Source organism: Fibrobacter sp. UWEL (assembly GCF_900142535.1).
GTDB lineage: Bacteria > Fibrobacterota > Fibrobacteria > Fibrobacterales > Fibrobacteraceae > Fibrobacter.
In genome coordinates, this window is record NZ_FRBE01000021.1 from 1 (window position 1) to 57,208 (window position 57,208).

Annotated in this window: 52 protein-coding genes and 1 pseudogene (1 of these 53 cut by a window edge); 35 read left to right on the top strand and 18 right to left on the bottom strand. The window is 48.8% G+C overall.

What is annotated here, in order from left to right:
* Positions 1-171 precede the first annotated feature (171 nt).
* Genes BUB59_RS12035 through BUB59_RS12045 form a run of 3 tightly spaced genes read right to left on the bottom strand, consistent with a single transcriptional unit; the run spans position 172 to position 1,647 of the window.
* Positions 172-537, bottom strand: coding sequence for a hypothetical protein (locus tag BUB59_RS12035; RefSeq protein ID WP_073230278.1), 366 nt, complete (start codon positions 535-537; stop codon positions 172-174).
* Positions 538-539: 2 nt separating this feature from the next.
* Complete coding sequence (locus BUB59_RS12040) at positions 540-971, bottom strand: hypothetical protein (RefSeq protein ID WP_073230279.1); 432 nt, start codon at positions 969-971, stop codon at positions 540-542.
* The gene (locus tag BUB59_RS12045) at positions 964-1,647 is read right to left on the bottom strand and encodes a DUF4417 domain-containing protein (protein WP_073230280.1); all 684 of its coding nucleotides are present in this window, start codon (positions 1,645-1,647) and stop codon (positions 964-966) included. The genes BUB59_RS12040 and BUB59_RS12045 overlap by 8 nt, the downstream gene beginning before the upstream one ends.
* Before the next feature lie 360 nt (positions 1,648-2,007).
* On the opposite strand from BUB59_RS12045, the gene BUB59_RS12050 reads away from it, so the two are divergent.
* A complete protein-coding gene (locus tag BUB59_RS12050; RefSeq protein ID WP_083540314.1) occupies positions 2,008-3,135 on the top strand; it encodes a helix-turn-helix domain-containing protein in 1,128 nt (375 codons plus the stop codon).
* Positions 3,136-3,245: 110 nt separating this feature from the next.
* On the opposite strand, the gene thrS is transcribed toward BUB59_RS12050, so the two are convergent.
* Positions 3,246-5,183 carry a threonine--tRNA ligase gene (gene thrS / locus BUB59_RS12055; protein ID WP_073230283.1) on the bottom strand — a complete coding sequence of 646 codons (1,938 nt, stop codon included), beginning with the start codon at positions 5,181-5,183 and terminating at the stop codon, positions 3,246-3,248.
* 539 nt (positions 5,184-5,722) lie between these two features.
* Between thrS and BUB59_RS12065 the strand changes: the two genes are divergently transcribed.
* From BUB59_RS12065 to BUB59_RS15385, 5 genes are all read left to right on the top strand, one after another.
* Positions 5,723-6,820 carry a hypothetical protein gene (locus BUB59_RS12065; RefSeq protein ID WP_143160374.1) on the top strand — a complete coding sequence of 366 codons (1,098 nt, stop codon included), beginning with the start codon at positions 5,723-5,725 and terminating at the stop codon, positions 6,818-6,820.
* A 71-nt stretch (positions 6,821-6,891) separates the two neighbouring features.
* Positions 6,892-8,052: a hypothetical protein gene (locus BUB59_RS12070; protein WP_234980044.1), complete on the top strand. Its 1,161-nt coding sequence runs from the start codon at positions 6,892-6,894 to the stop codon at positions 8,050-8,052.
* A gap of 116 nt (positions 8,053-8,168) precedes the next feature.
* Positions 8,169-8,462 (top strand): type II toxin-antitoxin system RelB/DinJ family antitoxin, encoded by a 294-nt coding sequence (locus BUB59_RS12075; protein ID WP_073230288.1) that lies wholly within the window; start codon positions 8,169-8,171, stop codon positions 8,460-8,462.
* 17 nt (positions 8,463-8,479) lie between these two features.
* Positions 8,480-8,896 carry a putative toxin-antitoxin system toxin component, PIN family gene (locus BUB59_RS12080; RefSeq protein ID WP_073230290.1) on the top strand — a complete coding sequence of 139 codons (417 nt, stop codon included), beginning with the start codon at positions 8,480-8,482 and terminating at the stop codon, positions 8,894-8,896.
* Positions 8,893-9,045, top strand: coding sequence for a hypothetical protein (locus BUB59_RS15385; protein WP_159433370.1), 153 nt, complete (start codon positions 8,893-8,895; stop codon positions 9,043-9,045). Before BUB59_RS12080 ends, BUB59_RS15385 begins: the two co-directional genes overlap by 4 nt.
* A gap of 4 nt (positions 9,046-9,049) precedes the next feature.
* Here the strand turns inward: BUB59_RS15385 and BUB59_RS12085 are convergent, their stop codons facing one another.
* The 4 genes from BUB59_RS12085 to BUB59_RS12100 all read right to left on the bottom strand — a co-directional run bounded on the left by BUB59_RS12085 (position 9,050) and on the right by BUB59_RS12100 (position 11,870).
* Positions 9,050-9,688, bottom strand: coding sequence for a hypothetical protein (locus tag BUB59_RS12085; RefSeq protein ID WP_073230292.1), 639 nt, complete (start codon positions 9,686-9,688; stop codon positions 9,050-9,052).
* Between the two features lie 8 nt (positions 9,689-9,696).
* Positions 9,697-10,632 carry an FISUMP domain-containing protein gene (locus BUB59_RS12090; protein ID WP_083540315.1) on the bottom strand — a complete coding sequence of 312 codons (936 nt, stop codon included), beginning with the start codon at positions 10,630-10,632 and terminating at the stop codon, positions 9,697-9,699.
* Positions 10,633-10,888: 256 nt separating this feature from the next.
* The gene (locus BUB59_RS12095; protein ID WP_073230295.1) at positions 10,889-11,404 is read right to left on the bottom strand and encodes a hypothetical protein; all 516 of its coding nucleotides are present in this window, start codon (positions 11,402-11,404) and stop codon (positions 10,889-10,891) included.
* A gap of 187 nt (positions 11,405-11,591) precedes the next feature.
* A complete protein-coding gene (locus BUB59_RS12100) occupies positions 11,592-11,870 on the bottom strand; it encodes a type II toxin-antitoxin system RelB/DinJ family antitoxin (protein WP_073230296.1) in 279 nt (92 codons plus the stop codon).
* A 342-nt stretch (positions 11,871-12,212) separates the two neighbouring features.
* Here BUB59_RS12100 and BUB59_RS12105 point away from each other — a divergent pair, with 342 nt between their 5' ends.
* Entirely contained in the window at positions 12,213-14,783 is a 2,571-nt protein-coding gene (locus BUB59_RS12105) for a hybrid sensor histidine kinase/response regulator (protein ID WP_083540317.1), read from the top strand.
* A gap of 28 nt (positions 14,784-14,811) precedes the next feature.
* Here the strand turns inward: BUB59_RS12105 and BUB59_RS12110 are convergent, their stop codons facing one another.
* From BUB59_RS12110 to BUB59_RS12120, 3 genes are all read right to left on the bottom strand, one after another.
* Positions 14,812-16,251 carry a right-handed parallel beta-helix repeat-containing protein gene (locus BUB59_RS12110; protein ID WP_073230299.1) on the bottom strand — a complete coding sequence of 480 codons (1,440 nt, stop codon included), beginning with the start codon at positions 16,249-16,251 and terminating at the stop codon, positions 14,812-14,814.
* 190 nt (positions 16,252-16,441) lie between these two features.
* Positions 16,442-18,856: a hypothetical protein gene (locus BUB59_RS12115; RefSeq protein ID WP_073230302.1), complete on the bottom strand. Its 2,415-nt coding sequence runs from the start codon at positions 18,854-18,856 to the stop codon at positions 16,442-16,444.
* Positions 18,857-18,920: 64 nt separating this feature from the next.
* Positions 18,921-19,904: a glycoside hydrolase family 16 protein gene (locus tag BUB59_RS12120; protein WP_083540318.1), complete on the bottom strand. Its 984-nt coding sequence runs from the start codon at positions 19,902-19,904 to the stop codon at positions 18,921-18,923.
* Positions 19,905-20,081: 177 nt separating this feature from the next.
* Here BUB59_RS12120 and BUB59_RS12125 point away from each other — a divergent pair, with 177 nt between their 5' ends.
* From BUB59_RS12125 to BUB59_RS12145, 5 genes are all read left to right on the top strand, one after another.
* A complete protein-coding gene (locus BUB59_RS12125; protein ID WP_143160375.1) occupies positions 20,082-20,573 on the top strand; it encodes a hypothetical protein in 492 nt (163 codons plus the stop codon).
* 65 nt (positions 20,574-20,638) lie between these two features.
* Positions 20,639-20,872 (top strand): hypothetical protein, encoded by a 234-nt coding sequence (locus tag BUB59_RS12130; RefSeq protein WP_143160376.1) that lies wholly within the window; start codon positions 20,639-20,641, stop codon positions 20,870-20,872.
* Positions 20,847-21,176 (top strand): hypothetical protein, encoded by a 330-nt coding sequence (locus tag BUB59_RS12135; protein WP_073230307.1) that lies wholly within the window; start codon positions 20,847-20,849, stop codon positions 21,174-21,176. The genes BUB59_RS12130 and BUB59_RS12135 overlap by 26 nt, the downstream gene beginning before the upstream one ends.
* A gap of 72 nt (positions 21,177-21,248) precedes the next feature.
* Entirely contained in the window at positions 21,249-22,538 is a 1,290-nt protein-coding gene (locus BUB59_RS12140; RefSeq protein WP_200778836.1) for an MATE family efflux transporter, read from the top strand.
* Between the two features lie 135 nt (positions 22,539-22,673).
* Positions 22,674-23,753, top strand: coding sequence for a glycoside hydrolase family 11 protein (locus BUB59_RS12145; RefSeq protein ID WP_234980045.1), 1,080 nt, complete (start codon positions 22,674-22,676; stop codon positions 23,751-23,753).
* A 94-nt stretch (positions 23,754-23,847) separates the two neighbouring features.
* On the opposite strand, the gene ybaK is transcribed toward BUB59_RS12145, so the two are convergent.
* Positions 23,848-24,348 (bottom strand): Cys-tRNA(Pro) deacylase, encoded by a 501-nt coding sequence (gene ybaK, locus BUB59_RS12150; protein ID WP_073230312.1) that lies wholly within the window; start codon positions 24,346-24,348, stop codon positions 23,848-23,850.
* A gap of 29 nt (positions 24,349-24,377) precedes the next feature.
* Entirely contained in the window at positions 24,378-25,490 is a 1,113-nt protein-coding gene (locus BUB59_RS12155; RefSeq protein ID WP_073230315.1) for a GGDEF domain-containing protein, read from the bottom strand.
* A gap of 94 nt (positions 25,491-25,584) precedes the next feature.
* Here BUB59_RS12155 and BUB59_RS12160 point away from each other — a divergent pair, with 94 nt between their 5' ends.
* The 3 genes from BUB59_RS12160 to BUB59_RS12170 are packed head-to-tail and all read left to right on the top strand — an operon-like array spanning position 25,585 to position 29,022.
* Entirely contained in the window at positions 25,585-26,586 is a 1,002-nt protein-coding gene (locus BUB59_RS12160; protein WP_073230319.1) for a Gfo/Idh/MocA family protein, read from the top strand.
* A gap of 56 nt (positions 26,587-26,642) precedes the next feature.
* Positions 26,643-27,491, top strand: a complete 849-nt coding sequence (locus BUB59_RS12165) for a TIGR02147 family protein (protein ID WP_073230322.1) — start codon at positions 26,643-26,645, stop codon at positions 27,489-27,491.
* A complete protein-coding gene (locus BUB59_RS12170) occupies positions 27,481-29,022 on the top strand; it encodes an FISUMP domain-containing protein (protein WP_083540320.1) in 1,542 nt (513 codons plus the stop codon). Before BUB59_RS12165 ends, BUB59_RS12170 begins: the two co-directional genes overlap by 11 nt.
* A 95-nt stretch (positions 29,023-29,117) precedes the next feature.
* Here the strand turns inward: BUB59_RS12170 and BUB59_RS12175 are convergent, their stop codons facing one another.
* Both BUB59_RS12175 and BUB59_RS12180 read right to left on the bottom strand, forming a co-directional pair.
* Positions 29,118-30,218, bottom strand: coding sequence for a GGDEF domain-containing protein (locus BUB59_RS12175; protein WP_073230326.1), 1,101 nt, complete (start codon positions 30,216-30,218; stop codon positions 29,118-29,120).
* Positions 30,219-30,396: 178 nt separating this feature from the next.
* Positions 30,397-32,868, bottom strand: coding sequence for a glycogen/starch/alpha-glucan phosphorylase (locus BUB59_RS12180; protein WP_073230328.1), 2,472 nt, complete (start codon positions 32,866-32,868; stop codon positions 30,397-30,399).
* A gap of 196 nt (positions 32,869-33,064) precedes the next feature.
* On the opposite strand from BUB59_RS12180, the gene BUB59_RS12185 reads away from it, so the two are divergent.
* Together BUB59_RS12185 and BUB59_RS12190 are read left to right on the top strand one after the other, a co-directional pair.
* A complete protein-coding gene (locus BUB59_RS12185) occupies positions 33,065-34,150 on the top strand; it encodes a histidine phosphatase family protein (protein WP_073230330.1) in 1,086 nt (361 codons plus the stop codon).
* 6 nt (positions 34,151-34,156) lie between these two features.
* Positions 34,157-34,903 carry an NAD(P)H-binding protein gene (locus tag BUB59_RS12190; protein WP_073230332.1) on the top strand — a complete coding sequence of 249 codons (747 nt, stop codon included), beginning with the start codon at positions 34,157-34,159 and terminating at the stop codon, positions 34,901-34,903.
* Between the two features lie 34 nt (positions 34,904-34,937).
* On the opposite strand, the gene BUB59_RS12195 is transcribed toward BUB59_RS12190, so the two are convergent.
* The 3 genes from BUB59_RS12195 to BUB59_RS12205 form a co-directional block, all read right to left on the bottom strand.
* Positions 34,938-36,170 (bottom strand): geranylgeranyl reductase family protein, encoded by a 1,233-nt coding sequence (locus BUB59_RS12195; protein ID WP_073230334.1) that lies wholly within the window; start codon positions 36,168-36,170, stop codon positions 34,938-34,940.
* Positions 36,163-36,354 carry a 4Fe-4S binding protein gene (locus BUB59_RS12200; RefSeq protein WP_073230336.1) on the bottom strand — a complete coding sequence of 64 codons (192 nt, stop codon included), beginning with the start codon at positions 36,352-36,354 and terminating at the stop codon, positions 36,163-36,165. The genes BUB59_RS12195 and BUB59_RS12200 overlap by 8 nt, the downstream gene beginning before the upstream one ends.
* A gap of 125 nt (positions 36,355-36,479) precedes the next feature.
* A complete protein-coding gene (locus tag BUB59_RS12205; protein WP_073230338.1) occupies positions 36,480-38,171 on the bottom strand; it encodes a putative bifunctional diguanylate cyclase/phosphodiesterase in 1,692 nt (563 codons plus the stop codon).
* A gap of 303 nt (positions 38,172-38,474) precedes the next feature.
* On the opposite strand from BUB59_RS12205, the pseudogene BUB59_RS12210 reads away from it, so the two are divergent.
* The 18 genes and pseudogenes from BUB59_RS12210 to BUB59_RS12290 form a co-directional block, all read left to right on the top strand.
* Positions 38,475-38,975: pseudogene (locus BUB59_RS12210) on the top strand (NADH-quinone oxidoreductase subunit B); the annotation flags it as partial.
* Positions 38,976-39,113: 138 nt separating this feature from the next.
* Complete coding sequence (locus BUB59_RS12215; protein ID WP_234980046.1) at positions 39,114-39,719, top strand: NADH-quinone oxidoreductase subunit C; 606 nt, start codon at positions 39,114-39,116, stop codon at positions 39,717-39,719.
* Entirely contained in the window at positions 39,716-40,909 is a 1,194-nt protein-coding gene (locus tag BUB59_RS12220) for an NADH-quinone oxidoreductase subunit D (protein WP_073230344.1), read from the top strand. Before BUB59_RS12215 ends, BUB59_RS12220 begins: the two co-directional genes overlap by 4 nt.
* The gene (locus BUB59_RS12225) at positions 40,906-41,970 is read left to right on the top strand and encodes an NADH-quinone oxidoreductase subunit NuoE family protein (protein ID WP_073230346.1); all 1,065 of its coding nucleotides are present in this window, start codon (positions 40,906-40,908) and stop codon (positions 41,968-41,970) included. The genes BUB59_RS12220 and BUB59_RS12225 overlap by 4 nt, the downstream gene beginning before the upstream one ends.
* A gap of 2 nt (positions 41,971-41,972) precedes the next feature.
* Positions 41,973-43,280, top strand: a complete 1,308-nt coding sequence (gene nuoF / locus BUB59_RS12230) for an NADH-quinone oxidoreductase subunit NuoF (protein ID WP_073230348.1) — start codon at positions 41,973-41,975, stop codon at positions 43,278-43,280.
* Between the two features lie 23 nt (positions 43,281-43,303).
* Positions 43,304-44,899 carry an NADH-quinone oxidoreductase subunit G gene (locus tag BUB59_RS12235; protein WP_234980047.1) on the top strand — a complete coding sequence of 532 codons (1,596 nt, stop codon included), beginning with the start codon at positions 43,304-43,306 and terminating at the stop codon, positions 44,897-44,899.
* Positions 44,899-46,254: a complex I subunit 1/NuoH family protein gene (locus BUB59_RS12240; RefSeq protein ID WP_073230353.1), complete on the top strand. Its 1,356-nt coding sequence runs from the start codon at positions 44,899-44,901 to the stop codon at positions 46,252-46,254. The genes BUB59_RS12235 and BUB59_RS12240 overlap by 1 nt, the downstream gene beginning before the upstream one ends.
* On the top strand, positions 46,254-46,826 hold the full coding sequence (locus BUB59_RS12245) for a NuoI/complex I 23 kDa subunit family protein (RefSeq protein ID WP_234980048.1): 573 nt from the start codon (positions 46,254-46,256) through the stop codon (positions 46,824-46,826). The genes BUB59_RS12240 and BUB59_RS12245 overlap by 1 nt, the downstream gene beginning before the upstream one ends.
* Positions 46,826-47,362 (top strand): NADH-quinone oxidoreductase subunit J family protein, encoded by a 537-nt coding sequence (locus BUB59_RS12250; protein WP_073230355.1) that lies wholly within the window; start codon positions 46,826-46,828, stop codon positions 47,360-47,362. The genes BUB59_RS12245 and BUB59_RS12250 overlap by 1 nt, the downstream gene beginning before the upstream one ends.
* Positions 47,362-47,676, top strand: coding sequence for an NADH-quinone oxidoreductase subunit NuoK (nuoK, locus tag BUB59_RS12255; RefSeq protein WP_073230357.1), 315 nt, complete (start codon positions 47,362-47,364; stop codon positions 47,674-47,676). The genes BUB59_RS12250 and nuoK overlap by 1 nt, the downstream gene beginning before the upstream one ends.
* A gap of 3 nt (positions 47,677-47,679) precedes the next feature.
* On the top strand, positions 47,680-49,632 hold the full coding sequence (nuoL, locus tag BUB59_RS12260; RefSeq protein ID WP_073230360.1) for an NADH-quinone oxidoreductase subunit L: 1,953 nt from the start codon (positions 47,680-47,682) through the stop codon (positions 49,630-49,632).
* Entirely contained in the window at positions 49,632-51,314 is a 1,683-nt protein-coding gene (locus BUB59_RS12265) for a complex I subunit 4 family protein (RefSeq protein WP_073230362.1), read from the top strand. Before nuoL ends, BUB59_RS12265 begins: the two co-directional genes overlap by 1 nt.
* Positions 51,314-52,777 carry an NADH-quinone oxidoreductase subunit N gene (locus tag BUB59_RS12270; protein ID WP_073230364.1) on the top strand — a complete coding sequence of 488 codons (1,464 nt, stop codon included), beginning with the start codon at positions 51,314-51,316 and terminating at the stop codon, positions 52,775-52,777. The genes BUB59_RS12265 and BUB59_RS12270 overlap by 1 nt, the downstream gene beginning before the upstream one ends.
* Before the next feature lie 314 nt (positions 52,778-53,091).
* Entirely contained in the window at positions 53,092-53,475 is a 384-nt protein-coding gene (locus BUB59_RS15840) for a four helix bundle protein (RefSeq protein ID WP_073230366.1), read from the top strand.
* A 53-nt stretch (positions 53,476-53,528) separates the two neighbouring features.
* A complete protein-coding gene (locus tag BUB59_RS12280) occupies positions 53,529-53,873 on the top strand; it encodes a hypothetical protein (RefSeq protein WP_073230369.1) in 345 nt (114 codons plus the stop codon).
* 321 nt (positions 53,874-54,194) lie between these two features.
* On the top strand, positions 54,195-55,994 hold the full coding sequence (locus BUB59_RS12285) for a hypothetical protein (protein ID WP_073230371.1): 1,800 nt from the start codon (positions 54,195-54,197) through the stop codon (positions 55,992-55,994).
* Between the two features lie 11 nt (positions 55,995-56,005).
* The gene (locus BUB59_RS15390) at positions 56,006-56,161 is read left to right on the top strand and encodes a hypothetical protein (RefSeq protein WP_159433372.1); all 156 of its coding nucleotides are present in this window, start codon (positions 56,006-56,008) and stop codon (positions 56,159-56,161) included.
* A gap of 137 nt (positions 56,162-56,298) precedes the next feature.
* Positions 56,299-57,208 carry the 5' portion of a hypothetical protein gene (locus tag BUB59_RS12290; protein WP_143160377.1) on the top strand. The gene runs 776 nt beyond the window's last position, so the window shows 910 of its 1,686 coding nt (coding positions 1-910); its start codon is at positions 56,299-56,301; its stop codon lies beyond the right edge, outside the window.

Consider the following 57,208-nt stretch of genomic DNA (forward strand, 5'->3'; position numbering starts at 1 on the left):
TGAACAATAGACCAAGAAAAAGGCTTGACTACCTAACACCAAATGAGTATCTTTTGAAAAAGTTCAACATTATGCGTTAGCGATTAGAAATCGCCATGTAAATCCTTAAGTCTAATGGACTCAGTGTCCTTTAGATTAAGAAATTTCTGGTAGCAATAGTTTTCTGCCATTTTAGAACCAGAACCATACGGGCATATTTGTTGAAGTTGCGAATTCTAACGCTTCCACAACCTTTTTTACGGCATCTTTCTGATATTCCTTTGTACAGTATTGCTCAAATTCTTTTGCCATGTTTAGTGCTTCAGAGATGAATTCTTGCTTAAGAATTCTATCCTCACCGATATCAATGAAAATGTCAAACTTTTCGCAGAAGTCAAAGAATAGAGTGTTTGTTAACGCGCAAGTTTGAGTTTCTGTTAGAGACCATTCTTTAAAATTTCCTGTGCAAGGGTCACCGTTTTGCTCCATATCAACCTCAAGAGCCTGTTTGTTGAGGGGGACAAGCATGTAGTGTAAAGGATTATTGTTTTTTTGCATAATCACATCTCCTTCCTTTTTAGAATTCTAAAATGCGTTGCTTCATTGAATTGATCGCGAGATCGGCCTTGCGTTTTTCCTTTCTCGTTAATATAATTTCTTGCATCCTTCCCGTTGATGTCGAGAAAACGTTCTTTACCTGTTTTCGAAGTGTCCACTAATCTACAGAATCCTCCGACAACATCAGTTATGACCCGTAAGCTATTTTCCTTGTTGTTGTAGTATATCTTACGGCCATCTTCGCTAATTTCACCTTTTGCTCCAGGAGCGAATTTTTCTACAAATGAATTTAGGTTTACTGTTTGCCAATTTTCTTTGTATTGGGAGGCTTCTTTTCTTGCTCGTTCAAAGATTTTGTCTAACCCTCTAGAAAAGAACCCTTTGACTTTTTGCATAAATACCTTGACTCTGTAATCGTGTTTTGTATCAGACATTTACGCCCTCCGGATTTTTTGCAAAGGATTTTGTTCTGTAATCTTTAAACACCTCGTATTTTATGTTATTTTCCTTTAGGATACTGGTGATTTGTTTGTTTTCATTTCCGTATAGCCAGCATTCTTTGGGGCGACTTAGAAGGATTTTTTGTTCAAAGCAGAAAATATCGCTAGGATCTTTTTTCTTTATGCAACCAAGCGTACCTATGTAGAATGGCGTTCCGTTAGGATAACTGCGCAGGGCGCTATAAGTAGAGTGATCTCCAGTACGAAAGTTTCCGATAAGCTTAACCCCGTTGATTGCCAAATAAATTGCAGCCATCTGGTTTAGACATATGTTAAAACGTTGCTGTTCGGTTTTCCATTCGACTCGGGGACTTAAGTCGAAAACGACCATGGCGTAATATTCTTTGTATATGGGTAAATCTTCCTTAAGTTTTTTTAGACGAGGGTAAATGAACTCATCGTCACAAAATGTGCATAATGCAGTCGTACTTTTATTTCTGCTTTGCAACCGATTTCGAAAGGGGAGTATTTCGGATGGTTTTTTGTGTACGAAAAACGACTTTTTGAAGCGAGGAAATCCGCTTTTAGAAAAGCTGATTTTGTGCTTTCGTAGTTCGTTGTATAGCTCAGAGTAGAGCTGGAATAGATTTGTTTTATGTCTTAAAACCATAATTTACCCTAGGCAAATTATCCTGATAATTGAATGTTAGGGAAAATTATGCTATATTACGAGATGCTCGAGGTCGTCTATAGCGAAATCTCGACTGCGCCTCGGAGTTGGTTCAGAACTCTGGGGCGCTTCCCTTTTGGGTCAATGGGGACAACATGTCCCACGATGGATAATATACAACTAGAAAACTCTTGTGTCAAGGGTGAAATGAAACTTTTTTAATTAAGATTTTCTGATTAGTGTGTTTTTGTGCTTTTGATTGTTTTGTTTTTTACAGTCTTTTGTAAAAATTTGTGAATTGCTTTGCTTTTTTATTGAAATTTATTAGCAAATAGTGTATTTTTGTGTTTGAGGTGAAAAATGGAACAATCAGTGTTGAGCGAAAATATTCGTCGTTATATGAAGCTTGGTAATTGGACTATACCCTCGTTGGCTCAGGCTGCTGAAATCAGTGCGACGACTCTTTCCAATTGCCTCAATGACAAGTCTGATCCGCGTATTTCCATTATACAGAAAATCGCAGATAAGTTGAATGTCTCAATGTCTCAACTCTTTTCTGAAAAACCCTCTTTTGAAAATTTTCGTTTCCGATCTTTGTATGCTCTTACTGCTAAGGAGAGGGCTTTCCGAGAAGATTTGCTCTATTCGACATATGACAAAATACAGGAATACTTAAAAATTGAGCGGTTTGCGGAAAAAGGAAATGTTTTTTTGTTTTCTAATGAAAAATTTGATAATCCCATTGAGGCTGCGCATGTTGTAAGGGAGAGACTAGGATTCTCTCAAAGTGCTCCTATTTTAGATATTTGTGAGTTGGTTTCGAAAATAGGTGTTAAGTTTTTTCATTTTGATTTCAAATACTCAAAAACCTATGGCGCCTCGGTTGCGGCAAACGATGGTGGGCCAGCGATAATTTTGAATAGTTCTATTGAATCTGTAGAACGAAAAATTTTTACTATAGCTCATGAGCTTGGACACATCCTTTTGCATAAGGATACTTTCAAAAGTTCTGAAACGATGGAAGAGAAAAACTCAACTGAAGAAGGTGAGGCGAATTTATTTGCGGGCGAGTTGCTGTGCCCTCAAGAAATTGTTTACGAAAAGGTAAAAGAAACACATGGATTCTCGTTTATAGATGCTGTGCTGAAAATTAAACAGATTTATAAAGTGAGCTATGGGACGGTTTTGCACCAGTATTGCAATAGGTATGGTATTTCGGAACAGTATTCTGCGGTGACAAAAAAATTTCAAGCGATGTATGCGAATAAAAATAATGTCTCGTTTAAAAATCACTTTGAACCATATGCCTTGAGTGAAACGCTGTATCGCTTTGAAGATCCTTTTTTCCGTGATATTGTTGTGACTTTGTGTAGAACCGAAAAGATTTCGTCGGCGAAAGCAGCTGAACTTTTAAATTGGAAGAGAGTATCTCTTGAAAAATGGTGTGAAAAAATGGATGAGTCTTCAGAGAACTCGCTCCCTTTTTAGAATGTCTATTTTGGACAAGAAAATTGAAAAGTCCTCGAAGAAAAACTTCGAGGACTTTTGTAATGCTAGTTCAGTGAAATCCTCGCTTTCGCGAGGATGACGCCTGCCAATTAACGAACAACCTTGCGATCGTCTTCGGTCATAGCCAGGAATTCAGCGACGGTCATCTGACCCTTATCGCCTTCCTTACGCTTGTTGACGGAAACCTTGCCTTCTGCCATTTCCTTCTCGCCAACGATGATCTTGTACGGAACCTTCTGGAGTTCGCACTGACGGAACTTGTAGCCAAGCTTTTCGTTGGATTCGTCGATGTCGCAGCGGACGCCGGCGTTCACCAGTTCGCGTTCCACCTTGTGGGCGTATTCAGCGAACTTTTCGGAGATGGGGAGGACGCGTGCCTGGACCGGAGCGAGCCACAGCGGGAAATCGCCCATGAATTCTTCAATAAGAATACCGAGGAAGCGTTCGATGGAACCCACGGCTGCGCGGTGCAGCATAACGGGGATGTGCTTCTGGTTGTCCTTACCGACATATTCTGCACCGAGACGCTGGGGCAGGTTGAAGTCCACCTGGATGGTACCGCACTGCCAATCACGGCCGAGGGAATCCTTCAGGGTGAATTCAAGCTTCGGGCCGTAGAAGGCGCCTTCGCCCGGGTTCAAGATGTAGTCGAGGCCAGCCAGCTTGGTTGCTTCTTCGAGAGCTGCTTCAGCCTTGTCCCAAAGTTCGTCAGAACCCACGCGGCGTTCCGGACGGGTGGAGAACTTCACCACGATGGAATCGAAACCGAAGTCGTGGTAGATTTCCTTCACGAGAGCGCAGAAGTCTGCCACTTCGGAAGCGATCTGTTCTTCAGTACAGAAGATATGAGCGTCATCCTGGACGAAGCCGCGGACACGCATCAAACCGTGCATGGTACCGGCAGGTTCGTAACGGTGGCACTTACCGAATTCAGCAAGACGCATCGGGAGATCACGCCAGCTGCGGAGGCCAGTGTTGAAGATCTGGATATGGCAAGGGCAGTTCATTGGCTTCACAGCCATTTCAACGTCGCCAGCCATGGTCTTGAACATGTTTTCGTTGTACTTGTCGGCGTGGCCGGACTTGATCCACAAAGTCTTGTTCACGATTTCCGGAGTAATGACTTCGAGGTAACCGCGGCGGTCGATCTTACCACGGATGTAGTCCTTGAGGGCGTTGACCATCTTGGTACCGTTCGGGTGCCAGAAAACCATGCCAGGAGAATGGTCTTCAATGTGGTAGAGGTCCATTTCCTTACCGATGCGGCGATGGTCGCGCTTTTCGGCTTCTTCAAGGAACTTCAAATAGGTTTCCAGACCTTCCTTGTCGGCAAAGCAGGTGCCGTACACGCGGGTCAGCTGGTCGCTGTTCTGGTCGCCGTGCCAGTATGCACCTGCGAGGGAGAGCAGCTTGAAGGACTTCAGCTTGCCAGTGCTCGGAACGTGAGGACCTGCACAGAGGTCTTCCCAGTTCTTGCCCGGTTCGCCGTTTGCATAGAAACTCAGGGTGCCGTCAGCGCCTTCGCGAGCCAGAGCGCGTTCAGCGTTGTCGGTCTTGTACTTGTCGCCAGCGGTGCGCTTCAGGCCTTCTTCACCGGAAACAACCACGCGAGTGAACGGGCGGTCTTCCTTGATGATTTCCTTCATGCGCTTTTCGATCTTTTCGAAATCAGACTGCTGAAGCGGGGTCGGTGTCATCAAATCGTAGTAGAAACCCTTTTCAACTGCGGGACCGTAAGCCAGCTTGGTGCCCGGGAAGAGGTCGCAGATAGCTTCTGCCATCACGTGGCTGCAGGAGTGGCGCAACAGCATCAAGCAATCCGGATCGTCATTGTTGGTCGTGATGATCTTGAAAGCGCCGTCTTCGGTCAGGGGGCGGGAGAGGTCCAGGACCTTGTCGCCCAGCTTCACGCCGAGAGCCTTGCGTGCGAGGCCTTCAGAAATGCTCTTTGCTACTTCGAGGCCGGTGGTGCCAGATTCAACGGTACGTACGCTGCCATCGGGCATGGTGAGGTTGATTTGAGACATAATAATTTCCTTTTTTGGGCAGTTCTTGCCCGGTTCCGCAGAAATACGACATCTGACGGTGCGGGCAAAGATAGGAATTAGACGAGAGACGAGAGGCGAGAGACGAGAGAAAATAGGGCTGGGGACAGTTTTTTTCGATTTTAGGCGTTGCCGCGGCATACGCCCGCAGCCGGGCTGTCGCGTTATCGACTCATGAAATTCGCCGTCCGTTCAGCCTCGCTTCGCGAGTCCGAATGGCTTTGCCACTTCCATCTCCCCTAAAGGGGACCATGGCCCACTAAGAACTAAAGTTCTAAATGGTTGCAGGCCTAACGCAATGAGCCAAAAAGGAGGATGTTAAAAAAATGTTACAATTCGGTTTCAGGGGGGCTTTAATATAATGTATAACTATATATACTAAAGTATATATAGTATATACCTTATAATTAAAGAATTTGTATGTAAATTACACATAAATTAATTCTTTCTTTGAAAGACAACAAATGTCATGAAATGTTTAGTAGAATTGAAGTCGTTAAACATTTCATAAGGAGCATCAAATGCCTTTCGAAGATTTCCAATCCCCTTATACGCTAATTCCTTCCACGAAATGGGCATCTCGTTATGTTGCGTTTCATGATGATCGGTTACGACCATTTACCGTCTTTCCTGTGGAAGAATCTATAGCTTTGGATAAAGAACTCCCTTTGCCTCCGAATCTTCTTGAAACTCTTTCTGATATCAATGATGAATTCGGTTATAGATTTGATTTGGCTCAAAAGTATGATCCAAAAATCTCAACTGATATGATGCTTGCGGGAATGACTTCCGATTATCTGTTCAATAAGAAAAATCCATTTGATATTAGTCCGTCGCTAAGGCTTCAATCTGTTTTTGATATGGCGAATAAATTGTCTAAAAGTTCTCATTATGCAGGGCCTAAAGCATCTCCAAGCAAAGTTTTTTCTTTGTATCAAGATTATCTTGCTGGCAAGGTTAACCCATTTGGTGTTTTTGGTAATAATATTTTGAACCAACTTGCGAATTGGAAAGCTCGACAGAGATATTTTGAACTGCTGACTGAAACTGTCCAAGAAGTGAATCAATCTAATAAACCGATCAGTTCCAGAAGATTGAGCGATTTGGAAAAAGGGGTTGTTTTGCATGATATGTATGATGTTCTTCATCGCAATGGAGAAGATGCCTCTTGGATTTCTGACATTGCAGATTATCCGTTTGATATTAGAGTTTATAGAATTGCAGATGGATATGGACCGCAAAATAATGTGCGTGGTGGTGTAAATTTTGATTTGGAGCGTCCGATGATCAATATGAATTTGGGAAAGATTGTTGGCAACGGTCCTGAAATTTTGTCATATTCAAAGATGCTGAGGACTCTTTTCTTGCATGAATTAAGGCATATTTGGCAAAAAACACAGACTGCTTGGTCTTCGAAACTTGTAGAGAAGAATATATTGACTGAAGTAGATGCTCATCAGATGCAGTTTTTAATGGAACGATTGTTGAATCTTCCTGCAAGTGATTTAAGATCGTTTTTTGAAACTCAGAAAGAAAATGAATACTATCTAGAACGTGCACTGATGGATCAAGGGTATAAAAAGAAAGGTTATATTTATTCAAAGGATTATTATAAATGACTTTATTTGCAAGAATAAAATGTTTTTTGACTCTGTCTTTATTGGGACTCGCTACGTGTGCGTATTGTGCTATGCATGATGATTGGGGATGTATATTGCATCCCGACTCCTCGGACTGTAATAAAAGTCATGAAATAGAAAACCCTAGGTATGATTTTGAAGCTTTGACTGTGGCCCGACTTGAGAAACGTCCTGACGGTGATTTTGTTTGCTTCAAGATAATTTACCTCTTTAAAGATTCGATGAAGAAATTTAGGATTGGTGACGAACTTGAAATGAAATGGTCTCGTAAATCTTTGTACGGGTTGTCTTATTTTTATGGTTTGTATGGCAAGGACAGTAGTTTTGTGCGCACTTTTTATGAAAATGCTAGAGAAACTATTCTTTCTGAAAATGAATACGAGCCGTTGTTAAGACTCGGTCCTCATAATGAAAATTTCTGGCAGTACATGTATTTCTGCGACAACCGCCATGATATTCGCACTCGTCATCCGGATAGTCTGGATTTCTCAGAAACATCCTTCATGTTTATGCGGAATACACCCTATGAAAGCTGGATGAATAATGATTCCCTTATTGACGTGTCTGTTGCGACATTCCGTGAATATCTTAAGGATCTTAAGAAATCTCCGAAGCAGATTGAACAATTTGAAAATGCGTTAAAAGCTAGAACAGCAATAAGGATTGATTCGCTAAAAAGGGATTACGTTGCTCTTGGAACCGTTTGGAAGTCTGTTCAGCATAATGGTTTTTGTGAAATAAACTTTGCACCAAGATATGTGTTTAAACGACGTGATAATTGCGATGACTTCATGTGTGCTAAAGAATCCAAGGCGGTAAATGATCCGTTCTGGATGTATGATCAAAAATTTGGGAAACCATTCTATACGATAACTGCGAAAAAACAAGGGAAGTGTTTCTCTCCGGACAGAATGTTCAAGGAAGATTTTCTAGTGGGTCATGTTGAAGGCTCGAAGCTAGTCCTGGATACCACCTACTCCTCCTGGGATTACATTTATCATGACAACAGGTTGATTGATGTTTCCTTTGGTCTGCCCTATGAAAAATTCCTTTCGTACTTGATTCCGGACCACTTTACTCTTGATGATGTGATTACGAAAGCGACCTACCAAGTTTTTGAAGACATCTATAAGAATTCTTCAAAGGAAAACTCCAAGAAGGTGGAACGCGTTCTGAAGAAAATTGATAAGGTCTGCCGGGAATATGATTGACGACATAGTTTATTGAGTTGCTCCGAAAGAGATTCCCTGATTACAAGGGGAGTGTAAACCTTGCTTTGTGTAATGGTTTGTATTATATTTGTGTTGTAAAATAAGTGAGGTGTACTATGGCGACGACAGTATTGCAAATTCGAATGGATGAAGACCTCAAGAACGAGGCTGCCGATCTTTTTGACAAGATGGGAATGGATCTTCCCACTGCCATTCGCGTTTTCCTAAAGCGTGCCGTGGCGGAAAAAGCAATCCCCTTTGAGGTTCGTGAACCTCGCGCGACATATTGTGCGAATAGGGGGTGGGACGCTTTTATGGAATTACGCAATCAAGCTCAGCAGGGACCTGCTGCAGGTATGAGCGAAGAAGAAATCGAAGCGGAAATCGCAGCATATCGTGCTGGAAAGTAGTTGTTTAGGGGTTAGTTGTGGTTTATGCCGTTGTAGATACCAATGTGATTGTGTCGTCTTTGTTGACGAAAAATCCTTTGTCTCCTGTGATGTTGGTAATGCACGAACTTTTTGCTGGGAAAGTGCAATTGCTTGTTAATGATGCTATTCTTGCGGAATATAAAGAAGTCCTTTCTAGACCAAAGTTCCATCTTGATGAGATTGCGATTAATCGGACTTTGGATAGCATTCAAAGATTGAGCATCAATGTAGATGCTCCTGAAAGCGGCGTAGAACTTCCTGATCCGAAGGATGTTGTATTCTATGATGTGGCACTAGCCTGTAGAGATAAAGATGCGTCACTAGTGACCGGTAATACCAAGCATTTTCCAGGAGTCCCGTTCGTTGTAACGCCTAGAGAATTCCTAGAAATTTTGGCGAAGGAGGGATTATGAAAAAGACCGATAAACAGAAACCATTTCTTGAAGCGCTTGAGGAATGGCGTCGGGATAACGATGTGACTGATGTTAGTATTGCCGACGTTTTAAATACAAAATCAAAAGAACTGCCTGACGCAGAAAAAATATCCAAAATCTGGCAGTGATTTTTTACTGCGGGTAGATGTAGTTTAAAATATCTTCCCAAGTAAGAAGATCGTTGATTTTTGTCGAATCATTAACCAGTCCAATGTAGCCGTAATCAAAGCCGTGAGAATAGCTCCAATATCCTATGGAGTGGGCTCGTGCATGGGGTATTAGCTGCATTTTAAAGTACACCTTGTCACTTTTTTGTTGAAGGTTGTAAAAGTGTTGAATTGATAATTTGCTTTTGGGCTTTAGCTCGTTACGAGTTCGATTGGGTCTAAATGCAGGATGGTTCTTTCTGGTTACCACGGTTTCTGCAAGATAATTCATAAATTTTTCGTCAACTTGAACTTCAATTTGGACGCAGATTTCGCCAGTAGTTGCCTTGAATCCGCTCCAAATAGCTCTATGCTTAAAAGCAAGTCTAACGGCTTTTCCGAGTTTCATGGTCTCGTGTGACGAACTTGTTGTTTGCGTTGCGTTTGAAACGTCGTTCCAAATGTTTATTGCGCATGAGCACTTGTATATTAGCCATCCTATGAAGATTCCGATAATAGTTACGGGTATTGGATAATCCGTGATGGAGACACAATAGAGAAAAAGGGGAATGTAAAAGAGGTAGGCGGAAATCGCAAAAAATATTGCAGATGCGTGTAAATACATAATTCCTCCTAATCTTTTACGCAGCGTACCGAACGATTGCGGTCTGTGTCGCAACGATCTAATGAAATGTGGTCGTATTCCCGATAAGGCGAACTTCCCAAGTACATGCATTGAACATCATGGCCGTTGCGGGCTTTGTCTTTGCTCCAGAAGAATGTCGATTCCCCGAGATCTCGGAAGTCGAAATCATATTTGTCTTTTTTCAATAAAGCATCAAGTCCGGTCCTTTTCGTTTTTGAGCCACTTCCTGCGGGTTTTGCGCTAAATCCGTATTCGTTGCTTCCCTTTGTATATTTCCATGACTTGTCGTCAATGATTCCTTTTTTGGTATCTTTCCCATGAACGGTTTCGTAAAGGTCGTTGAATTCGTCCATAGAGGGTAAGTGTGTCCCTGCTGGGCATACTGTTAAGGCTTCTTCATGGTCGTAAAGCCTGCCGTATTTCTTGCAATTTGCTTCGCTATTGTCGTAACATAGGCTGTTTGCTGTGGGGTAATTTAAATTTTGGGCCATCCAAGTGTGCTTGCCGATTTTTACGGCTTTGTAGGCTTGATTGTCGCGACTGTCGATAATGTCTGGCATTTGCTGTAAAACTTTTTTCTTGTCGTTTTTTGAAATCTGAAATTCATTTATAGGGCTGGTTAGCTCCTTGGTGATATTTATGGACTTGATTTTCTTTGCATGAAGATTCTTTCTGCATGTGAATTTGTTGTCAAAGGTGTACTTGCCGCAGAGATCTTTTTGTTGGGAATTCTCAAAACCATATTGGTAGTAGAAACACGCGGGGGAGTCATCGGAAATATTTAGAAAATACTGACCCTTTTTTATGGATGGTGCCGAAATCTCCATCTTCAGTTCTCCGTTACGTACATAGACTGATTCTGCTTTGAAGGTGATTATTCCGGAGCGGCGGAGCCGCCAGTCCGGAAAAATGGGAGCCATCATTCCGGACCTGTGGAGCCACCTGTTTATAGCTCATTTGTTTGGTCAAATACAGTATGTTGGGACCGCGCGGGATTTTATAAGCCTATTCGCGCGAGCCGCCTGCCTACAATCAGTTTAAAGGCACACGCAATGCTTTGAATGACCAACATCTAGTTTTATCCTGCCATAAGCTTTCCTTGCTAATAGCTATGGCTCTCTTTCTCCGGAACACTGGCTCTCTGACACCGGACTGATGGCTCAAAGTATTCCGGAATAATCAGAAGGAAATATTTTCCTTTTCGTTCAAAAGTTCCAGATGAAGGTACATCTCTTCCGGCATGTTGGTCCTGATGGAAATTGCGATGGAATTGTCCTTTGTGACTTTTATGGAAGGCTCAAAGAAGATATCAAATGGGTCGTTTTTGATTGTCTTTCCGTTGATTATTTTTTGCGCTTTTGCTTTGATTTCTGTTGGGGTCAGTCGGTTTTCTTGACACCGGTCATGGTAATAAGCGGTGTAAGCCTGTATGGGAGAAATCTTTGCTTGTTGCGCAATTTCCTTTAACGCCATACTCCAGGCTTTGTCGGTACCAAAACGTTCTTCGTAGTATCTAACGCGTTCTTCTAGCTGGTCGCCAATTTTTTCACCAAAGCTTTTTTCGTTGACATTTACTGTACCGGAAACTTCGGCGTCGATAGCTCCGTAATTTACGTGCACTGCGGCAGAATTATCTCCTCTTCCAAAGGAAAGGGAAATTAGTGTGCATAGCAATATGATGAATGCTTGAAACATGTTGCAACCTCGTCCTGATTAAATATAATTTCAGAACTAGGACATAAAATGACAAAAACGTGGCTACACCTACTTCTTGAATAAGTCCGAATGGGAACCTGTTCTGACCTGGTTTAGCAGGTTAATATCCATGTGGCGTTTGATGGCGAGCTTTAAGTCTTTTTTGAACTGGTTCGTAGCGACGATGTTACGCATCTGATTGCACCTCGCTGAGCAGTTCCTGGAAATTGGAGTAGACTTTTTTGTTTGGGTCTTGCTCCAACTGCTTTGCTTCGGCGAGTGCTTGCGGTGTTGCTGTGTTGGGGCGCTGGCGCTTGATTTCCATGGGCAAACCTTCGTGGATCAGGCACTGGCGCAGGAACATGTTTACCGCATCGGAAATGGTAATGCCCAAGTCCTTGAACAGTTCGTCGCACTTCGCCTTGACATCGGCGTCAGTACGGATCTGTAGAACTGCATTTGCCAAAATAAACCTCTTATGCGGTACGTTGTGATTACAATGTAATTTAAAATTGTTCAAAAGTCAACTCCTTTAGACATGATAGGACTGTTTTCCGTCATTTTTGATGAAAATGTTATGGTTTGTGTCATGGGAATGGTGTGTATCCCATGACCCAAATTATTTATTTTATCACCATGTACTTAATTCCTCTTGTCCGCTTTATCTGATTAGCCTTGAAGGCTGATTTTTGGACTCTTTTTTCTCCTCTCGTAACGTTCACCGCGTGCTGGGTGTAATTATTACTTTGTTACATTTGGTCTGTTTGGTGGAACAGGATGCCTTGGAAGGGCTGGAGAACTTAGTTTTATGAAGCAGGATTTTAGTGCTAAGAATGCAAGAACGAGAATGTTCTTGGTTTATGTAGTCACCTTGATTCTAACATTTCTGGCGTTGGTCTTTATCTTGACCATTACTTTCCAGTCTTTTAGCAATATGGCGAAGGAAGACTTGCTTAAGATTGGAAATAAATCTGTTGCGGAAACGGCAGAGCGATTGAATAATTATGTGGTAAATGCAAGGCGCACTCTGGAGACTACCACCCAGAACGTAGAATACCTCATGGATCGCAAGTCTTCGGTCAAGGAACTGGAATCCTTGATCAGGTATCAATCGGAAAAGTACAAGGCGAATATCGATACGTCCTTTACCGGCCTGTATGGCTATATCAATGAAACCTACATTGATGGCGTGGGCTGGGTTCCTGATTCGGACTACGAACCTACGAAACGTCCTTGGTTCCAGGACGCATTTAGGGCTCGAGGCGAAGTTGCCGTGGGTGCTCCTTATCTGGATTCTCAGACGGGACGCTTGGTTCTTTCCTTGAGCCAGCGACTTTCGGATAAGCATAGCGTCATTGCCATTGACATGTTCATGGATGAGTTGGAGACCTACGTGTCTTCAAAAACTACGGATGGTCTTGACTTTGTTCTGGTTGTGGATCCGGACGGCTCCGTTGTGGCTCACTCGGATTCAACGCAGCTGATGAAGAACTATCTGTCTCCTGAATACAGCGGAACGGATAATGAAAATTTGGTTCGCCAATTGTTGCTTGCCCATGAACAGGTTTTTGAGTTTGTCTCATCTACAGGCGAAAAGAGAATTGTATTCAGCTCTATTTCCAACGAAAATTGGTATGTGGCCATGGTGGTGGACGAGGAAAAATTCTACGAAGCTGTCCATGCTACCATGAAACGGAATATCTTTATTTCGTTAATCATCTTCGTTATTCTATTTGTATTCAGTACCTCCAGCTATCGTAATCGCGTGAGGGCTCTGAATTCCAGCCGCGCCAAGAGCACTTTCCTTGCCAACATGAGCCACGAAATCAGAACTCCGATCAATGGCATTATCGGCATGAACACTATTTTGATGCGTGAATGCGGTGATCCCAATATTCGTGAGTATTCCCAAAATATTCAAAGTGCAAGCCATGCCTTGCTGGCCTTGGTAAACGACATCCTGGATATTTCCAAGATTGAATCTGGAAAGATGCAGTTGGTGAATGCGCGCTATGAATTGTTCTCGGTGCTGAATGATTGCTACAGCATTGCAAGCCCCAGAGCGAAAGCCAAGAGCTTGGATTTTGAAATAAAGGTGGATCCGAACATTCCTTCTGTACTGTTTGGGGATGAAGTTCGTTTGCGCCAGATCATGAATAATCTGCTCTCTAATGCCATTAAGTATACGGAAAAGGGAAAGATAACCTTTGAGGTCGGCTACAAGGAACTTTCAGTATCCAAAAAATCTCCGTCGGCCTCTGTTGAAATTTGTGTGAAGGTTACTGATACGGGCATTGGCATCAAGGAAGAAGATTTCAAGAAACTGTTTAACACCTTCCAGCGTCTAGACGAAAACCGCAATAGAAACATTGAGGGCTCTGGCCTTGGCCTCAATCTGGTGAAAACCCTTGTGGATATGATGGGCGGCGAACTTAAGGTCGATAGCGTTTATGGCGAAGGCTCTACGTTTGAATTTACGGTTCTACAGACGGTGTTGTTGCATGAGCCGATTGGAAAGTTTGAAGATCGCTATAAGTCCTATGTGGCTCTTGGCGAAGAAGTTGACCTGAAGTTCCTCGCTCCCGATGCAAAAATTCTTGTGGTAGACGATGTGGATATGAACTTGAAGGTGGCCAGAGGGTTGCTGAAGGTGACGAAGGCGCAGGTTGATTCTGCCATGTCTGGCCGTGTTGCGCTAGATTTAGCTCGGGATAGAACTTATGATTTAATCCTGCTGGACCACATGATGCCCGAAATGGATGGTGTGGAAACGTTCCATAAGTTGCGGGAAATGCCTCAGTATGCTGATGGGAAGATTCCTGTCATCATGCTTACCGCCAACGCCGTGATGGGCGCGAAGGAAATGTACCTGAAGGAAGGCTTTAGCGATTACGTGACGAAGCCTATTCGCGAAGGCCAGCTGTTGAGCGTGCTGAAGAAGTATTTGCCCGCTGATCTCGTTCTTCCGTATAGCGAAGAAAAGGTTGCCGCTCTGGATGCCCCGAAGCCACTTCTTGCCGAAAATCCCAACGTACCCTTGATGGAAAAGTTGAAGTTCCTGGATGCGGCTGTGGGCATGGGCTATTGCATGAATGACGAAGCCTTCTATCGCGAAATGCTTGAGGAATATTCCGGCTGTAATCACCTGGATGAAATAGAAAAACTCTTTGAGGCAAAGGATTACGCAAACTATCGCGTTGCGGTACATGCCCTCAAGAGTACTTCATTGACCATTGGCGCTAAAATTCTGTCGGAAATGGCCAAGGCCCTTGAATTTGCCTGCAAGGATAATGACTTTGACTTTGTGGAAAAGAATCATCGTCAGTGCATGGACTTGTACAAGGAAACCGTGGACCATATTAAGATTGCGATTTCTTAGAACAGTTGGCGAATAAATCGCCTAGAAGCTAATTCGTGAAGGTGATGCGGTAACGTTCTGCTCCCTTCACTTTTTTACCTAGAGCATTGAAATGCTGCTTCCCGCGGAGGTTGATACGAGCGGTTTCCGGACGATTGATCCGGAGGGTCGCTTCACAGCTGGAAGATGACTCCACGACTTCGCTGCTAGAAGAAATTTCCGTCACTTGACTGCTGGATGAGGCGACGCTACTCGACGAACTTGACTTCGCGCTGCTGCTAGAGGACTGCGCGGTTGCGGCGTATTCGTAAGGTCCCAAATCAGGGGCCTTGCCGGAGTATTCGTATCCGATGTTTGTTCCCTTATCGATAAGCTTACTGCTGCTAGCTAGCTTAAAGAGATTGCCTGTGCTGAGGTTGCCCTGGGCGTCGCGGCCGCGGGCAAGGCTGGTATCTAGACTCAAAAAGTCGGAGTTGGCCACAGAAATGGAAAGGTCCCAAGCGTTGGTCGTCTGTTCGCTCCCGCTGGTAAAGGAGTCTGCCGATTTTCCCTTGTAGGAAACGTTGTTACGTAAATGGTGCTGCTGGCCTGCGTTTAGCTTGCCGCCCATGCCGTAGTTGATTCCGTTGCGGTATCCGATGCTCTGTTCCACGGTGATGCCGCCGGAATTATTATTCTGGTCAAAGCCTTTCGCAAGATTGTCGAAGGCAATGCAGCGGGTGCAACGATGGTTTGCCTGCTTGCTGTTTCCGCCCATCTTGAAGCCGTTGCCGTTTACGTCCCAAAGGGAATCGGGATATCCGAATACATTAATTCCATTGCGGAAGGTCCAGGAATCGTAAACCATGACGCTATCCGGAGAGTCGAAAAAGTCAAAACCGTCGTCAGAATTTTCCCAGGCGCGACATCCGCGGAAAACGTTTCCGGCGCCTTGAGTCTGCTTGCTGGCGAATCCGTCTGCCATGCCGCCCTTTTTCTTGGGGTCGTAATTGCGGTAAGAGTCAACGTTCTCGACCAGAGTGTGGTTGCCACCCTTGTTGATTTCGAGACCGGAGTTGCGGTTTTCAAAAAAAGCGCAGTTGATGAAGGAATTATAGGATCCGGTGACATAGGCCCCCTGGTAACCAGCGCGAGTGATTCCGATTCCGTGGAGTTCGTAGTAGCTGCCGGTCATGCTCAATCCGTAAGAGTCCTGAACGTAAGTCAGTTCGGGGAACTGAAAGTCGATGATGGCCTTGGCGTGGCCTTGGGCGTAAAACACGATGGGCTTGTCGGCGGTGCCTGACTTTTTCAGGACGATTGTATTCTTGGCGCCTTGGGTGTAGGGAACCTTGTAAGTTCCTGCTTCAAAGAACAGTGTGTCGCCTGCCGTTGCGTTTGTCATGGCGGTGACGAAATCGTCTTTCGGAGTGAGATTCTTGTTTGCTGCAAATGCGGAAACGCAAATTGCAGATGCGAAAATAGTCAGTTTGATAGCCAAATTATCCATAAACACCTCTTGAGAATTAAATTTTGAATGTTCTCAAAATGTTTCTCAAAATGAATATAGATAAAAAATCTCTTTCCCTCAATAAATAAAGCAAAATAATGTGTAAAATGTTCTCAAAAAAATACCACAAACTAGGCCCGTTTGTGGTATTTTTACGATTTTAGCGTTTTTCGCTTAAATGACTGCGTATTTACTTGCCGAATTTGGTGAAGTAACGGCCTACATTTGCGGCCTTGTTTACACGACGTCCTTTCAAATCTAGCACATGAATCCTGCTGGGATTTATAGAGGGAAGGATCTTCTTGGTGATGGCCAGAGGTGCTTCCATAATTTCGCCGATGAATACAGGGGAGGGGTCCTTCTTGAGGGCTTGTCCCCAGATGGATCCGTCAACGCTGTTTTCTTCGTCCTTGAAGTCGTGAAGGAGCTGGGCGACGGTGCCGTCCTCAAATTCTTTCCAGGAAGTTTTTAAGTCTTCACATTCGGATTCTGAGCCAGTCAGGCAGAGGGAGGCCTGGAAAACATTCTTGGTTTCGCTATATCGAGAATAGCCGAAGTATGCGCCTGTTTTTTCCGAGGATTTGATGTCGGCAATGACGTAGGCGTTGATGATCTTTGTATCAAGGCCAACACCAACGATTCCGCCCGTATAGGAATCGCCCTTGATATTTCCCTTGGCGTAAACATTAGCGATGGTGATGCCTTCGTCTTCGGGATCGAACTTTCCTGCGGTGCCTACGATGCCACCGGCGTGGTAGCCCACGTCAATTTCACCAATGAAGGATGAGTTGGAAATGCGGGAGGTTCCTTCGGCGCGGGAGGCGATGCCGCCGCCATATTCAAAGGCGCGCAGGTAGGAGTCGCGAACGTTTACGGAATCGATGGATCCGTTACGAACCCAGCCGAAGAGGCCTGCGTCTTCAAGAGCGGTTCTGTTAACGTAAATACCGCTAACGGTGTGGCCGTGACCATTGAAGGTTCCGCTGTACATGACGGAGTCCACGCCGCTAATGAGGCGTGCGTCGCCGATGGGGTTCCAGGCTACCAGATTGGAGCCGTCGCCAATGAGCTGGTTGGCGCTATCCAGAATGTTCTTGTTGATCACGATGTCGTCGGTCAGTTCACCGCAGGCGGACATGTTTCTTTCAATGTCGCCCAGGCCTTCGTTTACGATGGTGGCGAATGCATAAAGTTCAGGAACGGTACCAATCTGGTAGCAATCGTTCTTCACTGCGGGAGCCTTCTGTTCCATCCAGTTGGCGTAAAGAATCTTGGCGCCAGTAGCCTTGTGATCAAGGGTAGTGAACTTTGCTGCAGAAGCATCTTCGCTTTCGCTCCAGCCCGTAAAGATGTAACCTTTACGTGTGGCGGAGGGAAGGGGAGATGTGATTCCCGGAACGTAGTAGTTCAAGATATAGCCCAGCTCGCCGCCCTTGGTGTCCAGGGTGAGGCTTGCGGCAGTTCCCTTGCTCAGTGTGGGGTGCGTGTCGGATTCGCCCTGCTTCCAGACGGAAGCGTCTACGCCTTCGTAATTGGAACTGATAAACTTCTTGTAGATGGTGCCGTCGGCGATTTCTTCCGGAGTGGCGTTAGGCTTGTCGCAATCGATTTCGCTTGCGGGGCAGACATGGGCGCTGAATGCGTTTACGATTTCGACAGAGACATTGAAACCGTTAAAAAAGCTTTTGGCGGCGCCGTGTTGATTGGGTGCAGAAAGGTTTCCGCTGCTGTAGACGTTAATCAGATGGGCAAATTTCTTGATGTAACCGACAATGCAGGCTGCGTCACCCTTCTGGGAGGTGATATCGCCTGTGTTGTAGGAATTGGCGATGTATGCGTTGTCATAGACATAGCTTGCGATACCGCCTACATAACCTGTGGTAACGTATACATTTCCGGTGTTATAGCTGTTGGTAACGCGGAGGTTTCCCTGGGTGTGTCCTACAAGGCCGCCAGCTGAAGTTGAAATGATGTTTCCGGAATTGTGGGATCCGTTCATGTTGATGTTGGTATATTCGTAAGCTTCTCCCACGAGACCGGCTGCAGCTGCTTTACTATTGATGCTTGCTTCGTTGTAACATTCGTTCATGGACAGGGAAGAGTGTTCTTCCATAAGGCCTACAAAACTTCCTGTAGTGCCACCTACGTTGGTGTTGTTGAAGTAGGAGTCGACGATGCCCAGGGAGTCAATGACCACGTTGCCGTAAATATTGGCGAAAAGGCCTGCTTTTTGATACTCGTTCCCGTTCAGGTAAAGGCCGCTGATGGTGTGGCCTGCACCGTGGAAGGATCCTTTGAAATTATGGATGGGAATCCAGGAGATGAAGTCGTTTTCTTCGTTGACGTCGCCGGATGCGGTGAGGAGGTTTTTATTGACTACGATGTCCTTGGTCAATACACCGCAGGCGGTGGGGTCTTTTTCGGCTCCATCGATGCCTTCTTCGACTAGGGCGGCAAAACCGTAGAGTTCACCTATGTTGCTAATCTGGTAGCACTTGGTGGTAGGATCTTGCTGGGGAAGCCTAGTGGAGATCTTGGGAGGGTCTGCTAAAGCGATGGTGGGTAATAGCAATGCGGCTGCACCGCAAATGATTTTATTTTTCATTTGTTCTTCTCCAAAACTAAATCCAGAGAAGAATATAGTAACAGCAAGCTTATTTGTAATTATGTTACTTGTAAACTCTGATGTAATCTACTAACATTTCGGCGGGGAACTGGGCGTCGTCAATATCAAATCCTGGCCAGGTTCCGCCTACAGCTACGTTCAGTATGAAGAAAAAGGGCTTATGGAACGTCCCCATGTCACCGCTTGCGTCCTTGATGTCAATTTCTTGGTATTTAAAGTCGTCCACGTACATGGCGATGACATTCTTGTCCCAGACCATCTTGTAGTTATGGAATTCGGTAATGTCTAGCTGCTTGCTGGTGCCGTAGTAATCCTTAGTGCTGTTACCGTAATCCGCATGCTGGCCCTCGTGTGCCCAGTGGTGGGTGCCGTAAACTACATGTTCATCGTTCACCGCTTCAATGATGTCGATTTCGCCGCAGGTGGGCCAGTTGACTTCATCAATGTTTTCGCCCAGCATCCAGAAGGCGGGCCAGATTCCCTTGCCTGCGGGGAGGGCGATGCGTGCTTCTACGGTGCCGTAGGTAAAACTATACTTGCCCTTGGTAATGAGGCGGGCGGAAGTGTAGGGGGCTCGTTCGAAAAGTTCGTTCTTTGCGCGAATGTGAAGGTAGCCGTCGGCTACGTAGGCGTTGTCCGTGCGGTCGGTGTAATATTGAAGTTCGTTATTGCCCCAGCCCGTGGCGCCCGTTTCGTAAGTCCAGTATTCCGTATTTAAGGCGGTGCCATCAAATTCGTCGGACCAGAGGATGTTAGGGTCTGCGGATGAACTGCTTGAAATTCCCGTCACGGAACTGCTAGAAGGAATCTCGGTGATGGAGCTGCTAGATGGAACTGCGACAGAACTGCTAGATCCCCGATCGGAGTCGGGGATGACGTCGGAAGAGGAGGATGCCGGGATGGCTGCGATGGAGGAAGAACTGATTTCAGGTTCTGCACATGTGCTGTTGTTGTCGGAGGAACATGCAAAAAAACTTGCGCTTACAATCGCAATGAAAAAGCATAGCGTAACTTTATTTAGGCTCATAAGAATCCTTGATGCAACTATTGGTTGCATAATTCAAAATTTAAACTCATGCTGAATGTTTTCATGGTAAAGTTTTGTATATTTCCTGCGCATCAAGAGTGCAACATAGTTTATTAGATCACTTCGCCCGTGAATAGCGGGAGGGTGGTCTTTTTTTTATGCAAAAAAAGGATGAATATGAAAAAGATAAAACTGATTGGCGTAAAGCAGGAAGGAAATTCGAAACTTTGGGATTCTAAAAGTGTGCGAATAGGGGTGTTTGCATCGAAGTCGAGGAATATGCCTCAGGATGATGTACTTGAGGCGTGGGCGAAAGAGCATGGTGAGAAGGGGCACTGTGTAATTGGTGCGTTTGAAAATGGTGACGCTTGTAAAATTATGTATTGGGTTCTTGCCTATGGAGGTTCTGCAATCTGGATTAGGGGGTGCAGATTCCCGATGCAATATCAAGATGTTTGCTATAGGGCTTTTGTAGATGGTCGTCTTTTGGTGATTTCTCGAAACGACTGTAAGAAATGGACTGTTCCTGGAATGGCTTGGGCGAATCACGTCGTGGCGAAAATTACGGATTGGCATGCTTATTGGCTTGGTCAGGCCGATGAAATTCTTGGGCCTATTTGCGCGAAGGCAATTGAATTAGAGAAAAAAGTTGAAATCTACGAGGACTAGGTTGTGATGATTGTATTTACAAAGTGTAATATAATTTGTATATTAATTTCAGTGCAGAGGTTCGTGTGAATATTACGGACCATGCTGCTGATCAAATGAAGAAAAGGGGCTTTACCGCAGAAATGCTGGGAAAGCTGGTGAAAGGACGATACTGGTTGAAACTATCGCCTCAACGAAAAGACCGTTATTTGATAACGGGTTTTGTTGATGGCAAATGGTGGACGGTGGTTACTGAAAAAGACTTGTATACTATGGTGACAGTAAGGAGAGCGCATGCGTCGGAAATTGAAGGTGATTAGAAAAATCAATGACGATTTTACCTTGGTAGAGGATTGGCATACTAAGGAAGAGTTGGAAGAAATAGAAAATGAGGTTGGTGTAGGCGAAGGTATCATGGTCCCTGCTGGCGAACCTGGCGAGTCCGTAGACCAGGCTTTGGAACGCGCCCGCAAGGCAATCAAGGAATACGAAAAGCAGCAGAAGAAAGTTTATTCCTTCCGCTTGAAAATCAAGACTGTAGAAGCCATCAAGAAAAAAGCTGCGGAACTTGGTATTCCTTACCAGACTTATGTGGGGACAATTCTGGATCAGGTTGCTCTTTAGTCGTTCGCGCTTTAGCGATTGGTATTTTTGATGCAAATTCAACTTTCGGATCATTTCGATTATTCTAGGATTTTGCGGTTTACGCTGCCCTCCATCGCCATGATGGTGTTTACCTCCGTCTATAGCGTGGTGGACGGTTACTTTGTATCTAATTATGCGGGTAAGCTTGCTCTGGCTGCGGTAAATATGGCCTGGCCCGTAATAATGATGCTTGCATCGCTGGGTATGATGTTCGGTGCTGGTGGAAGCGCCTTGATTGCTGCGGCGCAAGGTCGCGGTCGCCTCAACCGCGCCAACGAATATTTCTCCATGATTGTGTATGTGGTCATCGCCTTGGGCTTTGTGCTTTTGGGAGCGACCTGGTATCTGTTGGAGCCCCTCATGAAATTGTTGGGCGCCCAGGGCGACCTTCTTGCAAATAGCGTTTTCTATGGCAAGGTATGCCTGGTGGGTCTCCCTATGTTCATGATGCAGATGCTGTTCCAGTCCTTGTTTATTACGGCGGGTAAGCCCCAGCTGGGCTTTTACGTGACGGTGGGCGCAGGCGTTACCAACATGATTCTGGACTGGCTCTTTATCGGAATGCTGAAGATGGATTTGTTCGGTGCGGCCCTTGCTACAGACATTGGCTTTGTTATCGGAGGCGTCATCCCGCTGGTTTATTTCCTGCGGCCAAATGCTAGTACCTTGCGCCTGGGCAGGGCCTGCTGGAAACCTTACGCACTTGTGAAGGCCTGCTTCAACGGTTCCTCGGAACTGCTTTCCTGTATTTCGTCGTCCATCGTGTCTATGCTGTACAACTTCCAGCTCCTGCGTTTCGCTGGGGAAAACGGGGTGGCTGCTTACAGCGTCATCATGTACGTGACCTTCATTTTCTTTGCCATGTTCTTCGGCTTTTGCAACGGCATGGCACCAGTGATTTCTTACCACTATGGCGCCCATAACATTGATGAATTGAAGAACTTGTTCAAGCGTTGCCTCGTTATTCTCGGAAGTTCCGGAGTTTTGATTCTTGCAGTTGCCCAGTTGACTGCGGTTCCATTGACGAAACTGTTCCTGGGTTACGATGCAGAATTGTGTGAAATGACTGTCTATGCATTCAGGGTTATCGCCTGTACATTCTTGCTGGTTGGCTTTAATGTTTTTGGATCGTCTCTGTTTACGGCTCTGAACAACGGCATTCTCTCTGCGATTATTTCCACCAGTCGCGCCATTGTTTTCGAGGCGGGCTTTGTTCTGTTATTCCCGCTGTTATTTGGACTTACTGGCATTTGGTTCGCCTGCTGGGGCACAGAAATCGCGGCCCTTGCATTGACCGTTTTCTTTGTGATTCGCAAACGGAAAGTTTATGGATACCTGTAATGTTTGAAAATGGTTGCTTTTGACCATTTTTTGAATTTTCTTGGCGCTCTTTTCAATGGTTGTTATTATTTTTGATTGTCGGTGTTGAAGAGAATTTGGTTTGTACTACAAATCCAAAAAAAGGAAAGTGTGTTTATGAAGTCTATTCTCAAAGTTGGCGTGACCGCCATGTTTGTTCTGAGTGCAAGTGCTTTTGCTCAGGATTTCTGCTCTACCACCACTCATAGTGGAACCGCTAAGGAAGTGTCTACAAATACTGTGGGTTCTTTCTCCAACGGTATTGGCTATGAACTCTGGAACGAAGGTGGTAACGGTGGTTCCGCTACGTTCTATGACGATGGTTCTTTCAAGTGCAATATGACTGGTGCTAAGGACTACCTGTGCCGTTCCGGCCTTTCTTTCAACAGCGATAAGAGCCATACTGAACTTGGTCACATGAAGGCTGACTTCAAGCTGGTCAAGAGCGGCCTTACTGGCATTGACTATTCCTACATCGGCATTTACGGCTGGACCCGCGAACCCCTGGTTGAATGGTACATCGTGGACAACACTGGTAGCCAGTACATGCCCGGCAGCTGGGTTGCTCAGGGTTCTTCTGCAAAGAATCACGGTGATTTCCAGATTGACGGTGCAACTTATACCGTTTACGAAGGCGACCGTACCTCCTACTCCATCGACGGCGACAATACCTACTTCAAGCAATACTTCAGCGTTCGTAAGAGCGCTCGTGACTGCGGTACTATCGACATTACCGCTCACTTTAAGAAGTGGGAAGAACTTGGTATGAAGATGGGTAAGATGCACGAAGCCAAGATCCTTGGCGAAGCTGGTAGCAATAGCGGTGCAAATGCAAAGGGCGAATACGATTTCCCCTATGCTAAGGTCTATATCGAAGGCGCTGCAGCAGCATCTAGTTCTTCTGTAGCACCTGTCGCTGCATCTAGCTCCTCTGTTGCTCCTGTTGTAGCATCCAGTTCTTCTGTAGCTCCCGTTGCAGTATCTAGCTCCTCTGCAATTATCGATGCTATTCACGGCGTTCGTGGCATGGCAATGAACAACAAGACCATGTTGGTATTTGATGCTCAGGGCAAGTTCCTCAGCTCTTTCGAAGCTCAGAACGGCCAGTCCCTGAACGATGCCATCAAGGCTAAGTTCAATGCCGGTGTTTACCTGGTAAAGCAGGGTGGTGCTGTTCGTAGCATCATCGTGAAGTAATCTCGCCAGTTCACTGTAAAAGATTAAGCCTCTCCCTTTTGATCTAGGGGAGAGGCCTTTTTTATGCTTTGCTGCGGTTTTGTGCGCTATGAAATTAGTCCTGCGGGGCTGTGGGCGTCACGCGGGCGATGCAACCAACAGTAGCGCGACATGCCTTGATCAAATCTGCGGGAGCAATCTTCAACTGCAGACCTCGTTCTCCTGCGCTTACGTAAATGTAGGGGAAGTCGTTGCAGGTTTCGTGCATGAAGATGGGGAAGTTCTTCTTGAGGCCTAGGGGGCTGCAGCCACCGCGGATATATCCTGTCAGGGGAGTCAAATCCTTCAGGGGGACGGTTTCAATTTTCTTGTTGCCGCTGACCTTTGCTGCTCCCTTCAGGTCTACTTCCAGATTGCCGGGAACGACGCACATGAGGTAGCCAATCTTGTCTCCATGTACCAGGATGGTCTTGAAAACCTGATTGATGTCTTCACCCAGGGAATCAGCCACATGCTGGGCGCCCAGATCGTTTTCATCCACCACATAGGGGATGAGTTCATAGGAAATCTTCTGCTTGTCGAGAATTCGAGCGACGTTGGTCTTTTTAATATCCATGCCGCAAAATATAGCTATCTGGGGAATAACTATCTGGGAATAGCTTTCATGCGGGCCGTATCCTTCAGGTTGGCCATCATGCGGTAGGCATCCTTCACCAGGAAGTCGATGTCCCTGCCGCTGCCTTGGGAATAACCCACCATGGCGGAAAGCTTAGTAATGGAGGATCTGTTCAGTTCATCCAGCTTGCTGTTCCACTTGAGGAGTGCCTTGTTGATGGCTCCATCGGAGGGATTCTCGATAATCAGGACGAATTCATCACCGGCAACGCGATAAAGCTTTTGATTCGGGGCTTCTAGAGGCTTGATGGAATCGGCGGCCATGGCGATGAGGGTGTCACCAACCTCGTGACCTTGCTGCTCGTTGATCAGGCGCATATTGTTAATGTCCCAGATGATAATTGCCAAATTCTTGATGACAGGGTAGTAGTCCTTGAGCATTTGCTGGTAATGTGCGCTGTTGCCAAGACCTGTCATAAAGTCTGTTTCGGACTGGCGCTTCCCCATGATTTCGTTCTGAGTTCTGATTTCAACTTGTTTGCTGATATGGAAAAGTACTGGCAGGAACGCCATGAGGATAAACCATTGGGGAACGACAAAGAAAACCAATAGGGCTAAAGGAATGGGCATGCCGGGATCGTTGGGGGCAAGGATTCCTTCTGTAATCTGCTTTGCGTAGAATTCCGTGGGGTGTGCCGTGAACAGGAGCATGTTGGCGTTGCAGAGGCCGAGATAGTAGCCGCCGTAAACGTTGACGATATGACCGATGGCGGTAATGAGATAGGCGTAGCGGATGATCTTGTTGTTGCGGTACTGCACTGAAAGCAGGAGTGGCAGCGCCGTGATCAATAGGGCGTGGTAGGTGAGCATCACGCCGATAAAGTCGTAGTTGATGGCGGAGAACAGCAGGACCACGTATTTGGTCTTGGGGTTGCTCAGACCGATGGACTTGACTACGGCAAAGGTAATGGCGCAAATGAGGATGCTGCCAAAGAAGCCGACGTTCATGATGGTGTCGTCGACAATGAAGATCCCCAGGATATTAAGAATCCAGATAATACCGAAGAGGATGCAGGAGAAACGAATGGCCTTTAAGGTAAACTTATTGGCTTCGTAATCTGAATCTTTCTGATATGCTTGCATGCGAATAAAATAGCTTAAAAATTGTACATCGTATGAAAAAAGTGAGAAAAATGAATAATTTCTATATTACAAGCTAGGATATTTTTGGTGTTGCATGACGAAGGCTAAAAAGGCAATTCTTATAGGTAACGGAACGATGGGCAAACGCCATAGGGCTCGCTTTGAGTCTTGTGGAGTCCGCTTTGTGGAAGTTCTGGATCTAGATGCCGAAAAGTGGCTGGAATTATCCGATTTGTCGCCTGAAAAGGTTGATTTTGCGGTTGTCGCCTCTCCTGCAGTTTCTCACTACAAGTATGCCAAGTTCCTGCTGGAACGGAAGATTCCTGTCCTGGTGGAAAAGCCTCTGGCTATTACCGCTGAGCAGGCTATGGAACTGGTGGATTTATCAGTAAGGAACGACACCTTGCTGTTTGTCGCCCAGTCGGAATGTTACAACCCCCTGTTCCTGAACTTCCGGAAGCATCTTCTGGTGGATTTAAGAAATGCGGTGGCTGCTAGCCGAAGCGCTGCGGGTGAAAATGCTGCGGGTGAAAATGCGGGACACGCACCCTTGAACGTGAAGCTAGAGTTCCGTCGGGAACACGGCTATAGCGAGCGGTGCCGCGATGTGGACGTTTCCCTGGACCTGCTGGTCCACGATGTCAGTCTATTCCTGAACCTCTTTGACGCCAAGGATGTAATGTGGCTGGAGGAGGACGGTTGTGGCTGCGGCTCTCACGAGGAACATTCTTGCGGCTGCCATCAAGGAGATGGTAGCTGTGGCGATCGAATCTACAGGACGGCAAAGCTTGTGTCTGGAGAATTTGCTGGTGTGGTGGCGGAATTTTACGCCGATCGCAATAGCGAAAATGACATCCGCCAGATATCCGTGGAATTTGGCCGTAATGGAAATATGTCCGGTTTTGACTATTCCGTCAGTCTCGTTCGCTATACGCCTATGGGAACTGTAGATCACATTCCAGACTCTCTGGACAATGAACATCGGTTCTTTTTGAAACTTTTAGCATCGGCATGCAAGGATTGGGCCCGCAGAGCCTTAATGAATGCTGCACAATCGATTGTTTTGATAGGAGGACGAAACCAATGCTCACAATGAGATAATTCATTTGGATTATATTTAGGAACATTGGTTTTGTTTGATGTGAAAAAGATATGAAGCCCATTGCTGAATACCAAAATTACAGAAGCGTTATTCAGGACTTTTATGATGAACATAAAAGCCGTGGAATGCTAACGTGGCGTGGTTTTTCGGAATTGGCAGGATTTGCTTCTTCGGGGTATCTGAAGCTTGTTTGCCAGGGCAAGGCAAACTTAAGCGATGCGGGCATCCAGCAGGTGGCAAAGGCGATGAAGCTTACACCATCCGAAACAGCCTATTTTAAGGAATTGGTTCTGCTGGACCAGGCTAAGACTGTGACAGATAAGGACAAGTCCTTGAAGAACCTTGAAAAGCTTTCCAAGAGCTGCAAGGCCCGAGTATTGAGGGATGATTCCCTGGATTATTTCTCTAACTGGCAGAATGCCGTGGTTAGGGAACTGGCTCCCAAGGCTCCCGCCAACGCCAAGACGTCTAACATAGCCCGTCAGGTTCTTCCCGAAATTACCGCTGCCGAAGTAGGCCGCGCCCTGAAGTTCCTTACCGCCACAGGAATGCTGGTAAAGAACGAAGACGGAAGTTTTACCCAGACGGACAAGGTTCTGACTTCTGGCAATAAAGATTTGTCTAGTGTAGCCCTCCGCAGCTTCCACAAGCAGTTGGGCAAGTTGGCTATTGATTCTCTTGATAACGTTCCCGTGAATGAACGTAATTCCTCTGACTTGGTCATTGGTATTACTGCTGCCCAGTACGAGAAGCTGGTGCAGAAGATTATCGACTTCCGTCGCGAAGTTCTGGACGTTGTTACCGAAACTGATGATATGGAACGAGTCTACTGCTTGCAGATGAACTTGTTCCCCCTCAGTCATAAAATTTCCACCAAGGGAAACCCTGATGAAAAGTAGGATGTGTAAGAGCTTGATGCTGTCCGCTGTTGCGGCAGCATTTTTTATGGGTTGTTCTGACAAGGATAGTACTGCCGGAGGCGCTACCGAGGGCGGTAACGCTATTGCCAAGGCTTCGGTTACGGGAAATGCCCAGAAGGGCCCGTTTGTTGCTGGCTCCAGAGTAATTGTGCACGAACTGGAAGGCGAAGGCCTTGTGCAGACAGGTAAGGCATTTATTGGCAAGACCGACAAGAATGGTTCGTTCAAGTTGAATAATGTTTCCTTGGCGTCCCAGTATGCAATTTTGGAATGTACCGGTTATTTCAATAACGAACTGACGGGTGAAAAATCTCAGGGTCAGATCACTTTGAACGCCATTGTGGACTTGTCCAAACGCGAACAGGTGAACATCAACTTGCTGACCCAGCTGGAATACGACCGCGTGGTTTACCTGGTGACCGAGAAGGACATGTCTGTGGCTGAGGCCAAGAAGCAGGCGCGTAACGAAATTGCCAAGTCCATGTTCGATGTCGATTCTCCGCTGGATTTTGAAGATCTGGATATTTTCGGTTCCTCTGATGGAGATGCTCGATTGCTTGCCATGTCCACCTTGACCTTGGTGGGAAACAGCGATGCGGATCTTTCTGAATTACTTGCAGAAATGGGCGCGGACGTTGAAAAGGATGGAACTGTTGGAAAGGGTGAAGCCTTCGCCCGTATGGCGGATATTTCGGCCATGTATCTGAACTTGAAGCAGATACGAAAGAATGTGGAAAAGTTCTCCGATGGAACTGTACCTGATTTCGAAAAATACGTGAAGGAATTCTGGGCCACCGCATTTGACTTGGGCGATTGTTCTAAGGAAAATGAAGGTGAATACAGGAAGAACGGAAATGAATACAGTGGCCGTCGCACTGCAGGTTTTGTTTGTGAGGATGGAACCTGGAAACTGAGTTTCTTCAATCCGGATTACAAGTACGGTTCCTTTACGGATGAACGTGATGGCTATACCTATCGCACTACCACCATTGGTGACCAGACCTGGTTTGCTGAAAACCTGCGTTATGTAACCAAGGGGGATAGCTCGGTGACTGCAAAGTGCTTCAATGACGATGACCGGTACTGTGAAGTCTACGGTGGCTACTATATGTATCGTTCTGTGTCGTGCCCTGACGGATGGCATGTGCCTTCCCGCGAGGAATGGAAGACCTTGTTTGATGAAGTGGGCGGCCAGTCTACCGCTTCAGCAAAGCTTCGTGCCCGTGGTGGCTGGGACGTAAATACTCATCCCAACACTGAAAAGGACGAAGACCAGTTCGGTTTCTCCGCTATGCCTGCAGGTGTGTACTACTTTGGCGATGAAGGTGGATCCACCTACTTCCGTACATCCGATGTACTTACGGATTCTCTAGGGAAGGATCGTGGTGCAGTCTATGTGGTTGGCATGAACGATGGGGATTCTTCCTGGGTGGGCAATGCCATGCATTCGACTGCAGTCTCTGTTCGCTGTATTAAGGACGAAGACACCAAGAAGGAAACCGAGGAGTAATCCTGTCTTTGAAAGCCAGCGAAAGCTGGCTTGGACGAAATAAAAAAGATGGCGGTTTGACCGCCATCTTTTTTTACTTAATGTCTTATTTATCACTAGTAGTCAGATACTGATTTGTAGTCCGTAAGCATTTTTTCGGCCTGGGCCACAGCCAAATCGCTGTCTGACCCGCTGCCCTGTGCGTAACCGATGGCGGCGCAAAGCTTCACGGGAGAATTGCTGTTCAGTTTCTCCACGTTCACTCGCCACTGGTCGATGATTCGTGTGCAGTTGTCCAGATTGTAACCCTTCAGGAGCATGGCGAACTTGCTACCCGCAATGCGGAACGGGCGAACGTGTTCGCTGCGGAAGGGCTTGATGGAATCTGCCATCATAGAGATGAGGCGGTCTCCCATTTCGGGACCCTGCTCGTCGGAAATCTTGCGGAGGTTACGGATATCCCACATGATGACGGCCATCTGCTTGACATTGGGATAGTAGTCCTTCAGCATGTTGTTGTAGAGGGTGCGGTTGCCGAGACCGGTCATGTAGTCCAGGCTTTCCTGACGGTGCTTGACCAGGTCACGCTGGGAGCGGGCTTCGATCTGTGCGGAAAGGAGCAGCAAGGTGGGGACGAAGCAACCGAGGATCATCCACTGGGGCAGAATGTAATAGAGGAACAATGCCAGCGTTCTGGAAATGCCCGGCTCTGTAATGGTAACGTCGTTGTTCAGGAGCATCTGCATGAAGGAGTCTGTGGTATAGCAGGTATACAGCACCCAGTTTGCGTTGCAGAGCCCAAAATGGTAACCGCCATAGACGGTAGCGGCTTGGCCCAGCATGACCAGCCAGCAGGTGTACCACAGGATCTTTTTCTTGCGGTACTGCACGGAGAGAATGAGCGGCAGGGTGGATGCCAGGATGGAATGGTAAGTCAGCATGATGTTGATGGACGTAATGAACGCTACGGAGAATGCAATCAGAACGTACTTGGTCTTGGGATTTTCCAGGCCCATGGCCTTCCCGGTGCAGAACATCAATGCGAAAAGGAAAGTGGAAATACCGATGCCCGTGTTCATGATGTTGGGATCGATGAAGAACACATGGATGAGGTTCAAGATCCAGACGATGGCGTAGACAATGTTTGCTGCGGCTGCACCCTTCAGGACAATGAGGTTTGCCTGGTAGTCCGAATCTTTCAAGTATTTCAACTTCATAAGTTAAAAATAGCAATTCCCTGAAACAGATTGCTCTTTTTTTAGTTGCGACGTTGTAAAAAATAATTTGTCCCTAACTTTTGTTTACAAACAATGAAAAATCTCCGCGGATTGATCCGCGGAGATTTTTCAGTTATGAGTTATGAATTATGAGTTACGAACTCATCGCTCACTGCTCTTACAACTTAATAGAACAAGCCTTAGCGTTCCAGATTTCCTTAGCGTACTGGTCGATGGTACGGTCAGAGCTGAACTTGCCCATGCGAGCTACGTTCAGGATAGCCATTTCTGCCCAGTGCTTCTTGTCCTGGTAAGCTTCTGCAACCTTCTTCTGCATGTCGACGTAGCTACGGAAGTCTGCGCAGAGCATGTACGGGTCGTGAGTCAGGAGCTTGTCGGCGATGTGCTTGAACAGGTCCGGACGATCCGGGCTGAAGAAGCCAGAGCCGATCAGGTCGATCACGCGACGGAGATCGTCGTCGGATTCGTAGAAGTCGCGAGGACGGTAGCCCTTAGCCAAGAGGTCGGTAACTTCTTCAACGGTGAGACCGAAGATGAAGATGTTTTCGTCACCCACTTCTTCCTTCATTTCCACGTTAGCGCCATCGAGAGTACCGATGGTGAGAGCGCCGTTGAGGGCGAACTTCATGTTACCGGTACCAGAAGCTTCGGTACCTGCAGTGGAGATCTGTTCGGACAGGTCTGCTGCCGGGATGATCTTTTCTGCGAAGGAAACGCGGTAGTTTTCCAGGAAGACCATCTTCAGCTTGCCCTTGCATGCGGGATCAGCGTCGATGATTGCTGCCACTGCGTTAGCCAGGCGGATGATCTGCTTAGCCATCCAGTAACCAGGAGCGGACTTACCACCGATCATGATGGTACGGGGCATGATTTCCTTGCCATCCTTGATCTGGATGTACAGGTGGATAGCGTGGAGGATGTTCAGGAGCTGGCGCTTGTATTCGTGAATACGCTTGACCTGCACGTCGAAGAACATGTTGGTGTCCAGTTCGACGCCCTGAGATTCCTTCAGGTACTTGGCCAGACGTTCCTTGTTCTGCTTCTTCACGTCCATGAATGCCTTCTGGAACTTAGCATCCTTGGCGAACTTTTCCAGCTGACGCAGATCGTCCAGATCCTTGACCCAGGATTCACCGATCTTGCTGGTAACCAGTTCGGACATAGCCGGGTTAGCCTTGCGGACCCAGCGACGAGGTGTGACGCCGTTAGTCTTGTTGTTGAACTTTTCAGGCCACAGTTCGTAGAAGTCCTTGAACAGGGTGGTCTTGAGAAGGTCGGAGTGCAGAGCTGCCACACCGTTCACAGCGTAGGAACCTACGATGGAGAGGTATGCCATGCGGATCATCTTGCAGCCACCTTCTTCGATGAGGCTCATGCGACCGAGACGAGCGTTGTCGCCGGGCCACTTGAGGGAAACCATGCGCAGGAAGCGAGCATTGATTTCGAAGATGATCTGGAGATGACGGGGGAGGAGCTTTTCGAAGAGGCTAACAGGCCACTTTTCGAGAGCTTCCGGCATCAAGGTGTGGTTGGTGTATGCAAAAGTCTTGGTAACGATTTCCCATGCATCGTCCCATTCCAGGTTTTCTTCGTCAAGAAGAATGCGCATCATTTCGGCGATAGAGATTGCCGGATGAGTGTCGTTCAGCTGGATGGCGACCTTTTCGGGGAAGACCTTCCAATCATTGTTGTGGGTCTTCTTGAAACGGTTGATGATGTCCTGCAGAGATGCAGAGCACAGGAAGTACTGCTGCTTCAGGCGCAGTTCCTTACCGTTCATGGAGGAGTCGTTGGGGTAGAGAACCTTGGAGATGGTTTCAGAAAGTTCCATGTCCTGCACAGCGGCGATGTAGTCACCGTTGTTGAAGTAGGAGAGGCCGAAGTCGTCGGTGGACTTGGCGCTCCAGAGGCGCAGGTTGTTCACGGTGTTGTTTTTGTAACCCGGAATCGGAGTATCGTAGGGGAGAGCCAGGACGTAGTCCTTGGTTTCCCAACGGTTGCGGAGCTTGCCCTTTTCGTCGGTCCAGCTTACAACGTAGCCGAAGAAGGGAACCTTGATTGCGTTTGCGGGGCGAGCGATTTCCCACGGGTTGGGGAGACGGAGCCAGTTATCCGGCTGTTCTTCCTGTTCGCCGTTCACGATCTTCTGGCTGAACATACCGTATTCGTAACGGATACCCATACCGGTTGCGGGAAGTTCCAGAGTTGCCATGGAATCCAGGAAGCAAGCTGCCAGACGGCCAAGACCGCCGTTGCCCAGACCTGCGTCCACTTCCTGTTCGCGAAGTTCGTCCAGAGTCATGCCCACTTCGTCCAGAGCTTCGGTCACAGCACCTTCAACGTCCAGGTTCAGGACGGAGTTACCGAGGGTACGGCCGATGAGGAATTCCAGGGACAGGTAATAGACGCGCTTCACGTCCTTTTCGTAGTAAGTTTCCTGAGTCTTGATCCAGCGGTCAACCAGACGGTCACGAACTGCGTAAGCAACGGCCAGGAACTTTTCGTGGTCGGTCACAGTGTCCATGCTGCGGGCGAGGGTGTGGTTGATGTGGTCGGTAAATGCCTTGCGGAATGCTTCTGCATCGGTACCGAGCACGGGGGCTGCTGTTTTCTTGGTAGTCTTTGCCATAAGATTTCCTATGGGTTAGGGTTTAAATTCTTTCGGAATAAAGTTTAGAAAACTTTACCGAAAATGTGGCAAAAAACTTATGCAAATGTGGTGCCAAAGGTGAAAAATGTTGAATTGGTCACAATGGAGCGTTTATCCCTTTACATGTTTGACAATTTTTACGGGTGAATTTGACAGAAAATGTTAGATTAGGGGCATGAATATTATGAAAAAAGCTTTTGTCAGCGTTATTGCTTTGTCTGCAATGTCCTTTATGGTGGCTTGCGGTGATGATTCCGGCAGTCCCACTGCTCCAACCCCTGTTCCTGCGGCCAGTTCCGACTCCCAGGTGATTCCGACTCCGGTATCTAGCGCAAGTGTTGATCCGGGCGTTCCCGCTTCCAGCGCCGCTGCTGTGGATCCTGTGAATACGGATCCTACCATACCGGCATCTTCTGCCAGCACGATTCCTGCTGTAGAAGGCTCTTATCCTGATGAACTGCTTTATACCATCGATCCCACTATCGCTGTAACCGCCGATGCAGATGGCTTCTATGATATTGCCGATATTTACAAGGCTGCGCCCCAGACTAGCAAGATTGCTTTCGTCATTCGCCATTCCGCTCGTGCGGATAGTACTGGCAAACTGTCGCCCTTGACTACTAAGGGCGCCGCACAGGCCCAGGAGCTGGGTAAACGCATTGGTGGGACGGAACCGTTCTACTATGCTTCCACGGACTTTGTGCGCACTCGTGAAACTGCTGCAAATATTGCAGTGGGCCGCGGTGAAACTCCTGTGGTTGAAACCCTGGACATTATCGACGGTAACTACTTCTATCGCAAGGATGCTACCATCGATATTGAAGATCTCAAGAAGAAGTCCACCGACTTGAATACCTTGATTTCTCGCTATTGCTACAACTATACTTTCCCCAATGCAGAAACGAACGCTCTGGTGTACGCTTCCTTCTATCCGCTGTTCTCTCGCGGTAATCAGTTTGTGAAGGAAGTGGTCCTGGATAACATGGCCAACTGGAAGCGAGTCAGCATTCTGGTCACTCACGATGTTCTGGCAGAACCCATGGTTGTCTATGCCTCCAACAGGGCGGTTAACCTGAAGGCCTATTCCAAGGCTGATGGATATCGTTGGGTGAACTTCATGTCCGGCGTGGCAGTGGTTGTGAGCGAAGCTGGTGCCGTAAGTATCTACCCGGTTCGCGGTTACGACGTGGGCTGGCAGAATCCTAGCGAAGCAAAGGCTGAAGCCCAGGCTGATACCGCTGCTGAACCGATCATCAAGTAATTTAAAATGAAAGTTGCTGTCCTTGGCTCTTCCGGCCTCATAGGAAAGAACGTGCTTAAACTCCTGGTCCGCCTGGACCAGGTTGTTCGTGTTTACTGTCCTGTACGTAAACTTCCCGGCCAGGGCTCTCCGGACCTTGCCTCCATGGGAATTCTGGATGGCTCGTCCAAGCTGGACTTCGAGGTGGTGGACTTCTCTACGCTAGGTGCGGAAGGGGAGGGTCATCAAAAGGTTCTGGCGGGTTTCCTTGGGTGCGATGCGGTTGTCTGCTGTCTTGGTACCACGAAGAAGCAGGCTGGCTCGAAAGCGGAACAGGAACGGGTGGATACTCGACTTCCCCTGATGCTTGCTGCTATTGCCAAGAAGGCTGGCGTGAAGAACTTCCTTTGCGTAAGTGCCATGGGCGCTGACTCCCATTCTCCTTTCTTCTATAACCGATTGAAGGGAAACCTGGAAGATGGCCTGACCATGATGAACTTCGAAACCTTGACTCTGGTCCGCCCGTCCTTGCTTTTGGGTCAGCATAATGACAAGCGCTTGGGTGAAGAGTTACTGCAGAAGTTCTTTGGCAGGAACGCCATGCTGGTCCCTAGCTTCTTTAGGCCTGTTCACGCGGAGACCGTTGCTGCACACTTAGTGACATCCATTCTTAAACCGCCCAAGGATCACATCAACGTGACTGACGGTGTGAAAGGCAAACGCATTATCTATAACAGAGTGCTGGCCAAGACGAAAGTGGACCAGTTGTTCTAAAAACAGAAGCCTCCCATGTGGGAGGCTTTGCTGTTTAACCCTTGAATTTCATGAACTTGTACAGGTACTTGGCGGACTGTACGGGGGTTTTCAGGAAAGAACGCTTCTTGCAGCCACTGAGAGCGAAACCCTGCAGGACCTTGTAGAGTCCAACCTGGGTAGGCTTGTCGATGTGGAGCAGGAACTTGCGGAACTTGTTCTCGAAGTCGTGCATTTTTCCGAAGTAGTCATAGCAACGCTTTTCGTAAAGCTTCATGAAGTTCTTGCTCAGGTTGGCTGCATCGCCAGAGGTGGCGGTCAGGCCCTCGTGGACGGTCTGTGCACAGAACCGTCCGGCGCGCATGGCGGCCGCGATGCCGCCTCCGGTGAGGGGGTTTGTATGATGGGCGGCATCGCCAACGAGGGCGAAGCGGTCCAGACTGTATTCCTTCAGGATACTGGAAACAGGAATGACGCCGCCAACCACCTTATTGATCTTTGCGCCCGGGAAGAGCTTGTCCAGCCATTCCATGGTGACTTCGTAAATGCTGGGGCCTGCCTTAGGCGGAATCAAAAAGCCTGCGCCGAACTTGGTGACGTTGCTCTTCTGCTTGGGGAAGCTCCAGATGTAACCATCGTTAATGAAGTCGTGACCCTGCCAGAAGGTCAGGTAGTCGGGGCGAGTCAGCATGCCATCCACCTGGATGTCGATGCCGGTGCATGTACCGCTGGGCTTCTGCAGGCAATCCAGGCCCACCATGCGGCCAATGCGGCTTTCGACGCCGTCTGCAGCCACAACCATCTTGGCGCGAATTTCCTGTGTGGATGTCTCGGTAACGGATCCGTCTCCGTTGCCCTTACCCAGCACGACGCGAACGGTTCTGAAACCATCCTTGCCAGAACCTTCCACTTCGCTGACGAATTCTGCGCGAGCGGCAGTCACCACTTCGGCGCCGTCGTCGGCAGCAAGCTTTGCAAGCCAGGGGTCAAACTTTTCGCGGTCCAGCATGATGCCGGTACCGGGCTGAGGGAGCTCGATGTTTACACCATCGGGGCCGTAAATATAAAGGCCGTTGATAATGCTTTCGATGCAGCTGTCGTCAATGGGACCGTAGGTCTGCAAGTCGGAAAGTTTGGTGCTAGCTTCACCGCAACGTACGGGATAGCCAATCTTTTCGCGCTTTTCCAATAACAGAACCTTGTGACCCTCACGGGCCAAATTACGGGCTGTAACGGAACCGCCGGGGCCTGCGCCAATGACAACTACGTCGTACTGGTTATCAAGCATTGTTCACCTCCTGCATGCTGAGTGCACCTACAGGGCAGGTGCGAGTGCAAAGTCCGCAGCGGATGCACTTCTCGTGATCGATCTGCAAATCCAGACCGTACATATCCAGGGCCATCTTGGGGCAAACGCCCACGCAGCCTGCACATTTCAGGCATTTATCTTTCTGGTGAACAAGCTTCTTCATTTTGCGAAATATATAAAATGCAGGAATGTTCGTCGTGGATTCTAGAGACTAGAGGCTGGAAATTAGAGATTAGAGACTAGAGGCTAGTGGCTAGTGGTTAGTGGCTAGAACCTAGTCCCTAAATCCTAATACGGGTTTTCGCCGGTGAGACGCTTCTGGAAATCGTCGTGATTCAGGGGCTTGTCGAAAAGGAAGCCCTGAACGTTGTTGCAGTTCACTTCTTCCAGGAACTTGGCCTGGGCTTCGCTTTCCACGCCTTCGGCAATAACTTCCTTGTTCATTTCCTTGGCTAGGTTCACCACGTTCTTCACAACCACTTCGTCCATGGAGTTTTCCTTGCCGATGTTGTCCAGCAGGGACTTGTCCAGCTTGATGACGTTTACGTCAAAGTTCTTCAGGACGGTGAGGGTGGAATAACCGGTTCCAAAGTCATCGATGGAAACGGAAATGCCGTTCTGGCGCATGATGGTTACGAACCTCTGCATGGCCTTGTAATCGTCGTAGTCGGAAACTTCCGTCAGTTCCACTTCGATGAACTGGCTTTCCACCTTGTGCTGCTTCATGACATTGAGGATGTCTTCGGCGAAGTTGGGATTCTTCAGGTGACGCTTGGAGAAATTGACGGAAATACGGACCGGAGGAATGCCTGCTTCCACCCACTGCTGGATGTCTCGGCAAACGGATTTGAATACGTAGAAGTCCAGCTGGCAGATGGAGCCTTCCTGTTCCAGGATAGGTACGAAATCCATAGGCGGGACGATAGTCTTATGACGGATCCAGCGGACCAGGGCTTCGGAACCGCACAACTGCTTGGTCCTGATGTTCACCTTGGGCTGGTAATGAACGATAAATTCATGGTTCTGCAGGGCGTTGCGGAATTCGGTGGAGATTTCCCTACGGTGCATTGCCTGGATGTGCATTTCCGTGCTGAAATAAATCAGGTCGGAGGAACGCTGTTCCTTCGCTACGTTCAGGGCGATGGATGCGTTGTTCATCAATTCAGGAATGCCATCCTTGGGAGTGGCCGGATAGATTCCCATGCGGGCCTGGATCACGAATTCCACAGGCTTGGGACCCTGGGACAGTTTCACTTCGAACTTGGAGAAGCGATCGATGAATTTCTGCAGGTTGTCCTTCTTGACCAGCACATAGAAGTTATCGCCACCCAGACGGCAGACGATTTCAAATTCTTCCAGGCTATTCTTGATGGCATTAGCGTAGAGCTTGATTGCTAGATCGCCAATGGGGCTAGAGAGGGACTTGTTAATATACTTGAAGTTTTTCAGGTTAATGAAAATGCCTGCGAAATCCTTCAGCATTCCACGGGCGGCAAGCATACCCATCTTGCGGGTGAGGGTAGGCTGGTTGTCCACCTTAGTCATGGGATCTGTGGACAAGGCCATTTCCATAAAGTCCATCAGACGGGCGCGACCACCCAGAACAAAGAAGTCGTTGGCCAGTAGACGGCAAATTTGCAGTTCCTGCTCGTTAAACTGGTGGTCTTTTTCGGGGTAGAACAGAATTGTAAAAGAGCCGTGTTCCTTAGTGGCGAATTGCTCCATGTGGGCTTCGTTATCATTAAGGACGGGGCATACGGACGGGTCCTGGAAGGGAACCTGGACGATTTCCTCGCCGTTGGGGGCATATTCGGAGGTGGGTGCGTTCAAACTGGAGGCAAGACCTCCAATGTGTAATTCTTTTGCCAGGGGCGGGAATACTGCCTGCACTTTTGCAGGGAATGTCTTCATGGAAGCATTGGGCTCAGAGAGTGCCTCCCTGAACTTGCAATACGCCTCGCCGATGTTTGAAAATAGCATACTACCTCTTGCCCCACATGGGCCACACAACCAAAAACCGCGCCAAAAGTAAAAATTCCGCAAGATACTTTCAACCAGGATTTTAAAAACCCTGCTTAAAATGTGATGAATCTAACACAACGTTGTTGAAAATACTTTCTTTAAAATAAAGCGGAAAATATAATTCAAATTTTTTATTGGAGTTAGAGGTGTCTAATTTTTAGGAGGGCCCTGGGGGGAGTTTTCGTTCCGAGTTTGTAAATTGCCTCTGCCTGGATTTTCAGTTTTTCTATCTTTGGGCTGCATTTTATGAGGTAATCTCCTATGAGTACAGAGGCAGAAAAGCCGAATTTCATTACGTCCTCCCTTGACTTCCTGGTCAACTGGGGTCGTACCAATTCCCTGTGGCCGTTCCCTTATGGTACGGCTTGCTGTGCAATCGAATTCATGAGTACGGAAGTGGGCCGCTATGACCTTTCCCGTATCGGTTCTGAATACGTGCGCTTTACCCCGCGTCAGTCCGACGTCCTGCTGGTGTCCGGCACCATTACTTATAAGCAGGCTCCGATTCTGAAGCGTATGTACGAGCAGATGGCTGAACCCAAGTGGGTTATCGCCATGGGTGCTTGTGCAAGCTCTGGCGGTTTCTATGACTGCTACTGCACCGTTCCGGGTATTGACCACATTATCCCCGTAGACGTTTATATCGGTGGCTGCCCCAGCCGTCCGGAAGCATTCTTCGACGCCATGTTTGACCTGCAGAACAAGATCAAGGACGAGTCCTTCATGAAGCAGCGCGCCGAACGCGTCAAGGAACAGCTTGAACTCATCAAGGCCAAGACCGCCGAAGCCAAGGCTGAAGCTAAGGCTCTGGCCAGCGAAAAGATCGCCGATGCCAAGAATTTCCTGATTGAAAAGGAACAGAAGCTGGTGAAGAAAGCCCAGTTCTGGAAGGAGTAAGGAATGGAATCCGTAGACAAGATGATCGAAGTCCTGGGGGCCAAGTTCGGTGCAACACCGGACCAGGCTGCCAAGTGGGACGCTTGCGTAATCGTCCCCAAGGAAAACTTCCATAGCGCAGTGGAATACATCAAGAATGAAGCTCCTGCCAAGATGGAAATGCTCCTGGATGCAGCTGGTATCGACTACCTGACTTATCCCAACCATGAAGGTCCCCGCTTTGCGGTCTCCTATTCTTTCAAGAGCATGTCTACCGTCGGGGCCCGCATCCGTCTTAAGGTGCTGGTCAGCGAGGCAGACCTCCAGGTCCAGTCCATTACCGACCTGTACAAGAGCGCAGACTGGCTTGAACGTGAAGTCTTTGACCAGTATGGAGTTAAGTTCACTGGCCACCCCGACCTCCGTCGTATTTTGAACCACATTGAATTTGTTGGTCACCCGCTTCGCAAGGATTATCCTGCCCACAAGCGTCAGTGGCTTTCTACCAGCGACTTCCTGCTTCCCGTTCTGGAACAGCGCCTTGAATCCAAGGGTTACAAGGTCATCGAACGCTCCGAAGAAGTGGATCCCGTTGATGAAGATTTTCTTGAAGGGAGTATTAAGGCATGATCGTATTAGATCCGAATGGCGAAAAGCAGAGCCTGATGGCTCTGAACGTGGGTCCGACCCATCCGGCCACCCATCACTGCGTGCGTTTGCTTACCGCTCTCGATGGCGAAACCATCGTTGCTGGCGTCAGCGAAATCGGCTTTATGCACCGTGGTTTCGAAAAGATGGTGGAACGCGGCACCTGGCAGCAGGCTCTCCCGTACACTGACCGTCTGAACTACTGCTCTGCCATGATGAACAACATCGCTTTCTGCCGTAGCGTAGAAAAGATGTTCGGTATCGAAATTCCTGAACGTAACAAGGTTATTCGTGTTATTGTGAACGAATTATCCCGTATCAACGACCACTTCATCTGCGTGGCCGCTGCATTCCAGGACCTTGGCGGTACCACTCCGTTCATGTATGCATTTAATCCCCGCGAAGAAATCATGCTGATTTGGGAAAAGCTCACTGGCGCTCGTCTGACCAACAGCTATGCCCGTATCGGTGGTCTCTATCGCGACACTTACAATGGTTTCGAAGACGAAGTTCTCGCTGCCTGTAAGTCTGTGGAAAAGGCCCTCAAGGACCTCCACGCTTGCTTGGATCGTAACCGTATCTTCCTGGATCGTACCGTTGGCGTTGCCAAGATCTCCAAGGAAGACGCTATCAGCTACGGCTGGACCGGCCCTGTACTCCGTGCTACCGGCGTAGAAAGCGACCTGCGTAAGGATGAACCTTACTACGACTACGAAACCTACGACTGGGATGTTGTGGTGGGCACCAATGGTGACTCCAACGACCGTCTCCAGGTTCGTCTGTACGAAATTGAAGAATCCGTGAAGATCGTTCGCCAGGCTCTCAAGCGCCTCGCTCCGGGTCCCATCGACATCGTCGACCCGCGTATCCGCGTGCCGTCCCACAAGATGGCTTACCAGGATATGGAAGGCCTCATTGGCCGTTTCAAGAGCGTTTACGAAGGCATCCGCGTACCGGAAGGCGAATTCTACTGCGGTACCGAATGTGCTAACGGCGAACTGGGCTTCACCATCGTTTCCGATGGTTCCGGTCATCCGTACCGTATCAAGGTTCGTTCCCCGAGCCTCGCTCACGTTTCTGCTTTCAACTACCTGGTTGAAGGCCTTACCCTTGCTGACTCCATGGCAACTCTGCCTGGCCTCAACATGATTGCAGGAGAACTCGACCGATGAGAGAACATATTGAAGGTGCCGTTCAGGTCGTTGCAAACAACAACCTGAAGTTCGATCGCCCGCAGCAGCCCATTGGTGCTCTGCCGGATCCGGCTGAAACTTTTGGCCACGTCCACAAGGCACAGCCCCAGCCTCCTACTAAGGAAGTGCTGGACAAGCTGAACGCTCCCGAAATCAAGGAACGTTGTGCAGATCTCCTGAGCCGCTATCCTGAAGGCCAGGGCGCTCTCCTGGAAGTCCTGTGGCTCGTGCAGGGTGTATTCGGCTGGGTTCCCACCGAAGGTATCCGCTGGGCTGCAAATGTCTGCGGTTGCGCTCCTGCTCACGCTCTTGGCGTTGCAACTTTCTATACCATGTACAATCACGCTCCCAAGGGCAAGTTCCTGTTGCAGTTCTGCCGCAACATCAGCTGCGCTATCAAGGGCGCTCAGCCTCTGATCAAGTACGTGGAAAACAAGCTGGGCATCAAGTCCGGCGAAACCACTCCCGATGGCATGTTCACCATCCTCCAGGTAGAATGCCTGGGCTCCTGCGGCAATGGCCCCATGATGCTGGTGAACGATGATTTTGCCACTGACGTTGTGGATGGCGAACTGAAGATGAAGCGCGGTACTACTCTGACCGAAGCTTCCATCGACCGCATCGTTGACTGGTGCAAGGCTCACGCCAATAACGTTCCCAAGCACGACGTGCTGGGCGGTATCGTGAAGGGCCACTGCGGTCACCCGGGTGCTCCTGGTGCAACTGCAAAGCCTCAGGTCAACGACTATGCTCCTCCTAGCCCCGTTCTCTGCGTCAAGGCTGAAGCCGACGAAACCGGCGCTACCCTCACTTGGAAGGGCGCTCCGGAATTCACCAAGATCGTGGTGGAAAAGAAGAACGGTTCTGAATGGGTCGCTGTTGGCGAACCCGGCGTCAAGGACAAGGCATTTGTGGATGCTGCTGGTAAGGTCGGCGATGAATATCGCATGATCGCTACCTCTGGCGAACGCGTTGCTAAGCCTTCCGCTGTTGCTGTCACCACTCAAAAGCCCGCCCCGGTGGAAGAGAAGAAGGTATAATTATGGCAGAATGCGTAAAAGTTTGTACTGAAAACTTCGGCAAGGGCGCCCAGGACATTGAAGTCTACAAGAAGCTGGGCGGCTACGAAAACATTTCCGAACGTCTGTTCAACATGAGCCAGTTCGAGCTCATCGACTACGTGCAGCGCACCAACCTGCGTGGCCGTGGTGGTGCAGGCTTCCCCACTGGTATGAAGTGGAGCTTCGTGCCCCGCGGTACCGGTAAGCCTGTGTACATCGTGGTGAACGCTGACGAAGGCGAAGGCGGTACCTTTAAGGACCACTTCCTCATGCTGGAAGATCCCCATCGCCTGATCGAAGGCTTGATTATCGCTGCCTGGGCTCTGGGCTCTCGCGCTGCATACATCTACTGCCGTGGCGAATTCCTGCCCTGCATCGAAAGCCTGAACAAGGCTTTGAACCAGGCTTATGCCGCTGGCTACCTTGGCGAAAACATCTGCGGAACTAAGTTCTGCTTCGATATCTTCGTCCATCGTGGTGCTGGCGCCTACATTTGCGGTGAAGAAACCGCACTCATTAACTCTCTCGAAGGCCAGAAGGGTCAGCCCCGCCTGAAGCCGCCTTTCCCGGCTGTGAGCGGTGCTTGGAAGTCTCCTACCTGCGTGAACAACGTAGAAACCATTATGGCACTTCCCTGGATCCTGAAGCACGATCCTAGCGAATACGCCAAGATGGGTACTCCTCGTGCAGGTGGTACCAAGGTGTTCTGCATTTCCGGTGACGTGAAGAATCCGGGCGTGTACGAAGCTCCTCTGGGCACTCCCATGATGACCATGATCAACGAATACGCTGGTGGCGTCGTTGGTGGCAAGCTGAAGGCTGTGCTGCCCGGTGGTTCTTCTTGCGCTCCCCTGACCGCAGAAGAAGCTGAACAGGCTACCATGGATTACGAATGCCTGGCTTCCATGAAGACCATGTTCGGTTCCGGCGCCATGATCGTGATCAACGATACTCACAACATGGTGGACCTGCTGAACGTGCTGGGTAACTTCTACAGCCACGAATCCTGCGGCCAGTGCACTCCCTGCCGCGAAGGTACCGGTCTTCTGCACCGCATCCTGAACCTCATCGTCGAAGGCAAGGGCCACGATGGTGACGTGGAACTGATGCAGAGCCTCTGTGGTGGTTTCGGTGGTGTGACTATTTGCCCGCTGTCCATTTCCTTGGGCGGCCCGGTTGGCGCCTACAGTGCCAAGTTCCGTGCAGACTTTGACGAATACATCGCAAAGAATCCGGATCACGCAAAGCCCCGTGTACAAGAAACTTATCGTCCTGGAATCTTCTGGTAATCATTATGAGTAACTTCTATAACATGCCGAAACTCCCGACCGAAAACAGCCCGAAGGTGGAAATCTTCGTGGATGACAAGGCCGTCATGGTTCCTGGCGATACAAACCTCCTCGAAGCCCTCAAGGCTATCGGGATCGAAACTCCCCACGTCTGTTACCATCCGTATCTGCCGGTTTCTGGTAACTGCCGTCAGTGCCTGGTCGAACAGGAAGGCCCCCGCGGTCGTATGCTGGTCATTGCCTGCTATACTCCTGTTGCTCCTGGTATGAAAATCTACACTCCTGCTTCCTCTGCCCGCGTGAAGAACGCCCGCAAGGCTACTCAGGAATTCATGCTGGTGAACCATCCGCTGGATTGCCCCATTTGCGACAAGGCCGGTGAATGTACCCTGCAGGAAAACTACATGGAAGCTGGACAGAACGAAGGCCGTATGCGTCCGGAATATGGCAAGAACTATCACGGCAATCCTGCCCACCAGTTCGTGGACAACAAGGGTCAGGTCCGTGGCGGTAAGCATGTGGACATCGGTCCCCGCATCCTTCTGGACGAAGAACGTTGCGTGCAGTGCGACCGTTGCGTGCGTTTCATGCGTACCATTGCCAAGGACGAACAGCTGCAGCTTGCTGGCCGTGCCGACCACACTTACATCTCTACTTTCCCCGGCGAAAAGCTGGACCACGAATATGACCTCTGCGTCACTGACGTGTGCCCCACCGGTGCAATGACCGCCAAGTACTTCCGCTTCCAGAAGCGTGTATGGCTCCTGAGCCACACTCCCACCATCTCTATGGATGACTCTCTGGGCGCAAACATCTGGCTGGATCATGCTGATGGTAAGATCTACCGTATGATGCCCCGTTGCAATCCGGAAGTGAACCGTAGCTGGCTCTCCAATACCAGCCGTCTCGCTTTCCAGACCTTCAATCAGAATCGTCTGCCCGCTATCGGTGGCATGCACATCATGAAGGAAGCTCTGGCTTCTGCTTCTGGCAAGATTGCTCTGGTGGCTGGTGGCGAATGCACCATCGAAGACCTGGCAGCTCTCCGCATGCTGAATGATTCCCTGGGCGACCGCGCTGATATCTTCGCCGGTTCTCTCAAGCTGAAGTCCGAACCCGATGGCATTGCCAAGAGCGGTGACCCCATGGCCAACCGCGCAGGCTTCAAGCTCCTGGGTCTCCCGGATGACAATCTGTGGGATCTGGCTCAGAATGTTTCCAACTACTCTGTATTGGTCTGCGTGAACAACAACATCGTTGGCGAAGGCAACAAGTCCATGGACGTAATCGAAAAGATTCCGACCCGTATCGTTCTTTCTGCTTTCAACGACGAAACCGCTGCCAAGGCAACTCTCGCTTTCGGTATCAAGCACTGGAGCGAAGTTCAGGGCACCATGGTCAACAGCCTCAACATTCTCCAGAAGTTGAACGCTGCTCCCACCTGCCCGGATGCAGAACTGAAGCCCGCATACGAAGTTCTTTCTGAACTTGCTGGTAACACCTTCACCTGTGCCTATGACGCTTTCAAGAAGGCTGCCGAATACGCTCCGGCTCTGGCTGGCCTCGCTTACGACTGCATCAAGAGCACTGGCCTTCATCTCGAAGGAGGTAACGCATAATGGATATTATCGAATCCAAAACTTGGGTTGAATGGCTGATCACGATCGCAAAGTTCGCCTTCTGCTTCGTGCCGGTCCTCTACATCCTTCTCTTGATTCCTATGGAACGCCGTGGCGCCGGCTTTATGCAGGACCGTCAGGGACCTAACCGTTCCTACATCAAGTTCCCCGTCTTCGGTAAGGTTCGTCTGTTCGGCTATGTGCAGAACATGTGCGACGGTACCAAGCTGTTCTTCAAGGAAATGTTTGCTCCTAAGGGCTCCAGCAAGTTCCTGTACTATCTGGGACCTGCAATTCCCTTTGCGATCGTCTTCCTTTCTCCCTGCGTCATTCCCTGGTTCGGCCCTCTGGCTTTCGAATGGGGTGGCAAGGCTGTGAACATCTCCGGTTCCATCCTGGATTCCGATGTAGGTATCCTGCTTCTCTTCGGTCTGTCCTCCCTGTCTGCCTACGGTGCAGTTCTTTCTGGTTGGGCATCCAAGTCTAAGTACAGCTACCTGGGTTCTCTCCGTACTTCCGCAATGACCGTGAGCTACGAAGTCTGCCAGGGCCTCTCCATGATGGGCCTCCTGGTTCTCGCAGGTTCTTTCAACCTGACCGACATCGTCAGCTGGCAGGAACACCACGTCTGGGGTATCGTTGCCCAGCCTGTGGCATTCTTCTGCTTCCTCATTGCAACTATCGCCGAAACCGGTCGTGCTCCCTTCGACGTTGCTGAAGGTGAACCTGAACTGGTTGCTGGTTACCATACTGAATATGGTGCTATGCAGTTCGGTATGTTCTACATGGGTGAATACGCTCATATCTGTATCGCTTCCTTCCTGGTGGCAACCCTCTTCCTGGGTGGCTACTCTGTACCGTTCGTTACCACTGAAACCATGCAGGCTCACATGGGCGGCACTCTCGCCGTTCTTTGCGGCGTGCTTGCTTTCCTGGCTCTTGCATTCCTCCACATGGTCCATCGCTACTCCAAGAAGCTCCGCGCTTCCAAGCAGTCCAACAAGATGGTCATCCTTCAGGAATACAAGCTGTACAACCTGGTGGGCGGCATCGCTGCTGTAGTGTTCGTCGCTGCAGCAATCTGCGCTTGGATGTTCTACACCCCGGAAATCGCTCACACTGCAAGTGGTGCAAACACCTTGGCTACCGCCCTTGGCACCGCAGTGATTCATCTGCTGGTACTCGTAGTCAAGAGCGTGATGTTCTGCTGGGTCTGGATTTGGGTCCGCTGGACTCTGCCCCGCTTCCGTTATGACCACGTCATGCACTTGGGCTGGAAGATCATTCTTAACATCGCTATCCTGAACCTCATTGTGACTGCAGTTGTTGCAAAGCTTGTGGGAGGTAGTAACTAATGGCTCGTATTATTAAACAGAAGCCCATGAACTGGGTGGAACGCCTCTACATTTTCGAGGCTATGCGTGGTCTTTGGACCACCCTCAAGCACGCTGCCCGCGGTTTCTTCCGCTATGAACAGCTGCCCACCATTTCCTATCCTGAAGGTCAGCCGGAAATTCTCCCGACTTACCGTGCAAAGCATCGCTTGATGCTGCGCCCCGATGGCACTCCTCGTTGCGTTGCCTGCGGTATGTGCGCTGCTGCTTGCCCTGCTCACTGTATCTTCATCGAAGCAACTCAGTCCGATGATCCCCGTATCGAAAAGCGCGTCATGCGTTTCGACATCGACCATCTGGTCTGCGTGTTCTGCGGTCTTTGCGCAGAAGCTTGCCCGGTAGATGCCCTCCGCATGGATACCAAGGAAATCGTATTTGAACACCGCACCCGTGAAGAATTCGTGGCTCACATGGCTGATCTCATTAACTGGGATCCCAAGGATTACCCCGATGACGCACAGAGCCAGATGGCTCCGGGCGGTACCAAGAACGCCGAGGCCCGCAAGGTCTGGGGAATGGAGGTTAAAAACTAATGCTCGCCCTGATTTATTTCATCGTACTTGGAGTTATCGCAATTGGTTCTGCCATCTGCGTGCTCCTGGCCAAGCACCCTCTGTATGGTGCTCTTTCCCTCATCCTTTCCATGCTTTCCCTCGCTGGCATTTACGGCCTGCTGGGTAGCCCTTTCATCGGTGTGGTCCAGATCATGGTTTATGCCGGTGCAATCGTCATGCTCCTGACCTTCGTGATCATGGTGCTGAACGCTGGCAAGGATAACAACACTCCCCGTTTCGACAAGGTTTCCCTGTTCGTCGTTCCCGCAGTTGTTGTTCTTTGCGGTCTGGTTGGCTTCGTCCTGGTTCGTGCTCCTCTCGCATTCGACGCTACGACTATCCGTGGCAGCGTGAAGTTCACTTCCGAGACCTTGTTCAACATGGCTCAGAACGGCCCCGGTTACTTCATCTTGTTTGAAGTTCTCGGTCTGTTGCTTCTGTCTTCTATGGCTGCTGCAGTTCTCATGGCTAAGAAGCGCCTGGGTTCTGAAGTGTCTGAAAAGGAGGAAAAATAATGGAACTCCAAGCTATGTACATTCAGATTCTCGCCCTGGTGATTTTCACCATCGGCCTGACTGTCGCAATTTCCCGCCGCAATATCTTCTTCGTGCTGATGGGTGTTGAACTCGCCCTGAACGCAGTGAACCTGAGCATGGTTGGTTTTGCAAAGACTCTGCCCGCAGCCCTGAGTACTGCTGGTCAGATCGTCCCGCTGTTCACTATTGCAGTTGCCGCCGCAGAAGCTTGCGTTGGCCTCGCTCTGGTGATCCTGATTTTCCGTAACCGTGAAAGCGTTGACTCTGACTCTTTCACTAACATGAAGGGGTAAGCCATGACAAATTTACCGCTTTGGTTCATTCCGCTTTTCCCGCTGATCGGTACGATCCTGCTGGGCATCATTGCCGTAGCATCTTCCGGTAGCAAGAAGGGCCCTTCTGAAGGTCTGGTGGGTGCTCTCGCAGTACTGTTCCCCGCTCTTGCCTTCGCAAGCGTTGTGGTTCTCTCCCTGAACATGCCTGAAGAAGGCATCCGCAGCGTTGTTTGCAACTGGATCGACCTTGCATTCCTCAATGTGAATGTGGGCTTCCTGTTCGATAACCTGTCCCGCATTATGTTGCTGTTCGTAACTGGCATCGGCTCTCTGATTGCCCTTTACTCCATCGGCTACATGCACGGTGACCGCGGTTTCGCTCGCTTCTTCTCCTACATCAACTTGTTCCTCTTCAGCATGATCGTGCTGGTGTTGAGCGATAACCTGATGCTTACCTTCTTCGGTTGGGAAGGCGTGGGTCTCTGCTCCTACCTGCTGATTGGCTTCTGGAACCATGATAAGGATAACTGCAAGGCTGCTAACAAGGCTTTCATCGTCAACCGCGTTGGTGACATCGGCTTCCTCGTGGGTATGCTGATCCTCATCTTCCTGGGCCTGAACTTTGCGCAGTCCTCTTCCATTCTGAACTATGATACCCTGATTGCCTTCCTCAAGAACGCAATCGCTGGCGGCCAGGTCGTGATTATCATGCCGGCTCTCACCGCTGCTGGTATCTGCTTCTTCATTGGTTGCACTGGTAAGTCCGCTCAGATTCCTCTTCTCACTTGGTTGCCCGATGCAATGGCTGGTCCTACTCCGGTGTCTGCATTGATCCATGCTGCAACCATGGTGACCTCCGGCGTTTACCTGCTGGCTCGTCTTTCTACCATGTTCGCAGTTCTGCCCAGCGTTCTGACCATCATCACTGTTGTTGGTGCTCTGACTGCTTTCTGGGCTGCTGTTTCTGGTCTCTTCCAGAACGACATCAAGAAGGTGCTGGCTTACTCCACTATCTCTCAGCTGGGCTATATGTTCATGGCTGCAGGTGTGGCTGCCTTTGACGCTTCCATCTTCCACGTCTTTACCCATGCCTTCTTCAAGGCAGCTCTCTTCCTCGGTGCCGGTGCAGTGATTCATGCTCTGTCTGGCGAACAGGATATGCGCAAGATGGGTGGCCTGGCCAAGAAGGTTCCCGTTACCGCAGGCGTGATGCTTCTCGCTTTCGCTGCCATTATCGGTATCCCGGGCTTCGCAGGCTTCTGGTCCAAGGACCTGATTCTTGAAAAGCTGTACATGAGTGGTCCTATGGGTCCTGCATTCTATGCAATCGGCCTTCTCACCGCAGTGATTACCGCCGTTTATATGACTCGCCTGATTATCATGACCTTCTTCGGTGAATATCGCGGTTCCAAGGAAAGCGAAGCTCACATTCACGAAGCTCCGGCTTGCATGCTGATCCCCATGGTGATCCTGGCTGCTGGTGCCGTTGGTACTGGTTACCTCTGGGCTGAATCTCTGGGTCTCACCACCTTCGAACACTCTCTCGCTCCGGTTGTGGGCGAAGCTCAGATGGCTGTGGCTCACTCCGCCGCTCATGTGAACCCCATGATGTTTGCCGCTCTCGGTACTCTCGCCGCTCTGGTGGGTATCGCCATTGCTTACGTGGCATTCAAGAAGGTTCCCGCTGCTACTGCTAGCACCCGCCCGGAAGGCTGCAAGGCTACTTGGACCTTCCTCTTCGACATCATTCACGGCTGGTTCATTGGTCTTACCAATATCATCGCCTGGATCGTCGACAACTGTGTGGATAAACTGGTGCAGTTTGCTCAGTGGCTGGTTGCAAGCATCGCCCTGATTCTGGGTGATGGCGCAGCCGCCTTCCAGGTACGCAAGGTTCGCCTGCAGCTTGCTCTTAGCATCGCTGGTGTGGCAGTCCTTGTACTTGTTGTTCTTCTGACTGGAGGTATGATCTAATGCTTCTGAATCTCCTCGTCTTGGCCCCGTTCGTTGCAGCTATCCTCATGGTTGCAACTTCCAAGGAAGATCCTAAGTCTTCCTCTCGCATGGCCTTCCTCTTTGGCATCGCTTTCGTAGTGATGTCTGTCGCTCTTCTCGTCACTGGCAACCAGGCCACCGATCCTGTGGAATGGTTCAAGCTCCCTGGCGCAAAGGGCCCTGTCTACTACTTCCTCTATAACGGCAGCTTTGGCGGCTGGATGGTGCTCCTCTCCACGGTGCTCTCTCTGGTTGCTCTGATTTCTGCTCGCAACACTACTTGCAAGAACTACCGCAACTTCGCCATCGGCATCTTCGCCTTGATGGGCACAATGAACGGTACCTTCCTTGCTGGTGACGCTGTTCTCTTCTTCTTCTTCTTCGAAGCAATGGTGATTCCCGCTGCAATGCTTATCGCTGCATTCGGCGGCAAGGAAAAGGCCAAGGCTGCTATGACATTTGCCATCTACACTCTCGTGGGTTCCGCTCCCATGATGGTTGCTCTGTGGTACATGCTCACTATCGCTGATAACGCCCTGCCCATTTCCCTGGCTAGCGCTTTCCACACCATGGATCCTTCTCTCCAGATGACCATCGTGGTAAGCTTCCTCCTCGCTTTCCTGGTGAAGACTCCGATTTTCCCGTTCCACGGCTGGCAGGCAATCTCCTATGCTGAAGCTCCCGCTCCTCTCTCTGCAATCCTTACCGGTGCAATGAGTAAGGCTGGCGTGTTCGGCATGCTTTACTGGGTGATCCTGGTCTTCCCGGAACGCACTATGGACATCGCAACCCCCATGATGATTCTCGGTCTCGTGACTGCCGTCTATGGCGCTCTCATGGCTCTCCGCGCTAAGGATGCCAAGAAGCTCCTGGCCTTCAGCTCCATGGGTCACCTTGGTCTTGCTGTTGCAGGTCTTTTCACCATTACCGATACCATGTTCCCCGCAGTGCTGATCCTCCTGGTTGCTCACGGTCTTTCCGCTGGCGCCCAGTTCTTCCTGATGGGTATTGCAGAACGTTACACCGGTACTCGCGAACTGGACAAGCTGGGCGGCCTGGCCGCTAAGACTCCTGTGTTTGGCACCCTGTTCGGCTTTGTGGCTGTCATGGCCCTGGCTGTTCCCGGTACCGCAGGCTTCATCGGTGAATTCAACGTTCTCGTTTCCCTGTGGCTCATCGGTCCCGTACCTGCTCTCGTTGCAGGTCTCTGCATCATCCTTTCCGCAGCTTACATGCTCCGCTTTGTCCAGAAGGTCATCTTCGGCAAGGCTCAGAGCGAATACGTTGAAGGTCCTCGCATGACTGCCCTGGAAGGTTCTTCCATCGGTATCATGGCAATCCTTCTCCTGGTCTTTGGTATGCATCCCGCATTCGTGACCTCCAACTCCTACAACCTCCTCTCTGAAGAGACCATCGAAAAGATGAAGGCTCCCACTGAAGTGGTGAAGGAAGAAGCTCCCGCTGAAGTGGAGAAGGTAGAGGCTCCCGCAGCAGAACCCGCTCCGGAAGAAGGTATCGAAGACGTGGCTCAGCCCATGACTGAAGATGACTTCAAGCAGCTGGATGAAAACCTGAAGGCAAACGGCTTTAGCGATGAAGAACGCGCTTCCCTGATCGCTCAGCTGAAAGAAATGAATGCTGCTGAAGGAGGTAACAACTAATGAATACCATCATGATTCTTCTGCCGGTAATCCTGGTCGCCTTTGGCGCCCTCATCACTCTGGCAACAGAACCGTTCCTCAAGGATGAAAACAAGCACACGGTTCTTCCCTGGATTGCTTCCGCTTTCTTCCTGGTAGCTATCGGTTCTTACTACCTGGTTTCTACCGATACCGCATTTGGCCTGTACGCTATGGATCCGGTTCGCCGCCTCCTGGGCATTGCAGTCCTGTTCTGCGGTTTCCTGGGCATCGCTGGTGTCCAGTGGACCCTCGGTCATGAAAAGTTCAAGGGTGGCGAAGCTTACGCACTCTTGATGCTCGCTACCTGCGGCGCCGCTCTCATGACTCAGGCTGTGGATTACCTGGCCCTGTTCCTGGGTATGGAACTGGCAAGTTTCCCCATTTACGCTCTGGTTGCTCTCCGTCGTAAGGACGTGAACGCTGGCGAAGGTGCTTTCAAGTACTTCGTTTCCGGCTCCATCTTCAGCGCCATCTTCCTCTACGGTGTGGCTCTGGTCTACGGTGCAACTGGTTCTACCCATTTCGGCGCCAAGATCCTGGAAGGTCGCGAATCTCTGTTCGCCATCGGTTCCTTCCTCACCGTGATTGGCCTGCTCTTCAAGGCTGGTGCAGCTCCCGTCCACTTCTGGGTGGCCGACGTTTACACCGGCGCTTCCGTTGCAGTGACCGGCTTCATGGCTGCCGTTGTTAAGGTGGGCGCTCTTGCCGCTCTCGCTTCTGTATGGCTTGGCACTTTGGCCGCAAAGACCGGCGTTGTTGCCTGGAACCTTGCTGAACCCGCAACCTTCGGCGCACAGCCCAAGGCTCTGTACTACGTGGTCATCATCGTCTCCCTGCTTTCCATGGTCTACGGTGCTTTCGGTGGCTTGGCTCAGAAGTCCATCCGCCGTATCCTGGCATACTCCGCAGTGATGAACGCTGGCTTCATCGTTATCGGCCTCCTGCTCCCCGCATTCGTGGAAAAGGGCTCCGTCCAGATGAGCTCCATGTTCTACTTCCTGCTGACCTACGCAATCGGTTCCGCTGGCGCCCTCACTGGTGTTGCCTACCTGGCAGGCCGTGACGACCGCAACGAAACTCTGGACGATCTCCGCGGCCGTGGTCGCAAGCGCCCCTTCGTTGCCCTGGGTACCGCAGTTTGCTTGGCAAGCCTCGCTGGCCTTCCGCCTGCAGCTGGCTTCCTGGCCAAGTTCTCCCTGTTCTCCGAAGCAATGGCTGGTGGTCTCGGCTGGCTCGCCGCTGTAGCATTCGCCCTGTCCCTGGTGGCAGCCGTCTACTACCTCCGCGTGGCCTTCGTCCTCTTTGCCCCCGCTAAGTGCGAATGTGAAATCAAGTGCTGCTGCGCCAAGAGCGCACCCTTCAGCTATCTGCTGAAGTTCGGCGTGGCTGTTGCTGCTCTGGTGCTCCTGGCCCTGGGCGTCATGCCCAGCGTAGCACTGTAATTCCCCGAGAGTCATCCTGAGCGGAGCACCGAAGGTTCCCCGAGTGTCATCCTGAGCGGAGCACCTAAGGTGCGAAGTCGAAGGATCTAGGATCCCGTCAGGATCGATAAGCTCGTAATTAAGAAGAACACCCTGTAGGTTTAAGCCTGCGGGGTGTTTTTTGTTTAGACATTTTTTAGACAAAATCTTTTTTACAAAGAAATTTCGTTCAAACGGCCTCATTACAACGTGTATAGTAAAGAATAGGGGAGTTTGCCTATTCCGCAGGGCAATTTAGCCCAGAATAAACGATTATTAGTTACGAGATATGAGTTATGAGGAATAGCGTATTGAGGGATAAAGGTTTTGCTTTCGCTATCAGGGTCGTTAGACTCTATGGTTTTCTTACCAAAGAGAAATGTGAATTCATTTTATCTAAACAAATACTCAGAAGCGGAACAAGCATAGGTGCGAATGTTACGGAAGCGTCGTACGCGCAAAGTCGTCCAGATTTCTTTGCGAAAATAGGAATAGCCAAAAAAGAAGCTGCAGAAACCTTGTATTGGCTTGAATTGCTAAAAGAAACAGATTACATAAACGCTAGGCAATACGAATCAATGTATGAGGATTGCAATGAACTACTGAAAATGTTGGTTTCCATTTCCAAGAGAAACAACGCTAAAAATGACAACTCGTCATTCATAACTCATCATTCGTAATTGATATCAGCCTTGCGGATGAAAATGTTGAGGCAGCCGTTGGCATTATTACCATGAAATACGCCTTCAAGGCTGGGAAGTATGGTAGGATGCTCCCGATGATTGAGGAAAGGCTGAAGACCATCAGCATGAGTGATTGCGCAACCCTTATCAGTAAAATTGAGTTATATTTAGGTGAGTACGTAACTCGCACATCATTAAAGAGGTTGAAGATGGCATTCCAGAGTATTGGTCAAAGGCTTGGCTTCGTCAGCGCAGGCGATGTGCGTCGCGCCGAGGAAAAGGAAGTTCGTAGCCTCAGGGCGAAAAATGCAAGGAAGGATGCGAAAATAGCCTCACTGACTGCAGAAAATGCTGCTCTTAAGGCGCAACTTAAAGCCGCCCTTGCCACTAAGTAACCGCTAGCCTTTCGTCATCTAACGTCATCGTCATCCTGAGCGGAGCACCTAAGGTTCCCCGAGTGTCATCCTGAGCGGAGCACCGAAGGTGCGAAGTCGAAGGATCTAGGATCCCGTCAGGATCGATAAGCTCGTAATTAAGACGAACACCCTGTAGGTTTAAGCCTGCGGGGTGTTTTTTTGTGCATGAGATTTGTGTTTTTTTTGCATTTTAGCATATTTGCTACAAAAAAACTTACGAATTGAATAGAAAAACCCTTTAATATGGGGTAGGACGTTTCTAAATTTTAACCCGTATTTTTTTGAGAAGGAACTTTTCTAATGAAAAAGACTTTTTTTGCAGTTGCACTGGCAGGGATATGCGCTGTTGGGGCGAATGCTGCTTTGAATAAGGCTGATAATGGCTGTTACCAGATAGGTGATTATACCGCATTGAAGGAATTCGCTACCAAGGTGAACGGCGGCGAAACTGACGCTTGCGGTCAGGTGACTGGAAATATTGATGCTACTGCATCTAAGACAGCAGCTACCGCCTGGACTCCTATTATGGGCTTTACGGGTTATTTTGAAGGCAATGGAAAAACTATTTCCAATTTGTCTTTCACTGGAAATAGTTCCGATAACGTTGGCCTTTTTGGTTCCGTTGCAGGTGGTGCTGTTATAAGAAACGTTATACTTGGTAGTGCAAGTATCGTTGCTCAAAGTAGTGTGGGTGGTATTGTTGGTGATGTCACTGGAACCGGAGTTGTTATTGATGGTTGCGGAGTGGACGATAAAAGCTCCATTAAGGGTTATAAAAATACCGGAGGGCTTGTTGGTAGCATTGCTACTGGTGCTCAGCTGATTGTTGCTAATAGTTATAATGCTGGTACGATTGGTGCGAGTAAGTCCGGAGGATCTGATAAAAACGGCTTGATTGGATTTGCAAATTCAGGTTCTTCTGTAGCGCTCATTAACTGTTACATCTCTGCAGAGAGCATTAAGGACAATCCTGTTGGAAATAAAGAAAATGGAGCGACGTTCTCTGTGACTGATGTGGGATGTGTCAAATGGCTGTCTTGGGGTGTTGTATCTATGGAAACAAGGTGTACGGCTAAAATTTCAGGTGTTACCGAATATAATGGTACGAATGCAGCAACTGCATATAACACGAATGTTGCCAATTCCGATTACCAGGCTTCTCTCCTTGCCAAGGAACTTGCGGTTAATTCCAGTGCAATTCCGAATGTTTCTGGCGTAACCATCTCTAACGAAGAAAGTAAGCTTGTCGCAACTCTCAATGATGCGGCTACCACACTTTCCATCCCCCAGGATATTAAGGTGAATGAAGTTCGTCTTGATCGTTCCTTTACTAAAGACGTCTATTCCACTATCATGCTTCCTTTTAGCGTTGCTGTTACTAGTGTTACGGGTGCAACCGAATTTGCAACATTTACTGGCGTAACCAAAAATGCAGAGGAAAATGCTTATACAGCCGTTGAAGGTACTAGGGTAAATGGTGATCTTGCTGCATATACTCCGTATCTGCTGAAAACTTCTGGTACCACTTTGACTGTTTCTGGTGCAGTAACCTTGAAGGCTAATCCCGCCAACACCACAACCACAGTCAATAACTGGTCTTTCATCGGAACCACCGCCAAGAAACGCTGGCAGAATCAATGTGAAGCAGATGCTAGCAAGTGTGAAAATGCTGATGAAATCGGTAATGTTTACGGTTTTTCTGGTTCTGAAGTGGGTGACATTCATGTTGGTAATTTTGTAAAGGTGGGCAATAAGGTTGCTATTCGTCCTATGCGCGCTTACCTTATGTATACAGGTTCCGAAAACCTTCCTGTCGCAAAGGGCAAGCCTGCTGCACCGGGAATGGCTATGGCTGCTGCTGTAGAATCTGTACCCACTGTTATTCTTCCGGATACCATGAAGGTTATCATTGTGGATCCTGTGGTTGAAGATCCTGAAGAAGACGTTCCCACCGAAGGTCCTTTGGCTCTGGATCCCATCAAGGCTCCTGCTGCAGCTTTCAAGGCTGACCGCTGGTACGATATTACTGGTCGTAATCTGAATAAGCCTAAGGCTCAGGGTGCTTACATCAACAACCGTACGACCGTCATCGTCAAGTAAGGGGGCTGAAAATGAATATGGAAAAAGAAATCGAAAAGAAAGTGTATTCTGCTCCCCAAATGAAAGTTGTAGAATTACAGGCTTCCATCAACCTCCTTCAGGATTCTGGCTTTGGCATCATGTTGCAGAACGATTCTGAAGATGGTGAAGATTACGAACTCAACTAAGTTTTGAGTTTATCATACTGTCAATCACAAAACCCTGTGCCATATCGCACAGGGCTTTCCTTTTTTAGTGACAGGTGAGAACCTGTTTTCTAAATTACGAGCCGTATTTTCCATTTTGACTCAAGAAGGAGAGTGAAATGAAACGCATTATTCTTAGTGCTATGACTGTGGGCGTGCTTGCCGTTGGGGCAAATGCTCTTGATCAGGATGAAAACGGATGCTATAAAATAGGTACTTCCGATGATCTTTTTGCATTTGCAGCCAAAGTGAATGCGAATGAAAATCCTGAAAAGGATGCTTGCGGTATTTTGACTACAGATATTACCGTCAATGAAAATGTCTTGACTGATTATGCATTGAATGGTACTCCCGCTAAAGTTTGGACTCCGATTGCATATTATCACGGCGTGTTTGATGGACAGAACCACTCCATTTCTGGGTTGTATGCCACCGGCGAACAGGAAGTGGGCTTTTTTGGTGCTTTAGCAAATGGGGATGCTGAAGTCCGCAATTTGAATATCAAGGATTCTTACTTTGCCGTTGATAAATATATGGCTGGTGGTATTGCCGGTAATATTTGGGCCTCTAAGTCGGTAATTGACAATTGCTCTTTTGATGGTGTTGTCACTATGACCGGTAATGGTGTTTTTACTAATGATGGCAAAAGCGAGCAGGTTACCTATGGAAATGTGATTGCGGGCCTTGTGGGAAATGTTAGCACCAATGCTAAATTGGTTGTGTCTAATTCCTCGAATAAAGGTAAAATAGGTTATGAAAGTGATGGCTATAAGGTAGGGGCTGCTGTTGGGTTGGCTGTTGGGGCTGGCTCTGTGGATGGAAAATCTACTCCGGGAGCTAAAGTTGCTCTTATCAATTTTTCAAATACAGGTTCTTTTGTTGGCGTGGAGGGCTCTTTCATTGGTGGTGCTGATGAGGGGAGTAAAACCTTTGAATATTCTGGGACTCTCTCTGGTACGTCCTTGTCTTTCCAGAATGACAAACTGGTTGCTGTTTTGGATGATTCCAAAGATTTGTCAATTTCTGCGG

What these genes read in the sequence shown, in the direction of transcription:
- BUB59_RS12085 (WP_073230292.1), bottom strand. Translation starts at nt 9,688, where the DNA reads ATGTATTTACACGCATCTGCAATATTTTTTGCGATTTCCGCCTACCTC.
- BUB59_RS12090 (WP_083540315.1), bottom strand. Translation starts at nt 10,632, where the DNA reads ATGATGGCTCCCATTTTTCCGGACTGGCGGCTCCGCCGCTCCGGAATA.
- BUB59_RS12050 (WP_083540314.1), top strand. Translation starts at nt 2,008, where the DNA reads ATGGAACAATCAGTGTTGAGCGAAAATATTCGTCGTTATATGAAGCTT.
- BUB59_RS12125 (WP_143160375.1), top strand. Translation starts at nt 20,082, where the DNA reads ATGAAAAAGATAAAACTGATTGGCGTAAAGCAGGAAGGAAATTCGAAA.
- BUB59_RS12040 (WP_073230279.1), bottom strand. Translation starts at nt 971, where the DNA reads ATGTCTGATACAAAACACGATTACAGAGTCAAGGTATTTATGCAAAAA.
- BUB59_RS12070 (WP_234980044.1), top strand. Translation starts at nt 6,892, where the DNA reads ATGCATGATGATTGGGGATGTATATTGCATCCCGACTCCTCGGACTGT.
- BUB59_RS12120 (WP_083540318.1), bottom strand. Translation starts at nt 19,904, where the DNA reads ATGAGCCTAAATAAAGTTACGCTATGCTTTTTCATTGCGATTGTAAGC.
- BUB59_RS12265 (WP_073230362.1), top strand. Translation starts at nt 49,632, where the DNA reads ATGCTTCTGAATCTCCTCGTCTTGGCCCCGTTCGTTGCAGCTATCCTC.
- BUB59_RS12185 (WP_073230330.1), top strand. Translation starts at nt 33,065, where the DNA reads ATGAATATTATGAAAAAAGCTTTTGTCAGCGTTATTGCTTTGTCTGCA.
- nuoF (WP_073230348.1), top strand. Translation starts at nt 41,973, where the DNA reads ATGGCAGAATGCGTAAAAGTTTGTACTGAAAACTTCGGCAAGGGCGCC.
- BUB59_RS12240 (WP_073230353.1), top strand. Translation starts at nt 44,899, where the DNA reads ATGGATATTATCGAATCCAAAACTTGGGTTGAATGGCTGATCACGATC.
- BUB59_RS12235 (WP_234980047.1), top strand. Translation starts at nt 43,304, where the DNA reads ATGCCGAAACTCCCGACCGAAAACAGCCCGAAGGTGGAAATCTTCGTG.
- BUB59_RS12205 (WP_073230338.1), bottom strand. Translation starts at nt 38,171, where the DNA reads ATGCTATTTTCAAACATCGGCGAGGCGTATTGCAAGTTCAGGGAGGCA.
- BUB59_RS15385 (WP_159433370.1), top strand. Translation starts at nt 8,893, where the DNA reads ATGAAAAAGACCGATAAACAGAAACCATTTCTTGAAGCGCTTGAGGAA.
- BUB59_RS12200 (WP_073230336.1), bottom strand. Translation starts at nt 36,354, where the DNA reads ATGAAGAAGCTTGTTCACCAGAAAGATAAATGCCTGAAATGTGCAGGC.
- BUB59_RS12145 (WP_234980045.1), top strand. Translation starts at nt 22,674, where the DNA reads ATGAAGTCTATTCTCAAAGTTGGCGTGACCGCCATGTTTGTTCTGAGT.
- BUB59_RS12175 (WP_073230326.1), bottom strand. Translation starts at nt 30,218, where the DNA reads ATGAAGTTGAAATACTTGAAAGATTCGGACTACCAGGCAAACCTCATT.
- BUB59_RS12135 (WP_073230307.1), top strand. Translation starts at nt 20,847, where the DNA reads ATGCGTCGGAAATTGAAGGTGATTAGAAAAATCAATGACGATTTTACC.
- BUB59_RS12110 (WP_073230299.1), bottom strand. Translation starts at nt 16,251, where the DNA reads ATGGATAATTTGGCTATCAAACTGACTATTTTCGCATCTGCAATTTGC.
- BUB59_RS15390 (WP_159433372.1), top strand. Translation starts at nt 56,006, where the DNA reads ATGAATATGGAAAAAGAAATCGAAAAGAAAGTGTATTCTGCTCCCCAA.
- BUB59_RS12280 (WP_073230369.1), top strand. Translation starts at nt 53,529, where the DNA reads ATGAAATACGCCTTCAAGGCTGGGAAGTATGGTAGGATGCTCCCGATG.
- BUB59_RS12285 (WP_073230371.1), top strand. Translation starts at nt 54,195, where the DNA reads ATGAAAAAGACTTTTTTTGCAGTTGCACTGGCAGGGATATGCGCTGTT.
- nuoK (WP_073230357.1), top strand. Translation starts at nt 47,362, where the DNA reads ATGGAACTCCAAGCTATGTACATTCAGATTCTCGCCCTGGTGATTTTC.
- BUB59_RS12035 (WP_073230278.1), bottom strand. Translation starts at nt 537, where the DNA reads ATGCAAAAAAACAATAATCCTTTACACTACATGCTTGTCCCCCTCAAC.
- nuoL (WP_073230360.1), top strand. Translation starts at nt 47,680, where the DNA reads ATGACAAATTTACCGCTTTGGTTCATTCCGCTTTTCCCGCTGATCGGT.
- ybaK (WP_073230312.1), bottom strand. Translation starts at nt 24,348, where the DNA reads ATGGATATTAAAAAGACCAACGTCGCTCGAATTCTCGACAAGCAGAAG.
- BUB59_RS12270 (WP_073230364.1), top strand. Translation starts at nt 51,314, where the DNA reads ATGAATACCATCATGATTCTTCTGCCGGTAATCCTGGTCGCCTTTGGC.
- BUB59_RS12160 (WP_073230319.1), top strand. Translation starts at nt 25,585, where the DNA reads ATGACGAAGGCTAAAAAGGCAATTCTTATAGGTAACGGAACGATGGGC.
- thrS (WP_073230283.1), bottom strand. Translation starts at nt 5,183, where the DNA reads ATGTCTCAAATCAACCTCACCATGCCCGATGGCAGCGTACGTACCGTT.
- BUB59_RS12065 (WP_143160374.1), top strand. Translation starts at nt 5,723, where the DNA reads ATGCCTTTCGAAGATTTCCAATCCCCTTATACGCTAATTCCTTCCACG.
- BUB59_RS12105 (WP_083540317.1), top strand. Translation starts at nt 12,213, where the DNA reads ATGAAGCAGGATTTTAGTGCTAAGAATGCAAGAACGAGAATGTTCTTG.
- BUB59_RS12095 (WP_073230295.1), bottom strand. Translation starts at nt 11,404, where the DNA reads ATGTTTCAAGCATTCATCATATTGCTATGCACACTAATTTCCCTTTCC.
- BUB59_RS12215 (WP_234980046.1), top strand. Translation starts at nt 39,114, where the DNA reads ATGGAATCCGTAGACAAGATGATCGAAGTCCTGGGGGCCAAGTTCGGT.
- BUB59_RS12220 (WP_073230344.1), top strand. Translation starts at nt 39,716, where the DNA reads ATGATCGTATTAGATCCGAATGGCGAAAAGCAGAGCCTGATGGCTCTG.
- BUB59_RS12195 (WP_073230334.1), bottom strand. Translation starts at nt 36,170, where the DNA reads ATGCTTGATAACCAGTACGACGTAGTTGTCATTGGCGCAGGCCCCGGC.
- BUB59_RS12155 (WP_073230315.1), bottom strand. Translation starts at nt 25,490, where the DNA reads ATGCAAGCATATCAGAAAGATTCAGATTACGAAGCCAATAAGTTTACC.
- BUB59_RS12180 (WP_073230328.1), bottom strand. Translation starts at nt 32,868, where the DNA reads ATGGCAAAGACTACCAAGAAAACAGCAGCCCCCGTGCTCGGTACCGAT.
- BUB59_RS12245 (WP_234980048.1), top strand. Translation starts at nt 46,254, where the DNA reads ATGGCTCGTATTATTAAACAGAAGCCCATGAACTGGGTGGAACGCCTC.
- BUB59_RS15840 (WP_073230366.1), top strand. Translation starts at nt 53,092, where the DNA reads ATGAGGAATAGCGTATTGAGGGATAAAGGTTTTGCTTTCGCTATCAGG.
- BUB59_RS12115 (WP_073230302.1), bottom strand. Translation starts at nt 18,856, where the DNA reads ATGAAAAATAAAATCATTTGCGGTGCAGCCGCATTGCTATTACCCACC.
- BUB59_RS12170 (WP_083540320.1), top strand. Translation starts at nt 27,481, where the DNA reads ATGAAAAGTAGGATGTGTAAGAGCTTGATGCTGTCCGCTGTTGCGGCA.
- BUB59_RS12165 (WP_073230322.1), top strand. Translation starts at nt 26,643, where the DNA reads ATGAAGCCCATTGCTGAATACCAAAATTACAGAAGCGTTATTCAGGAC.
- BUB59_RS12075 (WP_073230288.1), top strand. Translation starts at nt 8,169, where the DNA reads ATGGCGACGACAGTATTGCAAATTCGAATGGATGAAGACCTCAAGAAC.
- BUB59_RS12190 (WP_073230332.1), top strand. Translation starts at nt 34,157, where the DNA reads ATGAAAGTTGCTGTCCTTGGCTCTTCCGGCCTCATAGGAAAGAACGTG.
- BUB59_RS12225 (WP_073230346.1), top strand. Translation starts at nt 40,906, where the DNA reads ATGAGAGAACATATTGAAGGTGCCGTTCAGGTCGTTGCAAACAACAAC.
- BUB59_RS12250 (WP_073230355.1), top strand. Translation starts at nt 46,826, where the DNA reads ATGCTCGCCCTGATTTATTTCATCGTACTTGGAGTTATCGCAATTGGT.
- BUB59_RS12045 (WP_073230280.1), bottom strand. Translation starts at nt 1,647, where the DNA reads ATGGTTTTAAGACATAAAACAAATCTATTCCAGCTCTACTCTGAGCTA.